Annotated in this window: 49 protein-coding genes and 4 tRNA genes (2 of these 53 running past the window's edge); 25 read left to right on the plus strand and 28 right to left on the minus strand. The window is 60.9% G+C overall.

Going from position 1 to position 57,671, the window contains the following annotated elements; genetic code table 11:
- The 6 genes from AB9N64_RS06575 to AB9N64_RS06600 all read right to left on the minus strand — a co-directional run.
- Positions 1-1,000: the 5' portion of a fimbria/pilus outer membrane usher protein gene (locus AB9N64_RS06575; protein ID WP_168224557.1), read on the minus strand. It extends 1,349 nt beyond the left edge of the window; 1,000 of the gene's 2,349 nt are visible here — the first part of the coding sequence; it begins with the start codon at positions 998-1,000; its stop codon lies off the left edge, out of view.
- 72 nt (positions 1,001-1,072) lie between these two features.
- Positions 1,073-1,861, minus strand: a complete 789-nt coding sequence (locus tag AB9N64_RS06580; RefSeq protein ID WP_014718967.1) for a molecular chaperone — start codon at positions 1,859-1,861, stop codon at positions 1,073-1,075.
- Between the two features lie 26 nt (positions 1,862-1,887).
- Entirely contained in the window at positions 1,888-2,376 is a 489-nt protein-coding gene (locus tag AB9N64_RS06585; RefSeq protein ID WP_014718968.1) for a spore coat U domain-containing protein, read from the minus strand.
- 2 nt (positions 2,377-2,378) lie between these two features.
- Positions 2,379-2,921: a spore coat protein U domain-containing protein gene (locus tag AB9N64_RS06590; protein ID WP_003192220.1), complete on the minus strand. Its 543-nt coding sequence runs from the start codon at positions 2,919-2,921 to the stop codon at positions 2,379-2,381.
- Between the two features lie 18 nt (positions 2,922-2,939).
- On the minus strand, positions 2,940-3,485 hold the full coding sequence (locus tag AB9N64_RS06595; protein WP_371360065.1) for a spore coat protein U domain-containing protein: 546 nt from the start codon (positions 3,483-3,485) through the stop codon (positions 2,940-2,942).
- The gene (locus tag AB9N64_RS06600; protein WP_198833309.1) at positions 3,479-3,970 is read right to left on the minus strand and encodes a spore coat U domain-containing protein; all 492 of its coding nucleotides are present in this window, start codon (positions 3,968-3,970) and stop codon (positions 3,479-3,481) included. The genes AB9N64_RS06595 and AB9N64_RS06600 overlap by 7 nt, the downstream gene beginning before the upstream one ends.
- 190 nt (positions 3,971-4,160) lie before the next feature.
- On the opposite strand from AB9N64_RS06600, the gene zapE reads away from it, so the two are divergent.
- Together zapE and AB9N64_RS06610 are read left to right on the plus strand one after the other, a co-directional pair.
- Positions 4,161-5,255, plus strand: coding sequence for a cell division protein ZapE (gene zapE, locus AB9N64_RS06605; protein ID WP_371360066.1), 1,095 nt, complete (start codon positions 4,161-4,163; stop codon positions 5,253-5,255).
- 37 nt (positions 5,256-5,292) lie between these two features.
- Positions 5,293-6,591, plus strand: coding sequence for a protein kinase (locus AB9N64_RS06610; RefSeq protein WP_371360067.1), 1,299 nt, complete (start codon positions 5,293-5,295; stop codon positions 6,589-6,591).
- A 122-nt stretch (positions 6,592-6,713) separates the two neighbouring features.
- Here AB9N64_RS06610 and AB9N64_RS06615 read toward each other — a convergent pair whose 3' ends face one another.
- Complete coding sequence (locus AB9N64_RS06615; protein WP_371360068.1) at positions 6,714-7,418, minus strand: YebC/PmpR family DNA-binding transcriptional regulator; 705 nt, start codon at positions 7,416-7,418, stop codon at positions 6,714-6,716.
- A gap of 109 nt (positions 7,419-7,527) precedes the next feature.
- Complete coding sequence (locus AB9N64_RS06620) at positions 7,528-8,853, minus strand: MFS transporter (protein WP_020302353.1); 1,326 nt, start codon at positions 8,851-8,853, stop codon at positions 7,528-7,530.
- 258 nt (positions 8,854-9,111) lie between these two features.
- Between AB9N64_RS06620 and AB9N64_RS06625 the strand changes: the two genes are divergently transcribed.
- The gene (locus AB9N64_RS06625) at positions 9,112-10,002 is read left to right on the plus strand and encodes a LysR substrate-binding domain-containing protein (RefSeq protein ID WP_014718974.1); all 891 of its coding nucleotides are present in this window, start codon (positions 9,112-9,114) and stop codon (positions 10,000-10,002) included.
- On the opposite strand, the gene AB9N64_RS06630 is transcribed toward AB9N64_RS06625, so the two are convergent.
- Positions 9,978-10,832, minus strand: a complete 855-nt coding sequence (locus AB9N64_RS06630; protein WP_014718975.1) for a LysR substrate-binding domain-containing protein — start codon at positions 10,830-10,832, stop codon at positions 9,978-9,980. The two genes, AB9N64_RS06625 and AB9N64_RS06630, sit on opposite strands and share 25 nt — an antisense overlap.
- A gap of 112 nt (positions 10,833-10,944) precedes the next feature.
- On the opposite strand from AB9N64_RS06630, the gene AB9N64_RS06635 reads away from it, so the two are divergent.
- The 3 genes from AB9N64_RS06635 (at position 10,945) to AB9N64_RS06645 (ending at position 13,579) form a co-directional block, all read left to right on the plus strand.
- Entirely contained in the window at positions 10,945-12,054 is a 1,110-nt protein-coding gene (locus tag AB9N64_RS06635) for a 2-aminoethylphosphonate--pyruvate transaminase (RefSeq protein WP_371360069.1), read from the plus strand.
- Between the two features lie 28 nt (positions 12,055-12,082).
- Positions 12,083-12,910 (plus strand): phosphonoacetaldehyde hydrolase, encoded by an 828-nt coding sequence (gene phnX / locus AB9N64_RS06640; RefSeq protein WP_371360070.1) that lies wholly within the window; start codon positions 12,083-12,085, stop codon positions 12,908-12,910.
- A gap of 114 nt (positions 12,911-13,024) precedes the next feature.
- Positions 13,025-13,579, plus strand: coding sequence for a cytochrome b (locus AB9N64_RS06645; protein ID WP_014718978.1), 555 nt, complete (start codon positions 13,025-13,027; stop codon positions 13,577-13,579).
- A 151-nt stretch (positions 13,580-13,730) separates the two neighbouring features.
- On the opposite strand, the gene AB9N64_RS06650 is transcribed toward AB9N64_RS06645, so the two are convergent.
- Both AB9N64_RS06650 and AB9N64_RS06655 read right to left on the minus strand, forming a co-directional pair.
- Positions 13,731-14,621 carry a 1-aminocyclopropane-1-carboxylate deaminase/D-cysteine desulfhydrase gene (locus AB9N64_RS06650; RefSeq protein ID WP_371360071.1) on the minus strand — a complete coding sequence of 297 codons (891 nt, stop codon included), beginning with the start codon at positions 14,619-14,621 and terminating at the stop codon, positions 13,731-13,733.
- Positions 14,622-14,678: 57 nt separating this feature from the next.
- Complete coding sequence (locus AB9N64_RS06655; RefSeq protein ID WP_019819476.1) at positions 14,679-16,718, minus strand: NADPH-dependent 2,4-dienoyl-CoA reductase; 2,040 nt, start codon at positions 16,716-16,718, stop codon at positions 14,679-14,681.
- Positions 16,719-16,929: 211 nt separating this feature from the next.
- On the opposite strand from AB9N64_RS06655, the gene AB9N64_RS06660 reads away from it, so the two are divergent.
- A complete protein-coding gene (locus tag AB9N64_RS06660) occupies positions 16,930-18,060 on the plus strand; it encodes a carbon-nitrogen hydrolase family protein (protein WP_019819478.1) in 1,131 nt (376 codons plus the stop codon).
- A gap of 4 nt (positions 18,061-18,064) precedes the next feature.
- The gene (locus AB9N64_RS06665) at positions 18,065-19,099 is read left to right on the plus strand and encodes an AraC family transcriptional regulator (RefSeq protein WP_019819480.1); all 1,035 of its coding nucleotides are present in this window, start codon (positions 18,065-18,067) and stop codon (positions 19,097-19,099) included.
- Positions 19,100-19,465: 366 nt separating this feature from the next.
- Here the strand turns inward: AB9N64_RS06665 and AB9N64_RS06670 are convergent, their stop codons facing one another.
- Positions 19,466-20,257, minus strand: a complete 792-nt coding sequence (locus tag AB9N64_RS06670; RefSeq protein WP_014718983.1) for a DUF2242 domain-containing protein — start codon at positions 20,255-20,257, stop codon at positions 19,466-19,468.
- Between the two features lie 88 nt (positions 20,258-20,345).
- On the minus strand, positions 20,346-21,245 hold the full coding sequence (locus AB9N64_RS06675) for a LysR family transcriptional regulator (RefSeq protein WP_014718984.1): 900 nt from the start codon (positions 21,243-21,245) through the stop codon (positions 20,346-20,348).
- Positions 21,246-21,361: 116 nt separating this feature from the next.
- Between AB9N64_RS06675 and AB9N64_RS06680 the strand changes: the two genes are divergently transcribed.
- Positions 21,362-22,543: an MFS transporter gene (locus AB9N64_RS06680; protein ID WP_371360072.1), complete on the plus strand. Its 1,182-nt coding sequence runs from the start codon at positions 21,362-21,364 to the stop codon at positions 22,541-22,543.
- 118 nt (positions 22,544-22,661) lie between these two features.
- A complete protein-coding gene (nhaA, locus tag AB9N64_RS06685) occupies positions 22,662-24,005 on the plus strand; it encodes a Na+/H+ antiporter NhaA (protein WP_133632875.1) in 1,344 nt (447 codons plus the stop codon).
- 81 nt (positions 24,006-24,086) lie between these two features.
- Here the strand turns inward: nhaA and AB9N64_RS06690 are convergent, their stop codons facing one another.
- The 10 genes from AB9N64_RS06690 to AB9N64_RS06735 all read right to left on the minus strand — a co-directional run bounded on the left by AB9N64_RS06690 (position 24,087) and on the right by AB9N64_RS06735 (position 33,511).
- Positions 24,087-25,961 (minus strand): SurA N-terminal domain-containing protein, encoded by a 1,875-nt coding sequence (locus AB9N64_RS06690; protein WP_371360073.1) that lies wholly within the window; start codon positions 25,959-25,961, stop codon positions 24,087-24,089.
- Positions 25,962-26,189: 228 nt separating this feature from the next.
- Entirely contained in the window at positions 26,190-26,462 is a 273-nt protein-coding gene (locus AB9N64_RS06695) for an HU family DNA-binding protein (protein WP_003174819.1), read from the minus strand.
- Between the two features lie 149 nt (positions 26,463-26,611).
- Positions 26,612-29,008 (minus strand): endopeptidase La, encoded by a 2,397-nt coding sequence (gene lon / locus AB9N64_RS06700; RefSeq protein WP_003192252.1) that lies wholly within the window; start codon positions 29,006-29,008, stop codon positions 26,612-26,614.
- A 187-nt stretch (positions 29,009-29,195) separates the two neighbouring features.
- Entirely contained in the window at positions 29,196-30,479 is a 1,284-nt protein-coding gene (clpX, locus tag AB9N64_RS06705; protein ID WP_003192254.1) for an ATP-dependent Clp protease ATP-binding subunit ClpX, read from the minus strand.
- Positions 30,480-30,591: 112 nt separating this feature from the next.
- Positions 30,592-31,227: an ATP-dependent Clp endopeptidase proteolytic subunit ClpP gene (gene clpP, locus AB9N64_RS06710; RefSeq protein WP_003192255.1), complete on the minus strand. Its 636-nt coding sequence runs from the start codon at positions 31,225-31,227 to the stop codon at positions 30,592-30,594.
- A gap of 91 nt (positions 31,228-31,318) precedes the next feature.
- On the minus strand, positions 31,319-32,629 hold the full coding sequence (gene tig, locus AB9N64_RS06715; protein WP_014718988.1) for a trigger factor: 1,311 nt from the start codon (positions 32,627-32,629) through the stop codon (positions 31,319-31,321).
- Positions 32,630-33,030: 401 nt separating this feature from the next.
- Positions 33,031-33,106 (minus strand) — tRNA-His (locus AB9N64_RS06720).
- Positions 33,107-33,183: 77 nt separating this feature from the next.
- Positions 33,184-33,268 (minus strand) — tRNA-Leu (locus AB9N64_RS06725).
- Between the two features lie 58 nt (positions 33,269-33,326).
- Positions 33,327-33,402 (minus strand) — tRNA-His (locus tag AB9N64_RS06730).
- Positions 33,403-33,434: 32 nt separating this feature from the next.
- Positions 33,435-33,511: transfer RNA gene (locus AB9N64_RS06735), tRNA-Arg, on the minus strand.
- A 275-nt stretch (positions 33,512-33,786) separates the two neighbouring features.
- Between AB9N64_RS06735 and folD the strand changes: the two genes are divergently transcribed.
- Both folD and pbpG read left to right on the plus strand, forming a co-directional pair.
- Positions 33,787-34,641 (plus strand): bifunctional methylenetetrahydrofolate dehydrogenase/methenyltetrahydrofolate cyclohydrolase FolD, encoded by an 855-nt coding sequence (folD, locus tag AB9N64_RS06740; RefSeq protein ID WP_014718989.1) that lies wholly within the window; start codon positions 33,787-33,789, stop codon positions 34,639-34,641.
- Between the two features lie 208 nt (positions 34,642-34,849).
- Positions 34,850-35,773, plus strand: coding sequence for a D-alanyl-D-alanine endopeptidase (gene pbpG, locus AB9N64_RS06745; RefSeq protein ID WP_014718990.1), 924 nt, complete (start codon positions 34,850-34,852; stop codon positions 35,771-35,773).
- 136 nt (positions 35,774-35,909) lie between these two features.
- On the opposite strand, the gene AB9N64_RS06750 is transcribed toward pbpG, so the two are convergent.
- The gene (locus AB9N64_RS06750; protein WP_032903451.1) at positions 35,910-36,572 is read right to left on the minus strand and encodes a cysteine peptidase family C39 domain-containing protein; all 663 of its coding nucleotides are present in this window, start codon (positions 36,570-36,572) and stop codon (positions 35,910-35,912) included.
- A 211-nt stretch (positions 36,573-36,783) separates the two neighbouring features.
- Between AB9N64_RS06750 and AB9N64_RS06755 the strand changes: the two genes are divergently transcribed.
- On the plus strand, positions 36,784-36,945 hold the full coding sequence (locus tag AB9N64_RS06755; protein WP_003192266.1) for a hypothetical protein: 162 nt from the start codon (positions 36,784-36,786) through the stop codon (positions 36,943-36,945).
- Here AB9N64_RS06755 and AB9N64_RS06760 read toward each other — a convergent pair.
- The gene (locus AB9N64_RS06760) at positions 36,942-37,352 is read right to left on the minus strand and encodes a hypothetical protein (protein WP_003192269.1); all 411 of its coding nucleotides are present in this window, start codon (positions 37,350-37,352) and stop codon (positions 36,942-36,944) included. The genes AB9N64_RS06755 and AB9N64_RS06760 overlap by 4 nt on opposite strands.
- A 206-nt stretch (positions 37,353-37,558) precedes the next feature.
- On the opposite strand from AB9N64_RS06760, the gene AB9N64_RS06765 reads away from it, so the two are divergent.
- The 3 genes from AB9N64_RS06765 to AB9N64_RS06775 are packed head-to-tail and all read left to right on the plus strand — an operon-like array spanning position 37,559 to position 43,338.
- Positions 37,559-40,780 carry an efflux RND transporter permease subunit gene (locus AB9N64_RS06765; protein WP_122365589.1) on the plus strand — a complete coding sequence of 1,074 codons (3,222 nt, stop codon included), beginning with the start codon at positions 37,559-37,561 and terminating at the stop codon, positions 40,778-40,780.
- Positions 40,770-41,939, plus strand: coding sequence for an efflux RND transporter periplasmic adaptor subunit (locus tag AB9N64_RS06770; RefSeq protein ID WP_014718993.1), 1,170 nt, complete (start codon positions 40,770-40,772; stop codon positions 41,937-41,939). Before AB9N64_RS06765 ends, AB9N64_RS06770 begins: the two co-directional genes overlap by 11 nt.
- Positions 41,923-43,338, plus strand: coding sequence for an efflux transporter outer membrane subunit (locus tag AB9N64_RS06775; RefSeq protein ID WP_014718994.1), 1,416 nt, complete (start codon positions 41,923-41,925; stop codon positions 43,336-43,338). The genes AB9N64_RS06770 and AB9N64_RS06775 overlap by 17 nt, the downstream gene beginning before the upstream one ends.
- Positions 43,339-43,450: 112 nt before the next feature.
- Here AB9N64_RS06775 and AB9N64_RS06780 read toward each other — a convergent pair whose 3' ends face one another.
- Entirely contained in the window at positions 43,451-44,734 is a 1,284-nt protein-coding gene (locus AB9N64_RS06780) for a Zn-dependent hydrolase (RefSeq protein WP_014718995.1), read from the minus strand.
- Positions 44,735-44,882: 148 nt separating this feature from the next.
- Positions 44,883-46,370 carry an NCS1 family nucleobase:cation symporter-1 gene (locus AB9N64_RS06785; RefSeq protein WP_014718996.1) on the minus strand — a complete coding sequence of 496 codons (1,488 nt, stop codon included), beginning with the start codon at positions 46,368-46,370 and terminating at the stop codon, positions 44,883-44,885.
- A 593-nt stretch (positions 46,371-46,963) separates the two neighbouring features.
- Here AB9N64_RS06785 and hydA point away from each other — a divergent pair.
- The 3 genes from hydA to preA all read left to right on the plus strand — a co-directional run bounded on the left by hydA (position 46,964) and on the right by preA (position 51,150).
- Entirely contained in the window at positions 46,964-48,403 is a 1,440-nt protein-coding gene (gene hydA, locus AB9N64_RS06790; protein ID WP_288856001.1) for a dihydropyrimidinase, read from the plus strand.
- A gap of 105 nt (positions 48,404-48,508) precedes the next feature.
- On the plus strand, positions 48,509-49,876 hold the full coding sequence (locus AB9N64_RS06795) for an NAD(P)-dependent oxidoreductase (protein ID WP_166405436.1): 1,368 nt from the start codon (positions 48,509-48,511) through the stop codon (positions 49,874-49,876).
- Positions 49,876-51,150: an NAD-dependent dihydropyrimidine dehydrogenase subunit PreA gene (preA, locus tag AB9N64_RS06800; protein WP_019818078.1), complete on the plus strand. Its 1,275-nt coding sequence runs from the start codon at positions 49,876-49,878 to the stop codon at positions 51,148-51,150. Before AB9N64_RS06795 ends, preA begins: the two co-directional genes overlap by 1 nt.
- A gap of 124 nt (positions 51,151-51,274) precedes the next feature.
- On the opposite strand, the gene AB9N64_RS06805 is transcribed toward preA, so the two are convergent.
- Positions 51,275-51,895, minus strand: coding sequence for a TetR/AcrR family transcriptional regulator (locus AB9N64_RS06805; protein WP_014719000.1), 621 nt, complete (start codon positions 51,893-51,895; stop codon positions 51,275-51,277).
- A gap of 116 nt (positions 51,896-52,011) precedes the next feature.
- Here AB9N64_RS06805 and copC point away from each other — a divergent pair, with 116 nt between their 5' ends.
- From copC to AB9N64_RS06835, 6 genes are all read left to right on the plus strand, one after another.
- Positions 52,012-52,377 carry a copper homeostasis periplasmic binding protein CopC gene (gene copC / locus AB9N64_RS06810; protein ID WP_060767045.1) on the plus strand — a complete coding sequence of 122 codons (366 nt, stop codon included), beginning with the start codon at positions 52,012-52,014 and terminating at the stop codon, positions 52,375-52,377.
- A 3-nt stretch (positions 52,378-52,380) separates the two neighbouring features.
- Positions 52,381-53,241, plus strand: a complete 861-nt coding sequence (gene copD, locus AB9N64_RS06815) for a copper homeostasis membrane protein CopD (RefSeq protein WP_060767044.1) — start codon at positions 52,381-52,383, stop codon at positions 53,239-53,241.
- 261 nt (positions 53,242-53,502) lie between these two features.
- Positions 53,503-54,765, plus strand: a complete 1,263-nt coding sequence (locus AB9N64_RS06820; RefSeq protein ID WP_014719003.1) for an OprD family porin — start codon at positions 53,503-53,505, stop codon at positions 54,763-54,765.
- A 230-nt stretch (positions 54,766-54,995) separates the two neighbouring features.
- Complete coding sequence (locus AB9N64_RS06825) at positions 54,996-55,814, plus strand: NAD-dependent epimerase/dehydratase family protein (protein WP_371360074.1); 819 nt, start codon at positions 54,996-54,998, stop codon at positions 55,812-55,814.
- 26 nt (positions 55,815-55,840) lie between these two features.
- Positions 55,841-56,716, plus strand: a complete 876-nt coding sequence (locus AB9N64_RS06830; RefSeq protein WP_020301680.1) for an SMP-30/gluconolactonase/LRE family protein — start codon at positions 55,841-55,843, stop codon at positions 56,714-56,716.
- 45 nt (positions 56,717-56,761) lie between these two features.
- Positions 56,762-57,671, plus strand: partial view of a TRAP transporter substrate-binding protein gene (locus tag AB9N64_RS06835; protein WP_003192291.1) — the 5' portion only. It continues 53 nt past the right edge of the window; only the first 910 of its 963 coding nucleotides appear in the window; its start codon is at positions 56,762-56,764; the stop codon falls past the right edge of the window.

The raw sequence follows: 57,671 nt of genomic DNA on the forward strand, positions 1-57,671 counted from the left end.
CGGCCAGCGAAAAATCCGTCAAGCCTTGTTGCAGCAAGGTGCTGGTGACGTAGAACGGCACCGTGGTCGACACTTGGCGTCCCAGGGCATCGGTGGTGACCACCACGGCCTCGCCGGCACCGTTGATAAACGGGATGTTGGTCAGGGTGTAGGGGCCGGGTTGCAACTGTGCGCTGTCGGATTTATAGCCGTTGATAAACAGATCCACCGACGACGGCACCGCCGCCTCACCGGCAAACTGCGGCAAGGGGTACGTGACCAGGTCGGGGCGCACGGCAAAGTCCCGCGACAGTTGCACCCCGCCCAGGCGCACCGAACTGCTCCAGGGCAGCGCGCCGCTGATCACGTCGCCAGCCTCGTAGGTCAGCAGGCGCTCATCGTCGGAGAAACGCCAGGTGGTGTCGTAACGTCGGTAACCATTGTTGAGGGTACCGCCGCTGACTCCGTCGGACAGGGTCTGGCGCAGTTGCCCGGTGTTGGACAAGGTGCCCCAGGTGTCGAACAGCCGCACTTCGTTCCACGCCGCGAGGTAACTGCCGCCGTCGTCGGTGTCATTGAAATACACGTCATAGTTGAGCAAGGCGCCGAAGCTGCTCATGGCCTGGGTACGCGGATAGGTATTGCGGTTGCCGATGAACTGTTCCTGCAGCCAGGAAGGCGGCACATCCAGCAGCAGGCGCTGGCCGTTGCTGTCGTAGTCGCTGTGCAGGCCCGGCACCTGGTCCAGGGCCACACTGCCGACGGGCTCACCGGGCAGTTTCATGCCCACGTCCTGCAACGCGCTGGCCGGCACAAACAGCTGGCCGGCGCGCTGCTCGACCGCGATAACGCGGCCGGTGTCCATCTGGTTGACCACCAGTTCCAGAAACAGCTGTGCATCGGCAACTGCCTCCATGCTGCCGGGCGGCGGCGGCAAGTCGCCCGCCATCGCTGCGCCCCACAGCCCGCTTGCCACTGCCACCGACGGCCATAAAACCCGAGCCCAACCACGACTCACCATGGCGTTGTGTCCTTCAATGGACATCTCCATCCTGTGAAAACCCGGGCGTGTGCCCGTTGCGCTACATAACGGTTAGCGCTTGGGCGCCAGGCTCTCCAGTTGCGGCGCGCCGTTGACCCTGACCTGCAACGGCTGGTCGGCCGATACGGCGTCCGGCACCGGCCAACGCATGCTCGCGCCCGGCAGCACATAGCCGAGCAAACCGTCCACCAACGGCCGGGTCTGCCCGCCCTGTTTGAATGACGCATCGGTAAGCCGCGCATGCACGGCGCCCTGGTTGCGCACCTCGATGTAGTTGCGCCCTGCCACGTTGACCTTTTGCCAGCTTAACTGCGGCTTGCCAGCGCCCTTGGGATCGCGCTGCCGGGTAGCGTCATCTTTGCTCCACAAGCCGGCGCCGTAGGCAAACAGCGGCACCGAATAACGCATCTGAAAGCGAATCGCCGCCGCCGTGTTCTTGCCCTCCGGCGGCGCCGGCACCTGCAACGCCGAGGGGATTTCATCAATGATGATGCGATAGGCCAACTCCTGCCCCGGCGGCACTTCCCGGGTGCGGGTCAGGCGCACCAGTTGCTTCTGGCCCGGCTCGATCTTGGCCACCGGCGGGCTGCCGATCACATCGCGCTGGTTCTGGTACTGCTCGTCAAAGCCATTCTGGCTCCAGGCAAACACGCGGATCTGCAGGTTGGCGGTCTCGGTGCCACGGTTCTCCAGCCACAGCGCGCTGGCCTGTTGGTCAGCCTCCAGCACCGGGTCGATGGGCCAGATCAGCACCGAACTGGCCGCCTGTACAAACCCTGCCGAGCACAACGCCCCCAAGGCGAAACCCGCGGTCCATAACCGTCGCAAAGCACAACCCATGACACCCCTCCTTAAAACCGTTAGCCCTACCACGTCAGCTGCACCTGCAGCGTGTCGCTGTACGTCCCCCCAGGCTGATTGCCCGGTAAAACCACCCGCCCGTAAATCGGCAGGCTGATGTTGCTCGCATCGCTGTAGGTCACGCTGACGCTCTGGTTGATCCCCAGGCTCTGGCTGAACGCCGCATCGCGAAACAATTGGTAAGCCACCCGCGCGCTGCCACTGTTGAGCTGCAAATTGCGCCCGGTGCTGCTGTACAGGCCGCCATCCACGCTCATGCTCAGGGCCACGCCCGGTGTGCATTGCAGGGTTACGCCGCCAGTGAGAGCCGCTGTGACCGTGCTGGTGGCCAGGGCCGAATAGCTGCCGTAGGCCAAGGTGCCGTAGTTGGCGCCGCCGCCCACGATCAGACAGCCCGGCGTGATGGTCGCACTCACCTGGAAGCTCTGGTTGACCACCGCCGACAGCGGCAACGGTATCGCCAGGCCGATGGCGAGCAACACCCTGGGCCACATCGTTAGAACGTCAGTTCCACGGCCACGGTGTCGGTGTAGGTGCCCGCCGGCAGTCCCGCCTTGCCCACCGCCCGGCCGTAAAGGTTGACGGTCTGCGCCACGCCGGTACTGGTGGCGAGGGTCACCACGCCGTCAATCGCCAACAGCGCTGAACGCCCGCTGTCAGTGTAGAAATCGTAGGGCACGAAGTTACCCACGCCATCGGCCAGCGCACGGGTGCCACCGGGGGAAGCACCGTCGTGGGCGCCGGCACGCACCTTGATCGTTGGCGCGGTGCCAGCCGAACACAGGATCGACAACGCCCCGCCGGTACCGGTGCCGCCGAGCAGCTGGGCGTCGGCATTGGTAAACAGGCTGTTGGTGGTGCCGAAGTTCAAGCTACCGAAATTCAACCCGGTGGCCGCCCCGGAGCCGTTGACTTGGCAACTGGCGATCAAGGTCAGGCTGGAACTGATCTGCCCGGTCACCGTGGTCGCCGCGTTCAGGCTGGACGCCAGCCCCAGGCCCAGGGCACAGAGGCCGATTCGCGATACAAGTACATGCATGATATCCATCCTCATGGTTTACCAATCCAGAGTCACCGTCAGGGTGTCTGTGTAGAGGCCGGCCGGTAGGGCCCTGGTATTCGCCACCACGGAACCGAATACCGGGATCGGTACCTGGGTGCCCTGGGTCACGACGAAATTGCGTTGCTGGCCGATCCTGTAGGCACTGCGCCCCTGGGGGTCAGCCGACAGTCGATAGGGAATGGTCTGGCGGCCATTGCTCAGGCGCCGCGTGGTCCCGTCGCCGTTAGCACCCCCGTCGATGGTCACCGTGAAACTGCTGACCACCGAAGGATTGCAGGACACCGACAGCGGCGCCTTGTCGCCATCGGAGATCGCCGCGCCCAAGGTCTCGTTCCACGTCGGCCCCTGGCTGCCAAAGTCCAACAGCGCGGTGCCGCCTTCGGGTGTGACCGGCGCGGTTTCCACGCCCTTGCTCACTTCGCAACTGGCGGTGATTACCAACCGCGCATGGACCTGGCCGTTGACCACCGCCGCCTGCGCGTCATCCGCCAGCAACAGCAGGCCACCCAGGACCGTCACGGCCAGGTAGCGGCTTACCATGTGACCGTGACCTTGAGCAGGTCGGAATAACGGCCGACGGCGGGGATGTCCTTGAGCGGTTCGATGCGCCCATACAGCGGCAGGTCGACAGAGCCGGTGTCCGGCACGCGGCCGCTGATCGGCACGTCCACCGGCAAGGGGATCAGCCGCGCGGCGTCGGCATAGATTCGATAGGGGATGGGCCGACTGGAGGGCGCCGGATTGGCGAGATAACGCACTTCGCCGACGCCGCCATGCAGGCCGCCGTCAACGCGCATTTGGTAAGGCGTGTCGGGGTTACATTCCAGGCGCGGCTGGCGCTGGCTGATCAGGGCCGCACTCAGGGGGCCGGCCGGGTCATCCAGACGCGGGCCGCTGCCGAAATCCAATACGCCAAGTTGCTCGATGCCCGCATTGCGGGTGGTGCCCACCAACTGGCAACCCCGCTGCACGTCGATGCGCACCTGCACCTGGAGTTGCGCAGCAAACACCGTGTTGCAGAGCATCGTGCCCATGACAGCCAATACCGACGGTCCCTTCACAGCCCCAATTCCTTATACAGGGGTGACAACTGTGTATGAGGTTAGCCAGTTAACGCGAAAGTGCCAGTTTGCAAGGCTTGGGGCCCTTCACTATTGGTCAAATGGCATCGGGCGTCCTACAGTGAGCGACCACCGTAATACAGAGTGTTTATTCTTGGCCGTGCTTGCCCTGCTCCAGCGCCTGCTGGGTAAAAAAACCGACGCCTCGGACGCCTCGCCTATCCCGGCGTATTTTCAAAAAAAGGCCGAACAACAGGGCTATACCCTCAGTGATGGGCAAATCCGGGCGATTACCGCCCTGAATCGCGAAGCTCAACACCTGCTCAACGGCCAGGCCACGCGCAGCCTGTACCTGCATGGCCCGGTGGGGCGTGGCAAAAGCTGGCTACTGGATGGATTTTTCCAGGCACTGCCCATCGCCGAGAAGCAACGTGTGCATTTCCACACTTTCTTCGCCCGGCTGCACCAAGGCATGTTCCTGCACCGCGGACATGATGATGCTCTGGGCGTCACGCTGGACGAGCTGCTGGCCGGCTGCCGAGTGCTGTGTTTCGACGAATTCCACGTGCACGACATCGGCGATGCGATGCTCATCAGCCGTTTATTCAAGGCCCTGTTCCAGCGCGGTGTGCTGGTGCTGGTGACCTCCAACTACCCACCCGAAGGCTTGCTGCCCAACCCGCTGTACCACGAGCGTTTCAAGCCGGTGATCGAGCTGATCGCCGCGCGCATGGAGGTGCTGGAAGTCAGTGCGCCTCAGGACTTTCGCAGCCTGGCCCAGGCCCACGCGCAACAGCGCTTCACGGGCGGCCAGTATGTCTGGCCAGGTACGGCAGGCCAGCGTGAAAACCTGGGCCTGCCTGCCACAGATTGCCCGGCGCAAACCCTGAAGGTCGGCACTCGGCAGTTAACGTGCCGAGGCCATCAGGCACGAACCATCGCGTTCACCTTCAATGACCTGTGCGAACAACTCACGGCGGTCATGGATTACCTGTTGTTGTGCCAGGACTTCGACCACTGGATCATCGACGGCCTGCCGCAGTTGGCCGAATGCCCCATCGCCGTGCAACAGCGCTTTATCAATCTGGTAGACGTGCTCTACGACCAGGACAAGCAACTGACGCTGATCGGCCATCAGCCCTTGGATAAATGCCTGGAAGGCCAAGCCATCGACCTCGCCCGCACCGCCAGTCGCCTGCGCCAATTGCAGACGCTGTGCCCGCAAACCGCGTCCGAGCCGCTATCATGAGCGCCTTTTACGCCCTCTTCCGAGCACCGCGCCCTGCATGAATACCCTCGCCCAACTCAAGGCTGGCCAATTGGCCGGCGCTACACGCCTGGACCTGGCCTGCGGGCTGACCGAGTTTCCCCGGGAAATCTTCGAACTGGCCGACTCGCTGGAAATCCTCAACCTCACCGGCAACGCCCTGAGCAGCCTGCCCGACGACCTGCACCGCCTGACGCACCTGCGTGTGCTGTTCTGTTCGGACAACGCCTTTACCGAACTGCCGCAATGCCTGGGCCAGTGCGCCAAGCTGAGCATGATCGGCTTCAAGGCCAACCAGATCAGCCAGGTAGCCGCCGCTGCCCTGCCGCCACAATTGCGCTGGCTAATCCTCACCGACAACTGCATCCGCCAATTGCCCGATGAACTGGGTCAGCGCCCGTTACTGCAAAAGTTGATGTTGGCCGGTAACCAGTTGACCGACCTGCCGCCAAGCCTGGCCCAGTGCCAAAACCTGGAGTTGATCCGTATCGCCTCCAACCGCCTCACCCAACTACCGCAGTGGCTGCTGACCCTGCCGAGCCTGACCTGGCTGGCCTACGCCGGCAACCCGGTGGAAATGGCCGTGCAGGTGAGCAGTGATGAGGCGACGCCGAACATCGCCTGGCAGGAACTGGACATGGGCGAAGTCCTTGGCGAAGGCGCTTCGGGGATTATTCGCAAGGCGCTGTGGAAACCCCGAGCGTTGCCGGTCGCGGTCAAGCTGTACAAAGGCACCATCACCAGCGACGGTTCACCGCTGCATGAAATGCAAGCCTGCATCGCTGCCGGCCTGCATCCCAGCCTGATCAAGGTTGAAGGACGCGTCGTCGGCCATCCCGATAACCAGGCCGCCCTGGTGATGGAGCTGATCGACCCCAGTTACCGCAACCTCGCAGCCCTGCCGAGCCTGGCGTCGTGCACGCGCGACATCTACGCCCCCGACACCCGTTTCAGCCTGGATGTGGCACTGCGCATGGCGCGGGGTATTGCTTCGGTGGCGGCGCACCTGCATCGGCACGGCATTACCCATGGTGACCTGTATGGCCACAATATCCTGTGGAATGCAGCGGGTGATTGCTTGCTGGGAGACTTTGGCGCGGCGTCCTTCCATGCCACGGCGGACACGTTGGAAACCCGTGCGCTGCAGCGTATTGAAGTGCGCGCGTTCGGAGTGTTGCTGGGGGAATTGTTGGAGCGGGTTGAGGCCAGTGACGAAGGCTTGCAGGCACTGCAACAACGCTGCTGCCAGCCGGATGTGCTGGCGCGGCCGAGCTTTGAAGAAATTGAGGTCTTGCTCGAATCTATGCAACACCACTAAACCAATGTGGGAGCGGGCTTGCTCGCGAATGCGGTGGAACAGCCAATACATCTGTTGACTGTCACACCGCATTCGCGAGCAAGCCCGCTCCCACAGGTTGACCGCGTGTACTCAGATAAACATCAGCCCGCCAGGCCGACAAACATATCCTGCACATCATCATGGTTGTCCAGGCCTTCCAGGAACGCCTCGACTTCTGCCATCTGCTCATCGGTCAAACCGCTGACCGGGTTCTTGGAGATATAACCCAGCTTGGCCGACAGCACGGTGAAGCCCTGCTCCGGCAAGGCCTTCTGCACAGCATCCAGGTCGGTGGTTTCGGTGATGAACAAGGTGGCGCCTTCTTCACCCTCTTCAAAGTCTTGGGCGCCCGCTTCGATAGCGGCCATTTCCGGATCAGCGTCCGGCGTGTCCGGCGATGCTTCGATCAGGCCCACATGGTTGAAATCCCAGACCACCGAACCGGAAGCGCCCAGTTGGCCTTTGCGGAAGGCCACGCGGATTTCCGCCACGGTGCGGTTGATGTTGTCGGTCACGCACTCGACGATCAAAGGCACCTGGTGCGGCGCGAAACCTTCGTAGGTCACGCGGTGGTATTGCACGGTCTCACCGAGCAGACCGGCGCCCTTTTTGATTGCGCGGTCCAGGGTTTCCTTGGGCATCGAGGCTTTTTTGGCCTGTTCCACCACCAGGCGCAGGTGCGCGTTGGTCGCGGTATCGGCGCCGTTGCGGGCGGCGATGGTGATTTCTTTCACCAGCTTGCCGAAAATCTTGCCCTTGGCATTGGCTGCCGCTTCTTTATGTTTGACTTTCCACTGTGCGCCCATGACTCACTCTCTTATTTCCATCGCGCCGAAACGTCTACTGGCCGGCGCTTTGGGGGCAGAGTTTATAGCGCGAGAACGCTTCGTTCCACCAAAAAACCGGCCAGGGTACTCAGGTGCGCAAGGGTTTGATCACCGCATTGCGGTCCGGCACAAAATCCCCCGCCTGGGCCAGTACGGCGGGCCTGGCATTCCAGTAGGGCATCAGCACCAACGAAGAAAACAGCGCCGCACCGGCAAACACGATAAATACCGTCACGGTATCGAAATAGCCTGGCAGCAAACCACCCAGAATCGCCCCCACCGAACCGCAGCCGTTCACAAAACCCGCGGCGGTAGCGCCGGCCTTGGCGGTGCCGAAGTCGATGGCCGCCGTGCTGCTGATCATTGAGTCGGGCCCATACAGCGTCAGCCCCATGACAAACAGCAACGTCATAACCAGCACCACACTGCCGGTGTGCAGCGCGCCCATGAAAAGCGCCAGGGCAACCGTCAGCGCCAACAGGCTCAGCACACAGGCGGGCATGCGCCGGGCGCCGAACAGTTTGTCGGAGGCCAGGCCGATCAACACTGGCCCCAGTAAACCAGCCAACTCAAACGCGGTGGGCACGATGGCGGCGCCGACCTTGCCCACCGACGGCATCTGCTCGTAGACGATCACTGGCCCCCACAACAGAATCGCGTAGCGCGCCGGCTTGAGCAGGAAGTACGCCAGCCCCAGGGTCAACACTGTGCGGTTACGCAGGATCGCGCGCAGGGGTTCGAGTACGCTGACGCGCTGCTGGGCGGCCAACTGCTCGGCGCTCAGCACCGGCTCAGGCTCGACTGCCGGCAAGCCCACATCCTGCGGGGTATTGCGCTGGAACATAAAGAACAGCACGGCCACCACCGCTACCACTGCGGCACTGGAAATAAACGCCGCATGCCAACTACCGATCAGCGTATAGGCCCACCAACCGGCAAACGGTGACGCGACCAATCCGCCGAACGCGTAACACGAACTCCATAACCCCAGCACCCGCCCACGCTGCTGGGCCGGGAAGAAACTGCCGAGGTTCTTGCACAGCCCCGACCAGCCAGTGGACTGGGCCAAGCCCTGTACCAACATGCAGGTAACAAAGATCGGCAAGGTGGCAAAGGTGCCCATCACCAGCGCTGCGCCTGCGGAAATCAGCAAGCCACCGAGCACCACCACCCGTGGTCCAAAGCGGTCGGCAAGCATGCCCCAAGTGAACTGGCCTACGGCATACGCGGCGAGGTAGAGGCCATCCAGGTTGGCCATCATCATTTTGTCGAGGGGGAAACTCGGGTCGTCGCCGATCCCCAGCTTCGCCACTGAAAACGCTTTGCGGGTGAAATAGAACGCGGCATACGCCAGCCAGGTGATGGCAAAAATCTGCACGCGCCAACGCTTGATGCTACCCATAGGGATATTCATGGTGGTTCTGACCTCAGGTGTGAGTGTGCCGGCAGAATCGAAAGAAAACGCCTGTTGTTTTTATGGTTGAGCACTGCAATGCCGGGCCTTGGAGAGCGCGGTATTGGTCAGATGGGTGCGGTGTGCCTGCCCCCATGGCAGCCGTGGTTGTAGGACTCAACCTACGGCGACTGAGGCGCATGAAAGCAATGGCTGACTCATAGGTAAAATCGATTTATCGTATTTCAAATATAAGCCCAGCTTGTAAGAGGACGCGCTATGTCGGTTTCCCATGCCCAGCTCAAAGCCTTCCATGCGGTGGCCATTCACGGCAGTTTTACCGGGGCGGCCGAACGCCTGTTCCTGACCCAGCCTGCGATTTCCGACCAGGTGCGCAAACTGGAAGAGCGCTTCGGCGTGTTGCTGTTCCACCGCAACAAGCGCTCGGTGCGCCTGACCGATCTGGGTGAGCGCCTGCTGGGCATCACCCAGCGCCTGTTTGTGATCGAAGCCGAAGCCGAAGAATTGCTGCAGGATTCGCGCGCCCTGCTCACCGGCACCCTTACCCTGGCGGTGGATGCACCCGTGCACGTACTGCCGCAGATTGCGCGCTTCTGCCAGCGCTACCCTGGGATCAGCGTGAAAATCGAAACCGGCAACACCGATGAGTCGCTGTCGCGCCTTTACAACTACCAGGCCGACCTGGCGCTGTTGGGGCGCGATGTCGATGATCCGCGCCTGTTGTCACTGCCGCTGCCCGACGATCAACTTCTGGCTTTTGTCGCACGTGACCATGCCTGGGCCGGGCGCGAATCGATTTGCCTGGCCGACCTCGATAACACTCCGCTGGTGCTGCGGGAAACCGGCTCAGTCACCCGTCAAACCCTGGAGCAGGAAATGCGCCAGGCCGGCCTGCGCATTCGCCCGGCCATCCAGGTGGAAGGCCGCGAAGCCGCCCGGGAAGCCGTGGTGGTGGGAATTGGCGTGGGCGTGGTGTCGGCGGCAGAGTTCGGCGCCGACGCGCGGGTATACGCCATGCCGATCCGCGATTGCACACAACGCATGAAAGAAACCCTGGTGTGCCTGAAAGAGCAGAGTTCACGCCGCGTGGTCGCGACCTTCCTGGAGATCGTGCGTGAGAGCCTTCACGCCAACTCGAAAAACGCCTGAATCAAGCGCAGCGAGCGGCGCCGCTCCATGCAGCCGAGCATGTGCCGGTTCAGCAGGCCATCGCCCAGAATCGGTACCGCCTGTACACGCGGGTCCGGGCTGACCTCCATCGACGACACCACGCCCACCCCTAACTCTGCCGCCACCGCTTCGGTCACAGCTTCACGACTGTCCAGTTCCAGCAGCACTTTGGGTTGCACATTCGCCGCAAGGCACGCGTCATCAAAGGTGCGCCGGGTGATAGAACTGGGCTCGCGCAGCACCATGATCACCTCATGCAGCTGCGCCAGTTCAATACCGCTGGCCTGCCTGGCCCATGGATGCGCAGCCGGCACCAAGGCGCAAATCCGTGACTCGTCCAGGGGTTGCAAGTGCAGGCCATTGCGCGGCTCCACCTCGGTGAGCACCGCCACATCGGCATGTTCGGACAGCAGCGCCGCCAGGGTTTCCTGAGCATTGCCCAAACGCAGGTTCACGGTAATGCCAGGGTAGCGCGCGCGCAGGCTGGCGATCATCGGCATGACCAAATGCGGGCCGTCCGCCGCCACTTCCAGGCGCCCGGTGAGCAACTGGCGGTTGGCCTCCAGCATGGTTTGCGCCTCGTCGACCAAACCGAAGATCGCCCGCGTGATGGCCGCCAGGCGTGCGCCCTCCTCGGTCAACTCCACCCGGCGGGCGGTGCGGCGCAACAGCGGGATCTGGTAGTGCTCCTCAAGCGCCTTGATATGCCCGGTCACTGCCGGCTGGCTGATAAACAGCCGAGCCGCCGCGCGGGTAAAACTGCCCTCACGGGCCACGGCATCGAATGCACGCAGTTGGAAAAGGTTCATCGTTATCGGCCTCACTGATAGCTCGCATAACAACAAACAATTTGATTGATGACAAGCCAAACTGCAATTTAGGCGCCGTAGCTTGAACCCCAACACCTTGCGAGGATTTGATATGCCCACTGCCGCGCCGATCCTGTTGACCCCCGGCCCCCTGACCACCTCGGCCCGCACCCGCCAGGCGATGATGGTGGATTGGGGGTCGTGGGACGACCGCTTCAACCAGCTCACAGCCAGTGTGTGCACGCAGCTGCTGGCGATCCTCAACGGTGCGGACAGCCACCACTGCGTGCCGCTGCAAGGCAGCGGCACCTTCGCCGTCGAAGCGGCGATCGGCACCTTGGTTCCCCGCAATGGCAAGGTGCTGGTGTTGATCAACGGCGCCTACGGCAAGCGCCTGGCGAAAATCTGCGAGGTGCTTGGCCGCGAATTCAGCACCTTTGAAACCGCCGAGGACGAGCCCACCACTGCCGCCGATGTGGATCGCCTGTTGAGCTCTGACAGCGCCATCACCCACGTTGCGCTGATCCATTGCGAAACCAGCACGGGCATTCTCAACCCGTTGCCGCAGATCGCCGAGGTGGTCAAACGCCACGGCAAGCGCCTGATCATCGACGCCATGAGTTCCTTCGGCGCGCTACCGATTAATGCCCGCGAAATCCCCTTCGACGCGCTGATTGCCGCCTCGGGCAAATGCCTGGAAGGCGTGCCGGGGATGGGCTTTGTCTTTGCCGAAAAAGCGGCGCTGGCTGCGGCCCAGGGCAACTGCCATTCCCTGGCGATGGACCTGTTCGACCAGCACACCTATATGGCCAAGACCGGACAATGGCGCTTCACCCCGCCGACCCACGTGGTTGCCGCCCTGCATGAGGCGCTGCTGCAATACGCAGAAGAAGGCGGCCTGCCCGCCCGCCATCAACGCTACGCGGACAACTGCCAGGCACTGCTGGATGGCATGGCTGCGCTGGGCCTGCGCAGCTTTCTGCCGGCGGCAATCCAGGCGCCGATCATCGTCACCTTCCACGCCCCAAAAGACCCGCGCTACCAGTTCAAGGACTTCTACGAACGGGTCAAGGCCAAGGGTTTCATCCTGTACCCCGGCAAATTGACCCAGGTGGAAACCTTTCGCGTGGGCTGCATCGGCCATGTCGACGCAGCCGGCATGCGCGCGGCGGTCGAGGCCATCGCCGAGGTGCTGCAAGAAATGGAAGTGTTGGATATTTGACTCCCCCCATTACCACAGGATCTGAACCATGAACTATCAAAACCCCAACACCCTCCAGGCCGTTATCCTCGACTGGGCCGGCACCGTGGTCGATTTCGGCTCCTTCGCCCCCACGCAGATTTTTGTCGAGGCCTTCGCCGAGTTCGACGTGCAGGTGTCTATCGAGGAAGCCCGTGGTCCGATGGGCATGGGCAAGTGGGACCATATCCGTACCCTCTGCGACCAGCCGCAGGTTGCCGAACGCTACCGCAAGGCGTTCGGCCGCACGCCGACCGACGACGATGTGACCGCCATTTACCAGCGCTTCATGCCGCTGCAGATCGAGAAGATCGCTGAACACTCGGCCCTGATCCCCGGCGCCCTCGACACCATTGCAGCGCTGCGGGCGCAAGGGATCAAGATCGGCTCCTGCTCCGGCTATCCCAAGCAAGTGATGGACAAGGTCGTGGCCCTGGCTGCCACCAACGGCTATGTCGCCGACCACGTCGTGGCTACCGACGAAGTCCCCAACGGTCGCCCTTGGCCGGCCCAGGCACTGGCCAACGTGATCGCCCTGGGCATTGATGATGTGGCCGCCTGCGTGAAGGTCGACGACACCGTGCCGGGCATTCTCGAAGGCCGACGTGCCGGCATGTGGACCGTGGCCCTGACCTGCTCGGGCAACGCGCTGGGCCTCACCTACGAGCAATTCCGCGCCCTGGACAGCGACACACTGGCCAGCGAGCGCCAGCGCATCGAGGCGATGTTCGAACCTTCACGTCCACACTACCTGATTGACACCATCACCGATCTGCCACGGGTCATCAGTGACATCAACCAGCGACTGGCCCGCGGGGAAATGCCGCAGGCCTACTGACCGAAGTCAAGACAAGGGCATTGGCAACAAGCGCAGCGCTCAAAACAGGCATACAGTTAATGCACTCCATCGCTAAAGAATGGAGGTATGCCCTGATGAGTGAGGAACACAGCGATGCCGTGGAAAAATTCCGATACGCGCTACAGCACTATGTCCATTGCGTTGCACTGGTTGATGGTGGTGCTGCTGGCGGTGGTCTACGCCTGCATTGAACTGCGCGGGCAATTCCCCAAAGGCAGCGGCGCACGCACGCTGATTGTGGAAATGCACTTTATGCTCGGCCTTACCGTGTTTGTGCTGGTATGGCTGCGCCTGTTCGCACGCAGCCTGGGGGTGGCGCCGAAGATCGTGCCGGCACCGCCGCAATGGCAGAATCTGCTGGCGAAGCTGATGCACTGGGCGCTGTATGCGTTGATGATCGGGTTGCCGATTGCCGGTTGGTTGATCGTCAGTGCCAAAGGGCATTCGGTGATGTTCTATGGAATGGAATTGCCGCCGCTGATCGCGGAAAACAAGGCGCTGGCCGAGGAGATTGAAGGCTGGCATGTGCTGTTCGCCCAGGTCGGCTATTGGTTGATCGGGCTGCATGCACTGGCGGGGATCTTTCATCATTATGTGGTGCGCGATAACACGGCGCTGCGCATGATGCCGGGTGGGAGGAGGCTTTAAGCCAACCCATTCATCGACTGAACTCAGGCCATCAGTTAAGCGCAACTCCCTTGTGGGAGCGGGCTTGCCCGCGAAGGCGGTGTGTCAGCCACAGTATCTCCTACTGCACTACCGCTTTCGCAGGCAAGCCCGCTCCCACAAGGGGTTTGCGTCAGTCGCTGAAGCCTCGGCGGCCTTGCAGGCCGCCGGTGTGGATGAAGATCAGGCGCGTGCCGGGGGCAAAGCGTCCGGCCTCGATCTGCTGTTTCAATGCCAGCAGCGCCTTGCCGGTGTAGACCGGTTCCAACGGTAGACCGCATGCTTGCTCGGTGCACTGGATGAAGTCCAGCAACAGCGGATCGACCTTGGCAAAGCCACCGCGACTGGCGTCCAGCAATGTATAGCCGTCCTGCACGATGGCACTCACGTTCTGCGCTACACCGTGATCATCCGGCACCGCCAGAGCACCATACACCCGATGCGCACCCGCCTCCGCCAGTGCCAGCCCCGCCACTGTCGTGCCGGTACCTGCCGCCAGCCACCAGGCGTCGTAATCGGTCCAACCGAGGCTGCCCAACTGCGCCCGCGCCTGCTCGACCAACACGCCACAGCCCTGCGCACCGGCCAGCCCACCGCCGCCTTCGGGTATCGGATGAAAACCAGGATACTGTTCGCGCCAAGGTAACCAGAAACCCGCTTCATGCCGCGCCCGATAACCGCCATAACCGAGCCAATGCAGTTGCATGCCGAAGGCTGTGAGGTCGAGAACCGTGGGGGTGTCTTGAGGATGGCCCCGCAGCAGGCCGACCGTGGAAAAACCAAAGCGCTTGCCCGCCGCCGCCAGTGCATGCAGATGGTTGGAGTAGGGACCGCCGAGACTCATCACTCCCGTGGCGCCTGTGTGTCGGGCCTGGGCCAAGTGCTCGGTGAGCTTGAACCACTTGTTGCCGCTGATCAGCGGATCGATACGGTCCAGGCGCAGCACGGCCAGCTCGACGCCGTTCAGCCAACCCAGTTGCAAAGGTTCAAGGGGCGCGTGGGGCAGCCAGTCGAAAGGACCCATGTGGGCGCATCTGCATGAAAAAAGGGGCGGTAGTCTAACACCGCCCCTATTGTCGCCTTACAACTCGGCCGCCAGGCGCGAGCCCTGGTTGATGGCGCGCTTGGCGTCCAGTTCGGCCGCCACATCGGCGCCGCCGATCAGGTGCACGTTCTGGTTGGCCGCGACCAGGCCGTCGTGCAATTCGCGCAGCGGGTCCTGGCCGGCGCAGATGACGATATTGTCCACCGCCAGGACTTGCGGCTCGCCCTCAGCGCCGATGCGGATATGCAAGCCTTCATCGTCGATCTTCAGGTACTCAACGCTGTTGAGCATCTGCACCTGCTTGTTCTTCAAGCCGGTGCGGTGGATCCAGCCCGTGGTCTTGCCCAGGCCGTCGCCCACCTTGGAAGCCTTGCGTTGCAGCAGGAACACTTCACGGGCCGGTGCATGGCGCTCGGGTTTGATCCCGGCCACGCCGCCACGGGCTTGCAGTTGGGTGTCGATGCCCCATTCTTTCCAGAACGCCTCGCGATCCAGGCTGGTGGAGACGCCTTGGTGCACGAGGAATTCAGACACGTCAAAACCGATGCCACCGGCGCCGATCACGGCCACGCGCTTGCCCACCGGCTTGCGCTCAAGGATCACGTCCAGGTAACTCAGGACCTTGGCGTTGTCGACACCGGGAATCGCCGGGGTACGCGGTGCGATGCCGGTGGCCAGGATCACCTCGTCATAACCACCCGCTACCAGTTGCGCAACGTCCACACGGGTGTTGAGGCACAGCTCGACGTGGGTGGTCTGCAATTTGCGTTTGAAATAACGCAGGGTCTCGAAGAACTCTTCCTTGCCCGGCACGCGCTTGGCGATATTGAACTGGCCGCCGATCTCGCTGGCCGAGTCGAACAAGGTCACTTGATGCCCGCGCTCGGCGGCCACGGTGGCAGCGGCCAGACCCGCGGGGCCTGCGCCGACGACCGCGACCTTTTTGATCTGCTTGACCGGCAGGTAATTGAGTTCGGTTTCGTAGCACGCCCGCGGGTTGACCAGGCAGGTGGTGAGCTTGCCGCCAAAGGTGTGGTCCAGGCAGGCCTGGTTGCAGCCGATGCAGGTATTGATCTCATCAGCGCGCCCGGCAGCGGCCTTGTTGACGAACTCGGGGTCGGCGAGAAACGGCCGCGCCATCGAGACCATATCGGCGTCGCCTTCGGCCAGGATCTGCTCAGCAATTTCCGGAGTGTTGATGCGGTTGGTGGTGATCAGCGGGATCTGTACCGAACCGCGCAATTTGGCCGTGACTTTACTGAACGCACCACGGGGTACCTTGGTGGCGATGGTCGGGATGCGGGCTTCGTGCCAGCCGATACCGGTGTTGATGAGCGTCGCGCCGGCCTGTTCGATGGCTTTGGCCAACTGCACGATTTCTTCCCAGACGCTGCCGCCTTCCACCAGGTCGAGCATCGACAGGCGGAAGATGATAATGAAGTTCGGGCCTACGGCTTCGCGTACCCGGCGCACGATTTCCACCGCCAGGCGCATGCGATTTTCAAAGCTGCCGCCCCAACGGTCGGTGCGATGGTTGGTGTGGGCGGCAAGGAACTGGTTAATGAAATAGCCTTCGGAACCCATGATTTCGACGCCGTCATACCCGGCGACCTGGGCCAGCAGCGAGCAGGTGACAAAATCCTGGATCTGCTTTTCGATGCCCTCTTCATCCAATTCCTTGGGCTTGAACGGGTTGATGGGCGCCTGGATAGCGCTCGGTGCCACCTGCTTGGGGCTGTAGGCGTAACGCCCGGCGTGGAGGATCTGCATGCAGATCTTGCCACCCGCGTCGTGCACGGCCTGGGTGACGATCTTGTGCTTGCGCGCCTCTTCTTCGGTGGTCAGCTTGGCTGCACCGGCGTACACGCCGCCCTCGTCATTGGGGCCGATACCGCCGGTGACCATCAGGCCCACGCCGCCACGGGCACGCTCGGCAAAGTAAGCGGCCATACGCTCGAAACCGCCGGGCTTTTCTTCCAGGCCAGTGTGCATCGAGCCCATCAGGGTACGGTTGCGCAAGGTGGTAAAACCCAGGTCCAACGGGGCCAGCAGGTGCGGGTAGGCAGCAGCGGTCATGGTACAGCTCCACAACGGATCATCACGGGACGTGGCGCGCTCGAACGGCGTGCCATCGGTTTATGTCCCACAGACTAAGAGGCGGTGGACCACGGCTCAATGACTGAAACTGACAAGTTATTGATCCAAATGCACAGCGCCCCTTGGCAAGCCACGCCATGGGCCCTACCCTAGTCGCGAACCCTGCACCTGGTCTGTTGTCTGTTGCCCCATGCGTAAACTTCTAGCGTTCACCGTCATCATGGCCCTGGTTGCCTCCCTCGCCGCGTACTTGGTCTGGACCCAGGAGCGCCCCGTGGCGCATTACCTGTCCGACCTGCGCATCACCCTCGCCGTCAACGAGGGCGAACCGGCCGACCGGGGCAACCTGCTGGGCATCCAGCCGGAACTGTTCCCTGCCGATTACCAAAGCCTGGAACGCCTGCACCTGAAGCTGTCGGCCTACCTGCAAAATGCCCGGGACCTTGGGCTGATCAATGCCAAGACCGTGGTGGTGCTGCCGGAACATATCGGCACCTGGCTGATGCTCGGCGCAGAGAAGAATGAGCTGTACCAGGCCGCTCACCTCAAGGACGCCATGAACTGGCTGTCGATCAGCAACCCGCTGCAATTTGCCAAAGCCTGGATCAGCGCCACCGGCGACAACCGCATGGACGATGCATACCTGCGCATGAAAGCCCCGGCCATGGCCCGCGACTATCAAGTGTTGTTTGGCGGCCTCGCCAAAGAATTTGGCGTGACCCTGGTGGCCGGCTCCATCGCCCTGCCCAACCCAAGCGTGATCCAGGGACAACTGGAGATCGGCCACGGCGCGCTGTACAACGTCAGCGTGGTGTTTGCCGCCGACGGCTTGCCGCTGGGCCAGCCGCAGCGCCAGCTTTACCCGATCTACGATGAGCGTGGCTTTATCGAGCCGGGCGATGAGCATGTCGTCAACGTTGTCGACACCCCCGCCGGGCGCCTGGGCATCCTGGTCGGCAGCGACAGCTGGTACCCGGACAACTACCGCAAGCTCAACGAGCAAGGCGCGCAATTGATCGCGGTACCCGCTTTTGTCACCGGCCGCGATACCTGGGAGCGTCCGTGGCGCGGTTTCAAGAGCGTATCTACGCCCTCAGAAGTGAGCCTCAAGCCCGAAGAAACCAGTGAGGGCGCGGCCTGGCGTCGTCTTACCCTGATCAGCCAGCCACCTGTCAGCGAAGCCACCGCGGGCATGAGCGTCTTTCTGCGCGGGCAATTCTGGGACCTGGGCAGCGCCGGCCAGAGTTTTCTCAGCCGCAATGGGCAAGTCTTCGCCGATGGCGACGCCCGTGGTGCGCGCTTGCTGAATATCTGGCTGTAGCGCCTTGAAGCCGGTGCGCCTGGGGGATCTGTCGGTGGGCTTCGTGCACACCCTGGCCGACGCCATCCACAGCCACGGCCTGGACCCACAGCCCCTGCTGCTGCAATACGGCCTTGATCCAGCTCGCCTGGCTGAGGCCGGCGCACGCTTGTCGATCCCGCGCTACATGCGCCTGGGCCACGCGGCCATCCAACTGACCGGCAACCCCGGCCTGGGCCTGCGTATGGGCCAGCTCAGCCGCTTGAGCCAGGCTGGTCTTGCCGGCGTCACTGCCGCCCAAGCGCCTACAGTGCGCGAAGCGGCGCGCACGCTCACACGCTTTGAAGCGCTGTACGGCTCCAACTATCGCGGGCAATCAAGCTTTCATGAAGACGCTGAAGGCGCGTGGCTGCGGTTTTATTCCATCAGCCCCTATAACGCCTACAACCGCTTTGTGGTGGATTCGATCATCGCCGGCTGGCTGCAGCAATTGTCTGGCCTGGCGCAACAGCCGGTGCAGGCCCAGCGGATTGAAATCGAATTCGACGCGCCGGACTACCACGACCACTACAGGGTGTTGGGAGAAGGCGTGGTCCACTTCGGCGCCGAGGTCAATCAACTGCGCCTCAGCCAACCCACCCTGGCGCTGCGCAACCCGCAGCATTGCCCAAGCACCTGGCACCTGTTGCTACAGCTGTGTGAAAGGGAATTAGAGCAATTGACCCGCACCCGCAGCCTGCGCGAGCGCATTACCCGTTTGCTCGGGCCGATGCTCAATGGCGGCCGGGAACCCGACCTGGAGGAAGTGGCGGCACGCTTGAAGCTGCCAACCTGGACATTGCGGCGCAAACTGGCCGAGGAAGGCACGCAGTTTCGCGCGATCCTCAATGACACCCGTCGCGACCTGGCCATGACCTACATTCGCGATACGGAACTGGCGTTCGGCGAGATCGCCTACTTGCTCGGTTTTGCTTCGGCCCAAGCCTTCCAAAGGGCCTTCAGACGCTGGAACAACCAGACCCCAGGGGAATTTCGCCGCAGTCAGCGGCATTCCGCCTGAAGTCAGCGTTACAGCTCGGTGGCATCGTCGACCGGATCCAGCGGGTCCAATTCGAATGCCTGGTACTCCAGCAGCTCTTCCTGGTAATCGTCCATGGTGGACTCCTTTTCGTGTTGAAAGCGTTTGCAGATTAATGACCTGCGAACCCAGCCTAAAGTGCCGTCATGACGAAAAAATGTCGACGTCGTGACATTCCTGCTCTTCAGGATTAAACGTAGCGGCGATCACTGGATTTAACTTAACCGCAACCTCGGTCAAAATGTGGGAGCGGGCTTGCTCGCGAAAGCGGTGTGTCATTCAACACACCTGGCGACTGTTACGCCGTATTCGCGAGCAAGCCCGCTCCAACAGTAGAAGAGCATTGCGTTATTGCGCAGGCATCGGAAGCGGTGGAATCGCTTCTGTCGGGGCCGGCAAGGCAGGATCAGTCGGCGCCGGCGCAACCGGAGCGGGCTCTGTCACCGGTGCAATCGGTGCAGCCTCAGGTGGCGGCGCAAGCGGCTCTGCAGCGGCAGGCGCTACAGGCACCTCCTTCGGCGCTTCGACCTTCTCGGGTGCCGGAGCGGCCTTGGGTTCAGGCACGCCCAGGTCAGCCTTGGGCTGCTCGGGTATATGCTCGGCCTGCTTTACTTCCTGCGGCAGGAACACGTCCACCAACGCAAAGTAACGCTCGTAGAACTTCGGTGCCGAGACGGTCTCGCTTGCCACCTTCACCATCGAGTCGTCGGTGGAGCCAATCGGCATCGACACCGAGCCCAGCACGCCCACACCGAGGCTCGCGGAGTTGTTGACCTTCTTCAGCGCATAGCGGTCCTGCAAGGCGTTGGCAAACATCGTCGAGTGATTGCTGCCCTTGCCATCAGCAGCGCACACCACATTGAAACTGATCTGCAGGTGGGTCTCGCCGGTCTGCTGGAAACTCTTGTTGCCGGCCACCAGTTTCGGATCGCTGCTGGTGATAATGTAGCCCTGGCTCAGCAGGGCACGGCGCGCAGCTTCACAGGCCGCCACATCGCTGACCGGGTAATCGCGGGAAAACGTACCGGAATCGTCGAAATTCTCATGTTCATAGATAGCGGTCTTGGGTGACGAGCAGCCCGCGGCGCCCGCCAGCACCAGCGCCAACCCGAGATTGCGCAAGTGAAATGATGTCGACATTGAAAATCCTGAAGAAAACGGTCCGGACGGTATTGTGCAACAGAACGCGACATTGAAGCGCGATTCCTGTCGGTAAAACATCTCAAGCTCAGACAGCGGCGTCAGTAGGAAAAAGCCCGGCGCACATATGATCGATAAAGGCCCGCAGCTTGGCCGAAGCATGGCGACTGGCCGGCCACAGCAACCAGAAACTGCCGCGATGTTCGAGGTGCTCATCCAGCACCCGTCGCAAACGCCCATGTTGTACGGCCTGGTTGACCATGTAGTCCGGCAGGCACGCAATGCCCAGTCCTTCTTGCACCACATGATTGAGGGACTCGATGGTGGTGCTGACCAGCGGTGCGCGCAGGTTCAGTTCCGCAGCCCCCGGGACAGGACGCAGTGGCCAGGGCTCCAGCTTGCCGGTGGCGCAGAATTTGTGCCGCAGGCAGGCGTGATGATTCAGGTCCTGTGGCCGATGGGGCGTACCATGCTGGTCGAAATAGCCGGGCGTACCGACGAGAACCAACTGGTAATGCCCTAGATGGCGCACCATCAAGCGCGAATCTTCTGGCTTGCCGGTGCGAATCACCGCGTCGAAGCCCTCCTCTATCACGTCCACCATGCGGTCGGAAAAATCCACATCCAACTCAATGTCCGGGTAGGCGCGCATAAAATCGCTGATCACCGGCATCAACAAGCCGCGCACTTGGGGCACACTGATCCGCAGCTTGCCGCGAGGGCTGGCAGTGACCTCAGTCAACTCCTGTTCGGCCGCCTCCAGTTCCGCCAGGATGCGCCGCGAACGCTCCAGGAACAGCGCGCCCTCGCTGGTCAGGGTGATACTGCGGGTGCTGCGATGAAACAACCTGACGCCCAGGCGCTCCTCCATCCGCGCAATGCTTTTACCCACCGCCGACGATGACACGCCCAGTACGCGGCCCGCAGCGGTAAAGCTGAGGGTTTGCGCGACCTGCACAAAAACCGAGAGGCTGCCCAGATTGTCCATGGTGATGCCTTTACCGATTGCGGACATCAACGTCCGATAAGTTCGGAACCTTAGCCTGTTTTTCCGCGCCTCGCAGCCCCCTACCCTGGCTCCTTGCCCTTTCAAGGAGAGCGCCCATGAACGACAGTCCCCTATTGGTCGATACAGCGCCCCACGCTGAACGCCTGCCCCTGGCCGGTCTGCTGGCGTTGGCCTGCGCCGGCTTTATCACCATCCTGACCGAGGCGATGCCCGCCGGCTTATTACCGCAAATCGGTGCTGGGCTTGGGGTCTCCCAGGCCCTGGTCGGGCAACTGGTGACCCTCTATGCGCTCGGCTCGTTGCTTGCTGCTATCCCCCTGACATTGCTGACCCGGGGTTGGCGCCGGCGGCCGCTACTGTTGATCGCCATCGGCGGTTTTGCATTGGTTAACAGCGTCACCGCGTTCTCCAGCCACTATGGCTTGACCTTGGCTGCACGATTTTTCGCCGGTGTGTTCGCTGGCTTGCTGTGGGCCTTGTTGGCGGGTTACGCCAGTCGTATGGTCGCACCTCATCTGCAGGGCCGGGCGATTGCCGTGGCCATGCTGGGTGCGCCGCTGGCCTTGTCCCTCGGCGTGCCCGCCGGCACCCTGCTGGGCACGCTTGTCGGATGGCGCGCCAGTTTTGCCATCATGACTGGCCTGACCCTGTTACTGCTGATTTGGGCGCGTTGGCAACTGCCGGATTTTGCCGGTGAACCGCCAAGCAAACGCCTCGGCTTACGTCAGGTACTGGCGTTGCCAGGCATCAGGCCGGTGCTCTGGGTGACCTTTACCTACGTGCTCGCGCATAACATTCTCTATACCTACATCGCCCCTTTGCTGGTGCCCGCCGGTATCGACCGCGAGATTGATCGCGTGCTGCTGGTGTTCGGCCTGATGGCCCTGCTGAGCATTTGGCTGGTAGGCATCTGGATTGACCGGCACCTGAGGCTGCTGACCCTCATCAGTTGCGCGATGTTCGCCGTTGCGGCCCTGCTGCTCGGACTATGGTTCAACTGCGTAGTCGCCATTTACGTCAGCGTGGCGTTGTGGGGGCTCGCCTTCGGTGGCCTCCCAGCGCTATTGCAAACCGCGCTGGCCAAGTCGGCTGGCAACTCGGCCGATGCCGCCCAATCGATGTTGGTTACGGTATGGAACCTGGGCATCGCCGGAGGTGGATTAGTGGGCGGGCTCTTGCTCGAACGTTGGGGCGTCGTGGCATTTCCATGGGCAGTTCTTGGATTGATCGTGTTGGCGCTGGGCGCAATCCGGGGTAAAGCGCTGCCCGCGCGATGACAAGTTTGTTTACAACTTATTCCTCACCTTCCTATCATCGCCCCTGGGTGCGTTGTTGCATAAAGCACGGCGCAGGTTAAAAGCCAAGCATTGGTCGGGCCGCCAATGGAGATTTGTCGTGCCTGATAAACACCCTGCCATCCCCCGGCCCCAGCGTTTGACTGAGGGCGCGCTGTCCGCCCTTGAGCGCTTTTCACACATCGAAGCCGTTAGCGGTATCGTGCTGCTGCTGGCCGCCATCGTCGCGCTGGTGTGGGCCAACAGCCCCGCCGCCGCGACCTACGAGCATTTCTGGAACACGCCCATCACCCTCGGGCTGGGCGATTACAGCGTGTCGCGCTCCCTGCATTTTCTGGTGAATGACGGGCTGATGACCATTTTCTTTCTGGTAGTCGGAGCCGAGATCCGCCAGGAAATCAAAGACGGCGCCCTCGCTAACCTGAAGCTGGCCACGCTGCCGTTGGGCGCGGCGTTGGGCGGTGTGCTGATGCCCGCCCTCATCTATACCCTGCTCAACCACGGCACCGCCGCCGCGAGTGGCTGGGCGGTCCCCACCGCGACCGACATCGCCTTTGCCGTGGGCGTGCTCGCGCTTCTGGGCAAATCGATTCCCAGTGGCGTGCGCATCCTGCTGCTGGCCTTGGCGATCATCGATGACATCGTGGCGATTCTGATCATCGCGATCTTTTTCACCGCCAGCCTCGACTACATGGGCTTGGTGATTGCTGTCGGCGGGCTGGCCCTGGTGTTGGTGTTCCAACGCATGGGCATCAGCAAGGCGGCGATCTACCTGCTGCCAGGCGCTATCGTGTGGTTTGGCCTGCTCAAGACCGGCGTGCACCCAACACTCGCCGGGGTGATCCTTGGCTTGATGACCCCCGTCAATTCCAAGCCCACCCGGGAACGCCCGCTGGAAACCATCGAACGCACCTTCAACGAGCTGATGGACCGGTTCTCGCAGCCAGCCGAAGGGGCCCAGCAAGTCGCCACGCCCCTCAAACAATTGCGCGAAGCTCAACGGGAAATACTGCCGCCAGTGCAGCGTGTTCAATCGGCGCTGCACCCCTGGGTCGCGTTCGGCGTAATGCCGCTGTTTGCATTGGCCAACGCCGGTGTGAGCCTGGACGGTTTCAATCTGGATGACCCGCTGGCCCATGGCGTATTTATGGGCGTCGTCTTCGCCCTGGTGCTCGGCAAGCCTCTGGGCGTGATGCTGGCGAGCCTGGCGCTGGTCAAGCTCAACATCTGCAAACTGCCTGACGGTGTGACCTGGACGGGCGTTGGCCTGGTAGGGCTGTTGGCGGGGATCGGTTTCACCATGTCGATCTTTATCTCGTCCCTGGCATTTTCCGACCCGGCCCTGCTGTCGGCTGCGAAGCTGAGCGTATTGGCGGCTTCAACCCTGGCGGCGGTGATCGGGTTGACGTGGGGCAAGCTCAAGTTTGCAGCCAAGAACGCCTAAAGCGCATTCAGCACTCACTTTATCAAGGGCAAAAAAAGACCCCGGCCTTTTCAGGTCGGGGTCTTTTTATTCAGGCCGGCATCAGTACTTCTTGATGTCTGCCTGGGTTTCCAGCTGCTTGCGGTAGGCCGCGAAGTCCTGCTGGCCAATACGGGAAGCGAGGAAGCGGCGGTATTGCGCCTTTTCTTCGTCCGTAGGGGCCGCCGCTTCGTTCACGCCGTTCAAGCGCACGATCATCAGGCTGCCATCGCGCAGGGTCACGGTGGTGAAGGTAGGCTTGTCCTTGGCCGCCGGCTTAGGCATGCGGAACAAGGCTTGCAGCACGGCCGGGTCGATAGACTCCTGACCACGGGTAGCCACCTCAATCACCTTCCAAGCCTGACCGTCAACCGGCTGGTCCAGCGCGGTCTTGCCATCACGCAGGCTGGCGATCAACTCGTCGGCACGGGCTTTGGCAGCAGCGCTTGCGCGCTCCTTGGTCATCTGGGTGCGAATGGCCGCCTCGACCTTCTCGAGCGGCAGTTGGGCCGGCTTGAGATGCTCCTTGGCACGCAGCACGATGATGGTTTCCGGGTCCAGTTCGATGGCGCTGCTGTTGGCACCTTCATCCAGCACTTCCGGGCTGAATGCGGCAGTGACCACGGCACGGTTGGCCGCTACACCTTCGCCACCTTCGCGGCCAAACGGCGCGGAGGTATGGACGGTCAGCTTCAGGTCAGACGCCGGCTGAGCCAGGTCAGAGGCTTCGAATGCCGCATCTTCCAATTGCTTGGTCGCTTCGACAAAACGCTGTTCAACCTGCTGTGCCTTGAGATCGCGGGTCAGCTTGTCTTTCAGGCTGGCGAACGATGGCACTTCAGGCGCTTCAACGCCCAGCAACTTGATCAGGTGCCAACCGAAGGTGGTGCGCACCGGCGCCGACACCTGGTCTTGCTTCAAGCCGTACAAGGCGGTTTCGAAGTCCGGGTCGTAAACACCAGGGCCAGCAAAACCGAGGTCGCCGCCATTGTTGGCCGAACCTGGATCCTGGGAGAACTCCTTGGCCAGAGCTTCGAACTTCTCACCCTTGGCCAGGCGCGCCTGGATGTCTTCGATCTTGGCCTTGGCTTGCGCCTCGGTGACCTTGTCGTTGACTTCAATCAGGATATGCGCGGCACGACGCTGTTCAGCGAGGTTGGCGGTTTCCTTCTCGTAGGCAGCCTGCAGCTCATCGTCCTTGACAGTCACCTGGTCGAAGAAGGAAGACCTCTTCAATTCCAGATAGTCGATGACCACTTGGTCCGGGGTCATGAACTCTTTGGCGTGCTGGTCGTAGTAGGCTTTGACCTCATCGTCGGTGAGTTTCACCGCCGCGGGATCAGCCTTGATGTTGACGGTGGCGAAATCGCGGGTCTGTTTTTCCAGACGGGCAAATGCCAGCACCTCGGCGTCGGTCACAAACCCGCTGCCGGCGATGCCTGCGCGAACCTGGCCGATCAGCATTTCCTGGGTCAGCATCTGACGGAATTGCATGCGGCTATAGCCCAGCTGACGGATCACCTGGTCAAAGCGTTCGGCGTTGAACTTGCCGTCCACCTGGAATTCCGGCGTCTGCAGGATCACCTGATCCAGCGCAGCTTCCGAGAAGCCGAACTTGGAATCGGCAGCGCCTTGCAGCAGCAGCTTGCGATCGATCAGGCCCTTGAGGGCAGCATCGCGCAGCAGTTTTTCGTCGAGCAGGGAAGCATCGAAATCCTTACCCAACTGTTGCATCAGCTGGCGCCGTTGCATATCGACAGCCTGGCTCAGCTCGGTCTGGGTGATTTGTTCACCGTTGACCTTGGCCACGTCCTGCTTGTTATTACCCGAAGCCTGGAAAATGGCTTCGATACCGGTGAACGCCATCAAAGCGACGATGATCCCGATAATGGTCTTGGCAATCCAGCCTTGTGAATTGTCCCTGATATTTTGCAGCATGCGTCCCCCAGAAACGGTTGAACTTCAAAAATTAGGCAACCGTGGAGCGTGGGTAGAGTCCGGATAGAAGAAAGGCGCATCCGAGGATGCGCCTTCTCGTAACTGGCGGAGCGGACGGGGGTTCGAATCTGCACCCCCGGCGTGGCGACCCGATACGTGGGTCAGCTACCGCTCCGCTGCCAGGCCAGACCTGCGTCCGACCCGGGTAAGCAAAGGCTTGAACGAAGCTTAGTTAACGGCTTCTTTCAGGGCTTTACCGGCTTTGAAACCTGGTTTCTTGGCAGCAGCGATTTGCAGTGCTTTGCCGGTCTGTGGGTTACGGCCAGTGCGAGCTGGGCGGTCAGTCACAGAGAAAGTACCGAAGCCTACCAGTACCACGGAGTCGCCGGCCTTCAGAGCGCCAGTGACGGATTCGATTACTGCGTCCAGCGCACGGCCAGCAGCAGCTTTCGGGATATCAGCGGATGCAGCGATAGCATCAATCAGTTCCGACTTGTTCACTCTAAGTCCCCTTATATATCTATTGAGTATGATTCTAAGTTTTTTGGTAAAAAGCAAAACCAGTGCTGAATGGCCTACAGACACTTAAGAGCCGCTTTATAACAAGGGCTCTAAAAAGCTGTCAAGGAAGCCCCCCAGGCTCCAACACATTAATGCGTGCTAATTCTTTCCTTGGAATCGGACTCGCGTTTTTCGTCCTTCGCGACGATCTCCGGGGCCACATCCGGCAAGGGCTCCGGCGCGTATTGCAGCGCAATTTGCAGGACCTCGTCAATCCATTTAACCGGTTTAATCTGAAGATCCTGCTTGATATTGTCAGGAATTTCCTTCAAGTCGCGAACATTCTCTTCAGGAATGATCACGGTCTTGATTCCACCTCGGTGCGCAGCGAGTAATTTCTCTTTCAGACCACCGATCGCCAATACCTGGCCACGCAGGGTAATTTCTCCGGTCATCGCGACATCGGCGCGCACAGGAATGCCGGTCAACGCTGATACCAGCGCCGTGCACATGCCTACGCCAGCGCTAGGGCCGTCTTTGGGGGTCGCCCCTTCCGGCATGTGGATATGGGTGTCGTGCTTCTCGTGGAAGTCCAGCGGGATGCCCAGGCTGCGGGCGCGGCTGCGTACCACGGTCTGCGCGGCCGTAATGGATTCGACCATCACATCACCCAGGGAGCCGGTCTTGATCAACTGGCCTTTGCCCGGAATCACCGCCGCTTCGATGGTGAGCAATTCGCCACCCACCTGGGTCCACGCCAAGCCAGTCACCTGGCCGACCTGATCCTGCTGCTCGGCCAGGCCGTAGCGGAATTTCTTCACGCCCAGGAAGTGTTCCAGGGAATCGGCGACCACCTTCACAGAGAAGCGTTTTTCCAACGCGTGCTCCTTCACCGCCTTGCGGCAGATCTTCGCGATCTGGCGCTCAAGGCCCCGTACACCGGCCTCGCGGGTGTAGTAGCGCACGATGTCACGGATCGCCTCGACCTCGAATTCGATCTCGCCCTTCTTCAGGCCGTTGGCCGAAATCTGCTTGGGCGCCAGGTACTTGACCGCGATGTTGATCTTCTCGTCTTCGGTGTAGCCCGGCAGACGAATCACCTCCATCCGATCCAGCAAGGCTGGCGGAATGTTCATGGAGTTGGAGGTGCACAAGAACATTACGTCAGACAAGTCGTAGTCGACTTCCAGGTAATGGTCGTTGAAATTATGGTTCTGCTCGGGATCAAGCACTTCGAGCAAGGCCGACGCCGGGTCGCCACGCATGTCGCTGCCCATTTTGTCGATTTCATCGAGCAGGAACAGCGGGTTGCGTACACCCACTTTTGTCATCTTTTGAATCAATCTTCCTGGCATCGAACCGATGTAGGTACGGCGATGACCACGGATCTCAGCTTCGTCACGCACGCCACCCAAGGCCATGCGCACGAACTTGCGGTTAGTCGCGCTGGCAATCGATTCCGCCAGGGAAGTTTTACCCACACCTGGAGGCCCGACCAGGCACAGCACCGGACCGCGGATTTTTTTCACACGTTTTTGCACGGCGAGGTACTCAAGGATGCGCTCCTTGACCTCTTCCAAACCGTAATGGTCAGCGTCGAGAATCTCTTCAGCACGGGCCAGGTCCAGGCGCACCTTGGTCTGGGCCTTCCACGGCACTTGCACCAACCAGTCGATATACGAGCGCACCACAGTGGCTTCGGCCGACATTGGCGACATCTGCTTGAGCTTGTTCAGCTCAGCGGTGGCCTTGGTCAGGGCGTCTTTGGGCAGGCCAGCGGCATCGATACGCTTTTTCAGCTCTTCGATTTCGTTGTGGCCTTCCTCGCCGTCGCCGAGCTCCTTCTGAATGGCCTTCATCTGCTCATTCAGGTAGTACTCGCGCTGGCTACGTTCCATCTGCTTCTTCACGCGGCCACGGATGCGCTTCTCAACCTGTAACAGGTCGATTTCGCCATCCAGCATCGCCAATACGTGTTCGACACGGGCCGACAGGTCGATGATTTCGAGGATGTCTTGCTTCTGCTCGATCTTCAGCGCCATGTGTGCAGCCATGGTGTCGACCAGGCGGCTCGGTTCATCAATGCTGTTGAGCGAAGACAGGACTTCAGCCGGGACTTTCTTGCCCAACTGCACATATTGCTCGAACTGCGACAGCAGGCTGCGCACGAACACCTCGGATTCACGCTCCGGGGCTTCGACTTCTTCGATCAGCGCCACTTCCGCGCGCAGGTGGCCGTCCACCTCCATAAAGCGCTCTACGGCACCGCGCTGCTCACCTTCGACCAACACCTTGACGGTGCCATCGGGCAGCTTGAGCAATTGCAGGACAGTGGCAATGGTGCCGACGCGATACAGGGCATCTTCACCCGGATCATCATCAGCAGGATTCTTCTGGGCCAACAGCAGGATTTGCTTGTCGCCCGTCATCGCGGCCTCGAGGGCTTCGATAGACTTCTCGCGCCCCACGAACAGCGGGATAACCATGTGCGGATAGACGACGACATCACGCAACGGCAGGAGAGGCAATTCGATGGTTGTCTTCATGATTTCGCCTCTATGACAGTTCAAAAATAAGCTTGAAACCAAGATGGGGGTTACATGCAAAAAAAACAAGCTCAATGCCAGTAGTTAAACGCATGAATACACGCGAATTTAACCACCGCCCTAAGAAACGCCCCAAAAGACAAGGGGCCCCTAGAGGCCCCTTGCTTGTACCGCAACTGCTGAACGCTTATGCGTCGGGTGCAGCCTTGGCAGCCGGCTCACTGTTTTCGTAGATATACAGTGGCTTGGACTTGCCTTCGATCACGCTTTCATCGATCACCACTTTACTCACCTCAGACTGCGAGGGGATTTCGTACATGGTGTCGAGCAACACGCCTTCGAGGATAGAACGCAGGCCACGTGCACCGGTCTTACGCTCCAGTGCTCGCTTGGCCACCGATTTCAGCGCGTCGGTCCGGAACTCGAGGTCTACACCTTCCATCTCGAACAATTTGCCGTATTGCTTGGTCAGGGCGTTTTTCGGCTCGGTGAGGATCTGGATCAAAGCCGCCTCATCCAACTCGTCCAACGTGGCCAGGACCGGCAGACGGCCAACGAATTCCGGGATCAGACCGAACTTGACCAGATCGTCAGGCTCGACTTCACGCAGGGACTCGCCCACCTTCTTGCCCTCTTCCTTGCTGCGCACTTCCGCACTGAAACCAATGCCGCCACGGGTGGAACGCTGCTGAATCACCTTCTCCAGACCGGAGAACGCACCGCCACAAATGAACAGGATGTTACGCGTATCAACCTGAAGGAATTCCTGCTGCGGATGCTTGCGACCACCTTGCGGCGGTACGGACGCAACCGTGCCTTCGATCAGTTTCAACAGGGCCTGCTGCACGCCTTCACCGGAAACGTCCCGGGTGATCGACGGGTTATCAGACTTGCGCGAGATCTTGTCGATCTCGTCGATGTAGACAATACCCATCTGGGCTTTCTCTACGTCGTAGTCGCACTTCTGCAGCAGTTTCTGAATGATGTTCTCGACATCTTCACCCACGTAGCCAGCCTCGGTGAGGGTGGTGGCGTCGGCGATGGTGAACGGAACGTTCAGCAGGCGAGCGAGGGTTTCTGCAAGCAGGGTTTTACCCGAGCCTGTAGGACCGATCAGCAAGATGTTGCTCTTGCCGAGTTCAACCTCATCACCTTTCTTGTCACGCTGGTTCAAGCGCTTGTAGTGGTTGTACACCGCTACGGCCAGAACCTTCTTTGCACGTTCTTGACCAATGACGTACTGGTCAAGGATGCCGCTGATTTCTTTAGGCGAAGGTAATTTATGCGCACTGCTCTCGGCCTGGGCTTCCTGCACCTCCTCACGGATGATGTCATTGCACAGGTCGACGCATTCGTCGCAGATAAACACCGAGGGGCCGGCAATCAATTTGCGTACTTCATGCTGGCTTTTGCCACAGAAGGAGCAATAGAGCAGCTTGCCGTTGTCCTCGCCGTTGCGGGTGTCAGTCATTCGTTCGATCCAAATCCGATAGGCTTGCAACACAAGATGAAGGCTTATGCGGGCTTTTTCAAGCCCGCCAGTGGTCAGACATGCCGACCAGCCCTATTTTGAGCGGCTTATATTAAGCGGGGCGCTTGTCGATCACTGCGTCGATCAACCCGTATTCCTTGGCGGCTTCAGCGCTCATGAAATTGTCACGGTTGGTATCGCGCTCGATTTCTTCCAGGGTGCGCCCGCTGTGCTTGGCCATCAGCGTGTTGAGACGCTCACGAATGAAGAGGATTTCCTTGGCGTGGATTTCGATGTCCGACGCCTGGCCCTGGAAACCGCCCAGCGGCTGGTGAATCATCACGCGCGAGTTCGGCAGGCAGAAACGCTTGCCTTCGGCACCCGCAGTCAGCAGGAAGGCGCCCATGCTGCACGCCTGGCCAATACAGGTGGTCGACACGTTTGGCTTGATGAACTGCATGGTGTCGTAGATCGACATGCCCGCAGTCACCGAACCGCCCGGTGAGTTGATGTAGAGATGGATGTCCTTGTCCGGGTTTTCCGCTTCAAGGAACAGCAATTGCGCACAGATCAGGTTGGCCATGTAGTCCTCTACCGGGCCAACCAGAAAGATCACTCGCTCCTTGAGCAGGCGCGAGTAGATGTCGTAGGCGCGTTCGCCACGAGCGGACTGCTCGACAACCATCGGGACCAAGCCGCCTGCGGCCTGGATATCAGAGTTCTGCTGAATATAGGAATTACGGAACATGCTCTGCAGTTACTCCCAAATAGTCATGTCTTGAAAACGCATAAGCCAGCGCGAGGCTGGCTTATGGTTGAATTTCCAACGAGTTGGACAATCAGTCGGCTTGTGCTGCTTCCGCCGGTTTGACTGCTTCTTCGTAAGAGACCGCTTTATCGGTCACCTTAGCCTTCTGCAGAACAGTATCCACAACTTGTTCTTCCAGCACAACCGAACGTACTTCGTTCATCTGCTGCTCATTCTTGTAGTACCAAGCCACGACCTGCTCAGGCTCCTGGTAGGCCGAAGCCATTTCCTGGATCATTTCACGAACGCGGTCTTCGTCTGGCTTGAGGTCGAACTGCTTGACCACTTCAGCCACGATCAGGCCCAGCACAACGCGGCGCTTGGCTTGCTCTTCGAACAGCTCGGCCGGCAGTTGGTCAGGCTTGATGTTGCCACCAAACTGCTGAACCGCTTGAACGCGCAGACGATCCACTTCGTTGGACAGCAGGGCCTTAGGCACTTCGATCGGGTTGGCGGCCAGCAGACCGTCCATGACCTGGTTCTTGACCTTGGACTTGATAGCCTGGCGCAGCTCACGCTCCATGTTCTTGCGAACTTCGGTGCGGAAGCCTTCGATGCCGGTTTCCTTGATGCCGAACTGGGCGAAGAACTCTTCGTTCAGCTCTGGCAGCTTAGGCTCGGAAACGCTGTTGACGGTAACGGTGAACTCGGCGGCTTTGCCAGCCAGGTCCAGGTTCTGGTAGTCAGCAGGGAAAGTCAGGTTCAGAACGCGCTCTTCGCCGGCTTTGGCGCCAACCAGGCCGTCCTCGAAACCAGGGATCATGCGGTTGGAACCCAGCACCAGCTGAGTGCCCTTTGCGGAGCCGCCAGCGAAGACTTCGCCGTCAACCTTGCCAACGAAATCGATGTTCAGTTGGTCTTCGTTCTGGGCGGCACGGTCGGCCACTTCAAAACGAGTGTTCTGCTTGCGCAGGATTTCCAGCATGTTGTCCAGGTCCGAATCGGCCACTTCGGCGCTCAGACGCTCGATTTCGATACCGTCGAAACCGGCCACTTCAAATTCCGGGAACACTTCGAATACGGCAACGTATTCCAGGTCCTTGCCCGCTTCCAGGGACTTGGGCTCGATCGAAGGCGAGCCTGCCGGGTTCAGCTTTTGCTCGACAACGGCTTCGTAGAAAGAAGCCTGGATCACGTCACCTACAGCTTCCTGGCGCGCATCGGCACCAAAACGACGCTTGATTTCGCTCATCGGCACTTTGCCTGGACGGAAACCAGCGATCTTGGCCTTTTGGGCAGTCTGCTGCAGACGCTTGTTGACCGCAGTCTCGATACGCTCTGCCGGCACGGTGATGCTCAGGCGGCGCTCGAGAGCAGTAGTATTTTCAACAGAAACTTGCATGGATATTCCTCGTTGCACAGACATTAGCCGGCCATTTCCGACCCCAATCAAGGGCATGCATTCTAGTGGGTCAAACTCAAGAAGTCACCCTACTGAAAACACAGCGGAAAACAGCCGGCAATTTATCGGTACGAAAGCACTGAAGTACCTCGCCCCGGTGACAAATACAGCCAAATTGCGCCAGGGCTCTGCGCCGCCCCTCTCTATATATAGAAGGAACACGCATCCATCTCCCTGACGGCCCGCCCTGCGAACAGAGCGAGCAAGCAACGCGGCATCATCGAGATACACAAATACGACGACACGCCCTGCCGGGGCAGCCCAGCACCTGCGACCACCCAATCTCAAACCGCCAAAACCAAAAAAGGCGCCAGACTGTTAAATCTGGCGCCTTTCGAATATGGGGTGGACGAAGGGGATCGAACCCTCGACAACGGGAGTCACAATCCCGTGCTCTACCAACTGAGCTACGCCCACCATATTGCGTTAACAAAGAAACCAAACCACTTCTTTGTTGAGCCCTGCCCCGCCTGACGACCGGGAAAAGCTTTAATTGGTGCGGATGAAGAGACTCGAACTCTTACGCCTCGCGGCGCTGGAACCTAAATCCAGTGTGTCTACCAATTCCACCACATCCGCGCTTGAAGCTCTTAAAGCAAAGGCGCCAGACTGTTAAATCTGGCGCCTTTTCAGAATATGGGGTGGACGAAGGGGATCGAACCCTCGACAACGGGAGTCACAATCCCGTGCTCTACCAACTGAGCTACGCCCACCATATAGCGCTACTTGTGCCAAAGCTGCCTAATGGCGCACCCGGCAGGACTCGAACCTGCGACCATCCGCTTAGAAGGCGGATGCTCTATCCAGCTGAGCTACGGGCGCCTTATTAATCTGTACTCTTGGAGGATTACAAACTAAGTGCTTCCAGCCTTGCAGTACAACTATTCTGCTCGACCTTCTTAACCAGTGCTAGGCTGTGCCCGACAAGTGCGACGAATAGTATAGATGCCCCGGAAACCCGTCAAATCTTTTTTGAAAAAAACTGATTTTATTTAAGGGGTTAGGGCAATTTGCAGACCAAGCGCCTTTGCCCTCGCGCCTTGGCATGCGAGAATGCGCGCACTTTTCTTCCCCCTCTCGATGGTTAATCACGCGTAATGACTGCACAACTTATCGACGGCAAATCAATCGCCGCCAGCCTGCGCCAGCAGATCGCCAAACGAGTCACCGAGCGCAGCCAGCAAGGCCTGCGCACGCCTGGCCTCGCGGTGATCCTGGTCGGCAGCGATCCTGCCTCTCAGGTTTATGTCTCGCACAAGCGTAAAGACTGTGAAGAGGTCGGCTTTATTTCCAAGGCCTATGACTTGCCTTCGGACACCACTCAACAGGCCCTGACCGACCTGATTGACAGCCTCAACGATGACCCGAACATGGACGGCATCCTGCTGCAACTTCCACTGCCCGAGCACCTGGACGCCTCCAAGCTGCTGGAGCGCATCCGCCCGGACAAAGACGTCGACGGTTTCCACCCTTATAACGTCGGCCGCCTGGCCCAACGCATTCCCCTGCTGCGCCCATGCACCCCCAAAGGCATCATGACGCTGCTGGAAAGCACCGGTGTCGACCTGTATGGCCTTGACGCTGTGGTCGTGGGCGCATCGAACATCGTCGGTCGCCCGATGGCCATGGAGCTGCTGCTGGCCGGCTGCACCGTGACCGTCACCCACCGCTTCACCAAGGACCTGGCCGGCCACGTCGGCCGCGCTGACCTGGTGGTAGTCGCCGCCGGCAAGCCGGGCCTGGTCAAGGGTGAGTGGATCAAGGAAGGCGCCATCGTCATCGACGTGGGCATCAACCGCCAGGAAGACGGCAAGTTGGTGGGCGACGTGGTGTATGAAACCGCCCTGCCCCGCGCTGGCTGGATCACACCAGTGCCAGGCGGCGTCGGGCCCATGACCCGGGCCTGCCTGCTGGAAAACACCTTGTACGCAGCAGAAACCCTGCATGGTTAATAACCAGGCGTAATGAAAAAGCCCTGCCTTAGCGCAGGGCTTTTTATTGCACGTAAAAAAACCGTTTTTTCTTAGTTTTTAAGCACTTTCGTCTGGTTCTAGAAGAACATTCGACAGTTCTTGATCCATACTCCTAAAATGTAACGTCATTTGTCACAAGATCCGTTCTACAACGGCATTTCCATACTTTTTTAGCGAGTTCATCCGCGTGAAAATTCGTCTTTCTATTGTCAGCCTGTTTTTTGCTTTGGCAGGTACCTTCGCCCACGCCGCCGAAACCACCCTGGCCCCGCGTGACGCCTCCAAGCTGCAGATCGCCTCCGGCAGCGCCATGCTGGTCGATTTGCAGACCAATAAAGTCATATATTCCAGCAACCCCGACGTGGTGGTACCCATCGCCTCGGTGAGCAAGCTGATGACCGGCCTGATCGTCCTCGAAGCCAAGCAGAATATGGACGAGTACATCGACATCAACATCACCGACACGCCCGAGATGAAAGGCGTGTTCTCCCGGGTGAAGATCGGTAGCCAGATGCCGCGCAAGGAAATGCTGCTGATCGCGCTGATGTCTTCGGAAAACCGCGCCGCCGCCAGCCTGGCCCACCACTATCCAGGCGGTTATTCGGCCTTCATCGCCGCGATGAACGCCAAGGCCAAGTCCCTGGGCATGACCAGCACCCACTACGTGGAGCCCACTGGCCTGTCGATTCATAACGTCTCGACCGCCCGCGACCTGAGCAAGCTGCTGGCCTATGCGCGCAAGTTTCCGATGCTCAGCCAGTTGAGCACCACCAAGGAAAAGACTGTGTCGTTCCGCAAGCCCAACTACACCTTGGGCTTCTCCAACACCGACCACCTGATCAACCGCGCCAATTGGGATATCAAGCTGACCAAGACCGGCTTCACCAACCAGGCCGGCCATTGCCTGGTGCTGGTGACGAGCATGGGCAATCGCCCGGTGTCGCTGGTAATCCTGGATGCCTTTGGCAAGTTCACCCACTTTGCCGATGCCAGCCGTATTCGTAGCTGGGTCGAGACCGGCAAAGGCGGCGCCGTGCCGGATGTGGCGCTGCGTTACAAGGCCGATAAGAACCTCAAGAATCGAGCGACTGCTACGGAAGTACGTCGATAAACAGCGATTTTAGTGTGGGAGCGGGCTTGCTCGCGAATGCGGTGGGTCAGCCTAAGCATTCAGCAACTGACACTGCGCCTTCGCGAGCAAGCCCGCTCCCACATTTGAGTTTCACTTCTTCTCCCACATTTGAGTTTCACTTCTTCTCTGCCAACACCTTGAGCGCTTGGGCCGCCGCTTGCTCCTGCCCCGCCTGCGCCGTGGCGTTGGCCGCATCGCGCCAGCGCTGCGCATCCACGTTGGCCGGCAACTGGCTCGGGCGCTGGGTGAGGATGGCCCAATGGCCCGCGCCCTTCCACGCCGAATCGAAGTCGCTGAAGCTCATGCTCAATCGACGCTCCTTGCCTGAGCGCAACAGCACGGTACTTTTCTGCTGGTTGAACCCCACCACCACGACATAACGCTCCCCGGACCAATAGCTGGCGTTGATCCGCGCCATCACCGGGTAACCCGCCGCTACCTGGGCAAACACGGCGGTCAGCTTGGCGTCCAATGGGTACACCATCAGCCCATACTCACGCGCCAGCACCTGCATGTTGCGTTCAAGGTCCGCCTCGGCGCCGGGCAGGCGCAGTGGTTTATCAAGCAAACCCGGTGTCATGACAATGCCTTGTTGCGACAGCATGCTGGCAAGTGCCGCAGGACCACTCTGATAAGCCTCGCTGCGAAAGGTTGGCACGCCATTGAGTTCAACGCGCTCCGGCAAGCCTGGCAGTTTCGACGGGGTACTGGAACAGGCCGCCAGCCCAAGGGCAACGGCCAGCAGCAAGGAAGTTTTAAGGTTCGACCGTAAGCGCAATTTTTTCACTCTCTTGATCAACTGCCGGTAAAGGCCCCGATCATAGGGCGCCCCGCCCCGCCGGTATAGCCCACTGGCCCGGTAAAGCGGCGCTGATAGAGCAAACAAGTTGGACAGACTCGACCATTGGTCAATAGCAGGCAACCGCCGGCTGGCTAGACTGTCCATTGAGAAGACTGTGTGTGCCCCAAGTGGGCGAAAGGAGGCCCGAATGAGCCTTGCGACAACGATTTTCCTGTTGATCTGTGGTTGGCTGGCCGTCGCCGCCGCCATGCTGTGGGGGGTCATGCGCGTGACGCGCCGGCATCATCATCCCCATGTCAAACCTGCTGAACCCGCCGAGCCACGCAAGACGACGGCGCATCACGCCTAGCCAGGCATGCAATTGAAGTCCTGGGTCGCGGCAATTTCCTTGCCGTGGCCGTCCTCAAGGGACGCACGCACCGTGGTGCCCAGGCTCGATTCCACCAGGGTGTAGTGCTCACCTGCCTTGAAATGCTTGTACTCAATGCGGCCCTGGCAGTCCTGCTGGTTGTCATCACCCGGCTCGTCTTCAAATAAAGTCACGTCCAGGCGATGGTCCCCCGGGGTCACTTCAAAATAGCGCCCATCGTCCACACGCTTGCCATCGACACGCTCGGCCATCAGGTCATTCGGCGCTTCTTCCTGCAAGCCGATCCAGGCTTGGCTGGGGTCCGCCTTGGGGATCGGGCCGGCGCACGCCGACAACAAACAGACAAAGCCAAGGACGGGAACTAACAACAGCGGTTTGAGTGACATGACAGCGCTCCAAAGGGCAGATGTAAAAAGGGCGTATCCGATGGCTGACAAGCTTGATGAGCCGCCCTTCCTGGAACAAATGAATCCCTATGAAAGTATCTTCAGCCCTTGACTAAAACTTCCTTCACCTGGCTGAAAGGTGCGTGTTAGGTGGGTCGGTCAAGACTGCCAGGGTTTGCAATCCTGCTCTTCTCGGAGACTCACGCATGCTCGGGCTGGTAAAGACCGCACTGCACAAGCCGTACACCTTCATCGTGCTGGCTATATTCATCTGCATCATCGGGCCGATGGCGGCCTTGCGCACGCCCACGGATGTTTTTCCCGATATCGGCATTCCCGTTGTCGCCGTGGTCTGGCAGTACAACGGCCTGTCCCCGGACGCCATGGCCGGCCGGGTGATCTACACCTACGAACGCTCACTGAGCACCACCGTCAACGACATCGAACATATCGAGTCGCAATCGCTGCCCGGCATGGGCATCGTCAAGATCTTCTTCCAGCCTGGCGTCGATATCCGTACCGCCAACGCCCAGGTCACGGCGGTGTCACAGACTGTGCTCAAGCAAATGCCACCGGGCATCACCCCGCCGCTGATCCTCAACTACAGCGCCTCCACGGTGCCGATCCTGCAAATGGCGTTTTCCAGCCCCAGCCTGTCGGAAGCCAAAATTCGCGACCTGGTGCAGAACAATATCCGCCTGCCCTTGAGCGCCCTGCCCGGCCTGGCCATGCCTACACCGATGGGCGGCAAGCAACGGCAAATCACCCTCGACCTCGACCCTCAGGCGCTGGCCGCCAAAGGCTTGTCGGCCCAGGATGTGGGCAATGCCCTGGCGCTGCAGAACCAGATCATCCCGGTGGGCACCGCCAAGCTGGGCCTCAACGAATACACGATCCTGCTCAATAACAGCCCCAAGGCCATCGATGAACTCAACGACCTGCCGATCAAGACGGTTGACGGGGCGCTGATCACCATCGGCCAAGTGGCCCACGTGCGCGACGGTTCACCGCCGCAAACCAATATCGTGCGGGTCGACGGCCATCGCGCCGTGCTGATGCCGGCGCTGAAAAACGGCAGCATCTCCACCCTGTCGATCATCGACGGTATCCGGCAGATGCTGCCGCGCATCAACGAAACCCTGCCGCCGTCGCTGAAAACCTCGCTGCTGGGCGATGCCTCGGCGTTCGTCAAGCAGTCGGTGGGCAGCGTGGCCCAGGAAGGCATCATTGCTGCACTGCTCACCAGTGCGATGATCCTGCTGTTTCTCGGCAGTTGGCGCTCGACCTTGATCATCGCCGCGTCGATTCCCCTGGCGGTGCTCTCGGCCATCGCGCTATTGGCTGTCAGTGGGCAAACCCTCAACGTCATGACGTTGGGCGGGCTGGCGTTGGCGGTGGGCATCCTGGTGGACGACGCCACGGTGACCATCGAAAACATCAACTGGCACCTGGAGCAAGGCAAGGCGGTGAAGGCCGCGATTCTCGACGGCGCCGCGCAAATCGTCGGCCCGGCGTTCGTCTCGCTGTTGTGCATCTGCATCGTGTTCGTGCCGATGTTTTTGCTGCAAGGCATCGCCGGTTACCTGTTCCGGCCAATGGCGCTGGCGGTGATCTTTGCCATGGCCAGTTCGTTCATTCTCTCGCGCACCCTGGTGCCGACACTGGCGATGTTTTTGCTCAAACCGCATAGGCCGGAGCCAGGCGCGGGGCATCATCCGGAAGATGCATTCATCAATCACCACGAGGGTGAACAACACCCGAAACCACGCAATGCGTTGCTGCAATCGGTGCTGAATTTTCAACAGGGATTCGAGCGGCACTTTTCCAATGTCCGCGACACCTACCATGGCCTGCTGACGCTGGCACTGGGCGCACGCAAGCGCTTCATTGTCGGGTTCCTGGCCTGCGTACTCGCGTCGTTCCTGTTGTTGCCGAGCCTGGGCCAGGACTTTTTCCCGGCCACCGATGCGGGTGCCTTGGCCCTGCATGTGCGCTTGCCACTGGGCACGCGCATCGAGGAAAGCGCCGCGGCGTTCGACCGCATCGAAGCGCGGATCCGCGAGGTCATCCCCGCCGAAGAGCTGGACACCATCGTCGATAATATTGGCATTCCGCTCAGCGGCATCGACATGGCCTACAGCAGCAGCGGCACCATCGGCCCGCAGGATGGCGATATTCAAGTCAGCTTGAAAACGCACCACGCGCCCACCGCCGACTATGTGAAAAAACTGCGCGAAGCCCTGCCGCAAAGTTTCCCCGGCAGCCACTTTGCGTTCCTGCCCGCCGACATCAGCAGCCAGATCCTCAACTTCGGCGCCCCCGCCCCGCTGGACGTCAAAATCTCCGGGCGCAATGACGCAGAAAACCGCGCTTATGCCGTCGAGCTTGAACGGCGCTTGCAGCATGTACCGGGGATTGCCGACCTGCGCATCCAGCAGTCCACCGGCTACCCCTCGCTGCAAGTAAACGTGGACCGCATGCGCGCTAACGGCCTGGGCATTACCGAGCGTGATGTTACCAACAGCATGGTCGCCTCCCTCGCCGGCAGCTCGCAAACCGCGCCGACCTTCTGGCTCAACCCGGCCAATGGCGTGTCTTACTCCATCGTCGCCGCTACCCCGCAATACCGTCTCGACAGCCTGCCGTCCCTGGAAGCGCTGCCGGTGACCGGTGCCGATGGGCAGGCGCAAATTCTCGGCGGCGTGGCGACTATTTCCCGGGTACAAAGCCCGGCCGTGGTGACCCACTACAACATCGAACCGACCCTGGACCTGTACGCCAACGTGCAAGGTCGCGACCTCGGCGGTGTGGCCCGCGATGTGCAAAAGGTGCTGGATGACACGGCGTCCATGCGCCCCAAAGGCGCGACCATCAGCCTGCACGGGCAGATCGATGCGCTGCATGAGGCGTTCAGTGGTTTGAGCTTCGGACTGCTCGGCGCGGTGGTGCTGATCTACTTGCTGATCGTGGTCAACTTCCAGTCGTGGGCCGACCCCTTTGTGATCATCACGGCGTTGCCGGCAGCATTGGCGGGCATCGTGTGGATGCTGTTCCTCAGTGGCACCTCGTTGTCGGTGCCAGCACTCACCGGTGCCATCTTGTGCATGGGCGTGGCCACCGCCAACTCGATCCTGGTGGTGAGCTTCTGCCGTGAGCGCCTGGCCGAACACGGCGATGCGTTGAAAGCCGCGCTGGAAGCCGGCTACACACGCTTTCGCCCGGTGTGCATGACCGCCCTGGCAATGATCATTGGCATGTTGCCCCTGGCGATTTCCGAGGAGCAGAACGCCCCGCTCGGCCGGGCGGTCATCGGTGGCCTGGTCTTCGCCACCATCGCCACTTTGTTGTTTGTTCCCGTGGTCTTCAGCCTGGTCCACGGTCGTCATCCTACTCGCGCAACTGCTGGAGAAACGCCCCATGTCGCCTGATCAAAAACCCTCGCGCAAGCGCCTGATGCTCCTGGGTGTCGGTGGCCTGACGTTGGCTGCCTTGCTGGTCGCCAGCGGCCTGCACGCGCGTACGCTGCACGAGCAATCGGTCACTGCCTGGACCGAAGCCGCCGCCGTCCCCCAGGTGATGGTGTTCCAACCCAAGCCAAACGCCGGCGGTGACACCCTGCGCCTGCCCGCCCACCTGGAGGCGTGGAGCAAGGCGGCTATCCATGCGCGGGTGAGCGGCTACTTGAAGGACTGGAAAGTCGACATCGGGACCCAGGTCAAGACCGGGCAAATCCTCGCCGAAATCGACAGCCCCGACCTTGACCAACAACTGGCCCAGGCCCATGCGCGCCTGATCCAGCAACAAGCCAATGCACGCCTGGCAGCCACCACGGCGACCCGCTGGCAAAACCTGCTGGCCAGCCATTCGGTATCGCGCCAGGACGCCGATGAGAAAACCTCCAACGCCGCAGCCGCCAAGGCCAACACCGAAGCCGCTGCAGCAGACTATGCGCGACTGTGCGCCCTGGAAAGCTACAAGACCCTGCGCGCGCCGTTCGCCGGCACCATCACCGCCCGCAACACGGACATCGGCCAGTTGATCAAAGCCGATAACGCCAGCGATCCAGAACTGTTCAACATTGCCGACACCCACCAATTGCGCTTGTACGTGCCGGTGCCGCAGAACTATGCAGCGGTCATTCATGCGGGCCTTGAGGTCGAACTGACCGTCCCCGAGCACCCCAGCGAGCATTTCAAGGCACGCCTGATCGGTGACTCCACCGCCATCGACCGCCGCTCCGGCACCCTGCTGGCCCAGTTCGTCGCCGACAACCCCAACGGCGAACTGCTGCCGGGCGACTACGCCGAAGTCACCCTACCGATTCCGGCTGACACCCATGGCGTAAGCATCCCGGCCAGCGCCTTGATCTTCCGCGCCCAGGGCACCCAAGTTGCGGTGCTGGACGGGCGCAATCATGTGCACCTGCAAAACATTCATATTGGCCTGGACCTCGGCGAGCGCCTGGTGATCGACCAAGGCCTGAAGCCTGCTGACCGCATCATCGACAACCCGCCCGACGCCCTGCGCGAAGGCGACCCAGTGCAACTGGCCGCCGCCTCGGGAGGTGCGCATGCGCCCAAGGCTTAAGTCGCTGGCGGCACTGATGGTGCTGGCGTTGCAGGGTTGCTCGATGGCGCCCACCTATACGGTGCCGTCGATTGACCTGCCCGCCCACTACCGCGAACAAACCAGCGATGGCCCCTGGCACAGCGCGCAACCGTCAGACCAACTGGCGCCCCAGTGGTGGCAGCTCTACAACGATTCGCGCCTGAACGCGCTGCAGCAGCAACTGCTCAAGGCCAACCCGGACCTGGCCGCGGCGCTGGCGCACTTCGATGCGTCCCAGGCCTATGCCAGTCAACTGCACGCGGGCCTTTTCCCGCAAATCACCGCCAGCGTGCAACCGCTGCGCCAGCGTCAATCGGATTCACGACCGTTACGCGGTACTACACAGCCGTCGGTGTACAACAGCAATACCGCTGGGTTCTCCCTGGGATACGACCTCGACCTGTGGGGCAGAATCCGCAACCAGGTCGCCGCGGGCGATGCCCAGGCACAAGCGTCCTTTGATGATTTGGCGGTGGTGCGCTTGAGCCTCCAACAGCAGTTGGCGAGCCTGTATGTGCAGCTCAATGGGCTGGATGCGCAGCGCCGAATCCTGAGCACTTCGTTGCAAGACTTCAGCCAGGCGCTGCAACTGACCCGCAGCCGTTATGAAGGCCAGATTGCCTCGGAATTGGACCTGACCCGCGCGCAGAACCAACTGGCCGAAGCCAAGGCGCAGCTGGACGAAGTGCGTGGCCAGCGCAACCTCGCCGAACATGCCATCGGCGAATTGGTGGGCGTGACGGCCAGTGAGTTTTCACTGCCGCCCAGCTCGCAGTTAATGGCGTTGCCAGGCATTCCGGCGCAGTTGCCCAGCCACCTGCTGCAGCGTCGTCCGGACATTGCCGCAGCTGAACGTCGCGTGTTTGCGGCCAACGCAACGATCGGCGTGGCCAAGGCAGCGTGGTTTCCGGATTTCAGTTTGACCGGTGTGCTGGGCGGGCAGACCCAAGGTGTTGGCAACCTGCTGTCCGCCGGCAACCGGTATTGGGCACTGGGGCCGCTGATGAACCTGCCGATCTTCGACGGCGGGCGCTTGAGCGCCAACGAGCGCCAGGCCAAGGCCGAGTTCGAGGAGGCCGCAGCACAGTACCGTAGCCACGTATTGAAAGCCGTGCGCGAGGTGGAAGATAACCTCGCGCAACTGCGGGATCTGCAGCAGCAAGCCGAGGACGAGCAAGCGGCGGCAGAGGCGGCGCAACATACCCAGGCCTTGGCGATGAACAGCTATCAGGCCGGGGCAGTGAGCTATCTGGATGTGGTCACCGCCCAAACCGCCGCGTTGCAGGCACAGAGAACGTTGCAGGCGGTGCAGACCCGGCAGTTGCAGGCGAGCGTAGGGTTGTTGACCGCACTGGGCGGCGGCTGGCAGCCGGGTTAATGATCGTTCCCACGCTCTGCGTGGGAACGCCGCTCAGGACGCTCTGCGTCTGCCTCTAAAATCGTGACGCGGAGCGTCACAGGGTGCATTCCCACGCGGAGCGTGGGAACGATCAGGCCGCGAGCTGGCCGCTGGCGATGGCCGCTGAAGCGGCCACCATCGCCCGCAACAACACCGCACACCCCGCCGCCAGATCATCCGGCGCGGCATTTTCGATTTCGTTATGGCTGATGCCGCCTTCACACGGCACAAAGATCATCCCCGCCGGGCCAAGCTCAGCGACGAAGATCGCGTCGTGCCCTGCCCCGCTGACGATGTCCAGGTTCGACAAGCCCAAGCCATTGGCGGCATTGCGCACCGCCTCCACGCAGCTTTTGTCGAAGTACAGCGGCGGGAAGTCCGCCGTAGGCTGCATGTCGAAACTCAAGCCATGTTTGGCGCAGGTGTCTTCGATCACCTGACGCACCTGGGCAATCATCGAATCCAGCCGCGCCGGTTCAAGATGACGAAAATCCAGAGTCATGCGCACTTCACCGGGAATCACGTTGCGCGATCCCGGATACGCTTGCAGGCACCCCACCGTGCCGCATGCATGGGGCTGATGCGCCAACGCCGCCGCGTTCACGGCGGCCACCACCGCTGCCGCGCCGACCAGGGCGTCCTTGCGCAAGTGCATGGGTGTAGGGCCGGCATGGGCCTCAACACCGCGCAGCTTCAGGTCGAACCACTTTTGCCCGAGGGCGCCGAGCACCACGCCGATGGTTTTGTGTTCATCCTCCAGAATCGGCCCTTGTTCGATATGGGCTTCGAAATACGCGCCGACCTTATGCCCGCTGACCGGCCGCGTTCCCGCATAGCCAATCGCGTTCAACGCCTCCTCCACGCTGACGCCGTCCGCATCGACCTTGGCCAGGGTATCGGCCAGGCTGAACTTCTCGGCAAACACCCCTGAGCCCATCATGCACGGCGGGAAGCGCGAGCCTTCTTCGTTGGTCCACACCACCACTTCCAGCGGTGCCTCGGTTTCCACCTGGAGGTCGTTGAGGGTGCGCAGCACTTCCACACCGGCCAGCACGCCGAAGCAACCGTCGAACTTGCCGCCGGTGGGCTGGGTGTCGATATGGCTGCCGGTCATCACCGGTGGCAGGTCGGGATTGCGACCGGGGCGGCGCGCAAAGATATTGCCGATGCCGTCGATGGTCACGGTGCAACCCGCCGCTTCACACCACTGCACGAAGAGGTCGCGAGCCTTGCGGTCGAGGTCGGTGAGGGCCAGGCGACACACACCGCCCTTGGGCGTGGCGCCGAGTTTGGCCAGGTCCATCAGCGACTGCCACAGACGGTCGCGATTGATGTGCTGATGGGGCGATTGCAGAACGTCGAGGGCAGCGTTCATGGGGGGGTCTCCTCAGGCTACAGGTTCTTATGAATTGACGCGGTGAACTGTGGGAGCTGGCTTGCCTGCGATGGCGGTGTGTCAGGCGACACGGCTTTAACTGATAGTCCGCTATCGCAGGCAAGCCAGCTCCCACCTCGACCGTGGTTTACAACGGCGCCTTGGCGGTGATCGGGCTCGCCCCGCGCTTGGCGTTCAAGCCGTAATACAACACCCCGCCCAACGCCGAGCCGGTGAACCAGCCGTAGCTGTAGAACCAGCTGAACGCATCGCTGCCCAGCGACAGCAGCGTCAGCACCACCGGTACGCCAAAGGCGATAAAGCCGCTCCAGTTCCAGGCCGGGTACACGTCGTCGCGGTACAGGCCGGCCAGGTCCAACTGTTGTCTGCGGCTGATGAAATAGTCCACCACCATGATCCCGGCAATCGGCCCCAGCAGGCTCGAATAACCCAGCAGCCAATTGGAATACACGGTTTCAAGACTCACGTCCGAGACGATCAGCCCGAGTTTTTTCAGCAATTCATGGGCCATCAGCGCCAGCCCTACCAGGCCGGTGAGGATCACCGCCGTGGTGCGGTTGATCAGCTTGGGCGCAATGTTCTGGAAGTCGTTGGTGGGCGAGACGATGTTCGCCGCGGTGTTGGTGGACAAGGTTGCGACGATGATCAGCGCCATGGCGATGGCCACCCACACCGGGCTCTGGATATGCCCGATCAGACTTACCGGGTCGGAGACGCTCACCCCCACCAGTTTCACCGAGGCGGCGGTCATCACCACGCCGAGGGCAGCGAACAGGAACATGGTCAGCGGCAAGCCGAAAATCTGCCCCAGAATCTGGTCTTTCTGGCTCTTGGCGTAGCGGCTGAAATCCGGAATGTTCAATGACAATGTGGCCCAGAAACCCACCATCGCCGTGAGCCCCGCCATGAAGTAACCGGTGAGGCTGGCGCCTTCGGGGCGCTTGGGTGGGATCGCCATCAACTCGCTGAGGGACACGTTGGGCATCGCCCATACCAGCAGCCCAACCCCCACCGCCACCAACAACGGCGCCGACAAGGTTTCCAGGCGCTTGATCGACTCGGCGCCACGCAGCACCACCCACAGATTCAAGCACCAGAACAGCATGAAACCGATCACCTCTCCGGTACCGCCGAGGGCTTTCCAGCCGTCGAAAATCGAGCCCAGGAACAGGTGGATCGCCAGCCCGCCGAACATCGTCTGGATACCAAACCAGCCGCAGGCCACCAGCGCGCGGATCAGGCACGGTACGTTGGAGCCGAGGATGCCAAAGGACGAACGCAACAGCACCGGAAACGGAATGCCGTACTTGGTGCCGGGAAACGCGTTGAGGGTCAGCGGGATCAACACCACGATATTGGCCAGCAGGATCGCTACCAGCGCCTCCCCCACCGACAGCCCGAAATACGCCGTGAGCACCCCGCCCAGGGTGTAGGTGGGCACGCAGATCGACATGCCGACCCATAGCGCCGTGATGTGCCATTTGTTCCAGGTGCGCTCGTGCACTTTGGTGGGTGCCATGTCGTGGTTGTAGCGAGGGCTGTCGAGGACGTCGGGGCCGGCGTCGAGTTCGTACAGGCCGTTGCGCTCGATGACTTGCGATCTGTTCTGTTGCATGGCCGCTCCACGGTTTTTTTTAAATTATTGTTGCTCACCTGCACGCCAGGTTCAGGTGGCCGGAGTACCGCATCGACAACATGACATCCAGGGTTCCGGCCAACTGCCCGTGCACTCAATAACCGTGCCGACAACCGCCTCTGAACCCGCACCGCTTATATAACGTGCTGATGTTTATCAGCTTTCCAATTGAACCTGCGGTACTTGCCGCATGCGTCAGGCTAAACAATACGCAAGTTGCCAGAACCTTCAGGTCTCAATCTGGTGCATCACAATTATTTTTATTTCTCGACGGCGTCAAGCGGCATATCTCAAGCGCCTGATTTGCAATAAGAAATATTGATCAGATCAAGAACCTGTCAAGTGCGTCAAAACAGGGTGGGCATGCTTCATTTTGGTGAAAATATGATTTTTCTTATAAATATCAACAAGATGAAACACACAAAAGTTTGCGAAAAATCTGCTTGCTCATTCGAAAAACTCGGGCTAGTTTCTATTCCTGTCACCGATGACAGGAATTAACCGACCCTCGGTGCGCAGTATTACAACACTTAGAACTGGCACAAGCCGGTCAAGCCTGTGAGGAACTCGACATGTCGCTGTTGATCCGTGGCGCTACCGTTATTACCCATGATGAAAGTTACCGCGCCGATGTGTTATGTGCGGAGGGTCTAATTCGCGCCATTGGCACGAATCTGGATATTCCCGCAGGCACTGAAATACTCGATGGCAGCGGCCAATACTTGATGCCGGGCGGCATCGACCCCCATACCCATATGCAACTGCCCTTCATGGGCACGGTGGCCAGTGAAGACTTTTTCAGTGGTACGGCGGCAGGCTTGGCCGGTGGTACCACGTCGATCATCGACTTCGTGATTCCCAACCCGCAGCAATCGCTGATGGAAGCTTTCCACCAGTGGCGCGGCTGGGCCGAAAAGTCCGCCGCCGACTACGGGTTTCACGTAGCGATCACCTGGTGGAGTGAGCAGGTACGTGAGGAAATGGCCGAGTTGGTCAGCCATCACGGCATCAACAGCTTCAAGCATTTCATGGCCTACAAGAACGCGATCATGGCGGCCGATGACACCTTGGTCGCCAGTTTCGAACGCTGCCTGGAACTCGGCGCCGTGCCCACCGTGCATGCCGAAAATGGCGAGCTGGTGTATCACCTGCAACGCAAACTGATGGCCCAGGGCATCACCGGGCCGGAAGCCCATCCGCTGTCGCGCCCGTCCCAGGTGGAAGGCGAAGCGGCCAGCCGTGCCATCCGGATTGCCGAGACCATCGGCACGCCGCTGTACCTGGTGCATGTGTCGACGAAAGAAGCCCTGGATGAAATCACCTATGCCCGAGGCAAAGGCCAGGCGGTGTACGGTGAAGTGCTCGCCGGCCACCTGTTGCTCGATGACAGTGTGTACCAGCACCCCGACTGGCAGACCGCCGCCGGCTATGTAATGAGCCCACCATTCCGCCCACGCGGGCATCAAGACGCGCTGTGGCACGGCCTGCAAGCGGGCAACCTGCACACCACCGCCACCGACCACTGCTGTTTCTGCGCCGAGCAAAAAGCCGCCGGGCGTGACGACTTCAGCAAGATCCCCAACGGCACCGCCGGCATTGAAGACCGCATGGCGCTGCTGTGGCACGAAGGGGTCAATACCGGGCGTTTATCGATGCAAGAATTTGTCGCGCTGACCTCCACCAACACCGCGAAGATTTTCAACCTCTACCCCCGTAAAGGCGCGATACGCGTGGGCGCCGATGCCGACCTGGTGCTATGGGACCCCGAGGGCACGCGGACCATTTCCGCCAAGACCCACCATCAGCAGGTGGACTTCAACATCTTCGAAGGCAAGACCGTGCGCGGCGTGCCCAGCCACACCATCAGCCAGGGCAAGCTGGTGTGGGCCGATGGTGACCTGCGCGCCGAGCGAGGGGCCGGACGGTATGTGGAGCGGCCGGCGTATCCGTCGGTGTTCGAGCAGTTGAGCAAGCGGGCAGCGCTTTGCAAGCCAGTGGCCGTGAACCGCTGAGTCCAAAAAAAGCGGACGCGGAGCGTCCAGTGAGGCATTCCCACGCAGAGCGTGGGAACGATCGCCCATCAGAGGCAGCACCTCAATAACCGTGAGGCCAACACCGTGATCCAGACCCTGACCCACCTCCCCCACCCCCGCGAAGACGGGGCCACCCTCGCCAGCCAGTTCACCGACCTGGCACCGCCCCTCAACGCACGCCAGGCCCAACTGGAAGCCTCGCGCTGCCTGTACTGCTACGACGCGCCTTGTGTGAATGCGTGCCCCAGCGAGATCGATATCCCCTCGTTCATCCGCAATATCCACACCGAAAACGTGCAGGGGGCCGCGCAAAAAATCCTCTCGGCCAACATCCTCGGTGGCAGTTGCGCACGGGTGTGCCCGACGGAAATCCTTTGCCAGCAAGCGTGCGTACGCAATAACGCCGAAGAATGCGCCCCCGTGCTGATCGGCCTGCTGCAACGCTACGCCATCGACAACGCGCACTTCAGCGAACACCCGTTCCAACGCGCCGCGTCCACCGGCAAGCGTATCGCCGTGGTCGGCGCCGGGCCTGCCGGTTTGGCCTGCGCTCACCGCGCCGCCTTGCACGGTCATGACGTGGTGATATTCGAGGCGCGGGAAAAAGCCGGCGGCCTGAATGAATACGGAATCGCCAAATACAAACTGGTGGACGACTTCGCCCAGAAGGAACTGGATTTCCTCCTGCAGATTGGCGGCATCGAGGTTCGCCACGGCCAGCGCCTGGGTGATAACCTGACCTTGAGCGAACTGCACCAGCAGTTCGATTCGGTGTTCCTCGGCCTGGGGCTCGCTGCCAGCAAACAGCTGGGCCTGCCCTTTGAGGACGCCCCCGGCCTGCTCGCCGCCACCGACTATATCCGCGAACTGCGCCAGGCCGACGACCTCACCCAACTGCCCCTGGCCGACCGCTGCATCGTGCTCGGCGCCGGCAACACCGCCATCGACATGGCCGTGCAGATGGCCCGCCTCGGTGCCCGCGATGTCAACCTGGTATACCGCCGTGGCCTGGCCGACATGGGCGCAACCCACCACGAACAGGACATCGCCAAGGCCAATCAAGTCCGGCTGTTGACCTGGGCCCAACCCGACGAGGTGTTACTCGACGACCAAGGCCGCGTACGCGGCATGCGCTTTGCCCGCACCCGCCTGGAGAACGGTCGCCTGCTGCCTACCGGGGAAACCTTCGAACTGGCCGCCGATGCGATCTTCAAGGCGATCGGGCAAGGCTTCGACAACGACGCCCTGCACGATCCGCTGGCCCAGCAACTGCATCGCGTCGGCGAGCGCATCTTCGTCGATGAGCAACTGCGCACCAGCATCCCAGGGGTGTATGCCGGCGGCGACTGCGTCAGCCTCGGCCAGGACCTAACCGTTCAGGCGGTACAACATGGCAAGCGGGCCGCCGAAGCCATGCATGCCCAACTCATGCTGACTGTGGAGGCTGCGTAATGGCCGATCTCTCGATTGTATTCGCCGGTATCAAAGCGCCCAATCCGTTCTGGCTGGCCTCCGCGCCGCCCACCGACAAAGCCTACAACGTAGTGCGCGCCTTCGAGGCCGGCTGGGGTGGCGTCGTGTGGAAAACCCTGGGGGAAGATCCGGCGGCGGTGAACGTGTCGTCGCGTTACTCCGCGCACTATGGCGCCAACCGCGAAGTGCTGGGCATCAACAATATCGAACTGATCACCGACCGCTCCCTGGAGATCAACTTGCGGGAAATCACCCAGGTGAAAAAGGACTGGCCGGACCGCGCGCTGATCGTCTCGCTGATGGTGCCTTGTGTCGAAGCGTCCTGGAAAAACATCCTGCCCTTGGTGGAGGCGACCGGCTGCGACGGCATCGAGCTGAACTTCGGCTGCCCTCACGGCATGCCCGAACGGGGCATGGGCGCCGCCGTCGGCCAGGTGCCGGAGTACGTGGAGCAAGTGACGCGCTGGTGCAAGACCTATTGCTCGCTGCCGGTGATCGTCAAACTCACGCCGAACATCACCGACATCCGCGTGGCGGCGCGAGCGGCCTATCGCGGTGGCGCCGATGCGGTGTCGCTGATCAACACCATCAACTCCATCACCAGCGTGGACCTGGAACGCATGGTCGCGCTGCCGGTGGTCGGCACCCAGAGTACCCATGGCGGTTACTGCGGCTCGGCGGTCAAGCCGATTGCGTTGAACATGGTCGCCGAAATCGCCCGTGACCCACAGACCAACGGCCTGCCGATCTGCGGCATCGGCGGCATCGGTACCTGGCGCGACGCCGCGGAATTCGTCGCCCTGGGCTGCGGCGCGGTGCAGGTGTGCACGGCGGCGATGCTGCATGGGTTTCGCATCGTTGAAGAGATGAAGGACGGCTTGTCGCGCTGGATGGACAGCCAGGGCCATGCCAACCTGCAGGCGTTTTCCGGGCGGGCGGTGGGCAATACCACAGACTGGAAGTACCTGGACATCAACTACCAGGTCATCGCCAAGATTGATCAAGCGGAGTGCATTGGCTGTGGGCGTTGCCATATTGCCTGCGAGGACACCTCGCACCAGGCCATTGCCAGCTTGAAGCAGGCTGATGGCACGCATCTGTATGAGGTGATCGACGATGAGTGCGTCGGCTGCAACCTGTGCCAGATCACCTGCCCGGTGGCCGGCTGCATCGAGATGGTGCCGATCGATAACGGCAAGCCGTTTTTGAACTGGACGCAGGACCCGCGCAATCCTTACCGCGAAGCGGTGTAACCCTTGCCCCTCGTTCCCACGCTCCACGTGGGAACGCATCCTGTGACGCTCCGCGTCACCCTGGCAAGAGCGGACGCAGAGCGTCCAGGGCGGCATTCCCACGCGGAGCGTGGGAACGATCAGCTCAGGGTTCCAAGCCAATCCCGCGCAAAATCACACCGGTCACCGTCTGTATCGCCTTCTCGAACTGCCTGTCCGACAACGGCTGGTGATCATTCAAAATCTTCACTTGGTGGTCGAAGTCGGCATAGTGCTGGGTCGAGGCCCAGATCATGTACAGCAGGCTCGAGGGCTCCACCGGCAGGATGCGTTTGTCTTGCACCCATTGGCGAATCTTCGCTTCCTTCATCTTGGCCCAGTCGTACAGGCTTTCATCCAGGGCCTCGCCGAGTGTGGGCGCGCCGTGGATGATTTCATTGGCCCAGACCTTGGAACCATACGGACGCGTGCGCGAGCGCTGCATCTTGGCGCGGATGTAGCTGCTGAGCACCACACGGGGGTCGTCAAAGGTTTCAAAGCTCAGGGCGTCCTGCTTCCACAATTCCAGCAGGTCGAACAGCACCGCGCTGTACAGCTCGCTCTTGGTGGTGAAGTAGTAATGCAGGTTGGAGCGCGGCAGTTGCGCTTCTTCGGCGATGTCGGCCATGGCGGTGCTGCCATAGCCTTTGTTGGCGAAGACCTTCTCCGCCGCCAGCAGGATTTTCTCGACGTTGACCCGACGAATTCCGATCTTGTGATTGCCCATAAGGGCTCCCTGACAACAACACGGCCTAAAGACTACCACCGGCTCTAGATCGGGGCGACAGGCCAAGCCGAAACTTCGTACACTGCCGGCTCCTATCCTCTGATCGGTGTTGAACAATGTTGCTCAAGAAGTCCCTGACCGCTGCTGTCCTGTTCACTGCCCTGCTGGGCGCTTGTGCCGCGTTTGCCCACGCCCACCTCAAGAGCGCGCAGCCTGCGGCTGACAGCCGCGTCGCCGCCCCCACAGACCTGCGCCTGACCTTCAGCGAAGGCGTCGAAGCCACCTTTACCAAGGTCTCCCTGAGCAAGGACGGCACCGAAATTGCCATCAAGGGCCTGGAAACCCCGGACGCCGACAAGAAAACCCTGGTGGTCACGCCTGCCGCTCCGCTGGCAAGTGGCACGTATAAGGTCGAATGGCATGCGGTGTCCGTCGACACTCACAAAAGCGAAGGCACTTACAGCTTCAAGGTCGGCCAATAACCCATGGCAACCCTGCTGGTGCTGTGCCGCTTCCTGCACTTTTGCGTCGTGTTGCTGATGTTCGGGGCCTGGGTGTTCAGGCCCTGGCTGCTCGGCGCTCACGTCGTGCAGCCGACACTGGACCGGCAATTGCTGCGCATCACCCGTGGCCTGGCCGGCTTGGGGCTGTTCACCGGGGTTGTGTGGTTGCTGTTGATCACCGCCAGCATGGCCGGCAGCTGGGACTCGGCGCTGCAACCGGCCACGGTGCAGTTGGTGCTGGGCAAAACCTTTTTTGGCCAGGTATGGACCTGGCATCTGCTGTTTAACCTGCTGCTGGTGATCGTGCTGATCAAGCCCTGGCCGGCCTTGCGCTTGCCGCTGCTCGCCCTGCTGCTGGCGACCCTGGCCCCCGTAGGCCACGGCGCCATGCTCGACGGGCTGAGTGGGCGGTTGCTGATCCTTAACCAGGTGGTGCACCTGCTGTGCGTGGGGGCCTGGCTCGGGGGGTTGCTGGTGTTAGTGCTGATCCTCAGGCATGCGCAAGACCATCGCCTAAAGCCGATTTTGCGCCGCTTCAGTGGTGTGGGATATGGCCTGGTCGCCGGCCTGTTGGTGACTGGCTTGATCAATGTGCGGGTGCTCACTGGGCAACTGTGGCCCACGCCGCTGTTCCAAGGGTTTGCCTTGATTTTGCTGATCAAGGTGGGGCTGGTGCTGGGCATGCTCGGGTTGGCGCTGTTGAACCGGTTGCGTATCAAGCGCTGCGAACAGCGCCTGGGCAGTTTGAGAGCCAGTGTGATGATGGAGTGGCTGCTGGGCCTTGCAGCCGTGGCGGCAGTTTCCCTGCTTGGCACCCTGCCGCCGATGGTCATGGCTGGCTGAAAAGTCTTGTGCAATGCAATCAATGTGGGAGCTGGCTTGCCTGCGATGGCGGTGGATCAGTGACTGCATACTGTCTGATTCGCCGCCATCGCAGGCAAGCCAGCTCCCACACTGACCGTGCCCCATCAGTTGAATCGTTTCACCCAAGTCATCGTATAACTTCTGCTTGACACGCCCTCAAAACCCCGCAAATATCGCGCTCAATGTTGTACGACAACGTATAACAAATAATAAAAACAACAAAACAAAGGGAGCCTCACTGTGAGTCAATCCGCCCGTCATTCTTGCACGCGCCTGGGCCTTCTCGGTCTCGGCAGCCTGGCCGTCACCCTGCCGCTGGGCGTCAACGCCGAAGGTTTTATCGACGACGCCAAGGCCACGCTCAACCTGCGTAATGCCTACTTCAATCGCAACTTCACCAACCCGACCAACCCCCAGGGCAAGGCCGAAGAGTGGACGCAGAATTTTATCCTTGATGCAAAGTCCGGCTTTACCCAGGGCACGGTCGGTTTCGGGATTGACGTGCTGGGCCTGTATTCGCAAAAGCTTGATGGCGGCAAAGGCACCGCCGGCACCCAACTGTTGCCGGTGCATGACGATGGCCGCCCCGCCGACAATTTCGGGCGTCTGGGTGTCGCGCTGAAAACCAGGCTGTCGAAGACCGAGTTGAAGGTTGGCGAATGGATGCCGGTGCTGCCGATCCTGCGTTCCGATGATGGCCGCTCCCTGCCCCAGACCTTTCGTGGCGGCCAGGTCACCTCCAATGAAATCGCCGGCCTGACGCTCTACGGTGGCCAGTTTCGCGGCAACAGCCCACGCAACGACGCGAGCATGGAAGACATGTTCATGAACGGCAAAGCCGCGTTCACTTCGGACCGTTTCAACTTCGGCGGCGGCGAATACACCTTCAACGACAAACGTACCCAGGTCGGCCTGTGGTACGCCGAACTGACTGATATCTACCAACAGCAGTACCTCAACCTCACCCACAGCCAGCCGCTGGGCGACTGGACTCTGGGCGCCAACCTCGGGTTCTTCAACGGCAAGGAAGACGGCAGCGCCCTGGCCGGCGACCTCGATAACAAGACCCTGTTCGCTCTGCTCTCGGCCAAATACAACGGCCACACCTTCTACGTTGGCCTGCAAAAACTCAGCGGCGACAGCGCCTGGATGCGCATCAACGGCACCAGTGGCGGCACCCTGGCCAACGACAGCTACAACGCCAGCTACGACAACGCCAAGGAAAAGTCCTGGCAGGTGCGCCACGACTTCAACTTTGTGGTGCTCGGCGTTCCAGGGCTCACCCTGATGAACCGCTATATCAGCGGCAGCAATGTACACACCGGAGCGATCACCGACGGCAAGGAGTGGGGACGTGAGTCGGAGTTGGCCTACACGGTGCAGAGCGGTGCGCTGAAGAACCTCAATGTGAAGTGGCGCAACTCGACCATGCGCCGGGATTTCAGCAATAACGAGTTCGACGAGAACCGGATTTTTATCAGCTATCCGATTTCGTTGTTGTAGCTCCAAAGGCAAATCCGATCTCTAAGGTGCGACATATCCATGTGGGAGCTGGCTTGCCTGCGATAGCGGTGGGTCAGTTACCACATCCTTTTCAGACTCACCGCTATCGCAGGCAAGCCAGCTCCCACCTTTGATCTCATGTGCCTGGAAGGACGTTGACAACACCAGGAATCCCTAACACTATTTCCCCATAGTCATACGACAACCTACAACAAAAATCTGGAAGGCCCATGACCACCACCACCCCCGCTCCCTTCAATCGTCTGTTGCTCACTGGTGCCGCCGGCGGCCTGGGCAAAGTCCTGCGTGAACGCATGCGTCCTTATGCCCAGGTGCTGCGCCTTTCGGATATCGCTGAAATGGCCCCCGCCACCGATGCTCGCGAAGAGGTACACATCTGCGACCTGGCCGACAAACACGCCGTGCATCAGTTGGTAGAGGGCGTCGACGCCATCCTGCACTTTGGCGGCGTTTCGGTGGAGCGCTCGTTCGAAGAAGTACTGGGCGCGAATATCAGTGGCGTGTTCCATATCTACGAAGCCGCCCGCCGCCACGGGGTCAAGCGGGTGATCTTCGCCAGTTCCAATCACGTGATCGGTTTCTACAAACAGGGCGAGCAACTTGACGCCCATTCCCCGCGCCGCCCGGACAGTTACTACGGCCTGTCCAAGTCCTACGGCGAAGACATGGCCAGTTTCTACTTCGACCGTTATGGCATCGAGACCGTGAGCATCCGTATCGGCTCCTCGTTCCCGCAACCGCAGAACCGAAGGATGATGCACACCTGGCTCAGCTTCGACGACCTGACCCAACTGCTCGAACGCGCGCTGTACACGCCCAACGTCGGCCATACCGTGGTGTACGGCATGTCGGCCAACCTCGATACCTGGTGGGACAACCGCTACGCCGCGCATCTGGGCTTTGCCCCCAAGGACAGCTCCGAGGTGTTCCGCGCCCAGGTCGAAGCCCAGCCGCCCGTGGCCGCCGATGACCCGGCCAAGGTCTACCAGGGCGGTGCGTTCTGCGCGGCGGGGCCGTTCAGTGACTGAGTGCCCAGCAACCCAAGGGAATGACTATGCCTGCTGAATTGATTGTCGATGCCCGCAATGCCGTGGGCGAATGCCCGGTGTGGGTGCCTGAAGAAAACGCGCTGTATTGGGTGGATATCCCCAACGGTGGCTTGCAACGCTGGAACGCCGCCACCGGCCATCTGGCAGCGTGGAAAGCCCCAGAGATGCTCGCCTGTATTGCGCGCACCCAGGCAGGCAATTGGGTCGCTGGCATGCAAACCGGCTTCTTCCAACTCACACCCCACAACGACGGCAGCCTCGACACCGTGCCGCTGGCCAGCCTCGAGCATTCGCGCAAGGACATGCGTTTGAACGATGGCCGCTGCGATCGCCAGGGCCGTTTCTGGGCCGGCAGCATGGTGCTGGACATGGGCTTGAACGCCGCCGAAGGCGTCCTTTATCGCTATGGGTCCGGGGCTGCGCCCCACGCGCAACTGGACGGGTTCATCACCCTCAACGGCCTGGCCTTCAGCCCCGATGGCCGCACGATGTACGCTTCCGATTCGCACCCGAAGGTGCAAAAGGTCTGGGCGTTCGACTACGACATCGAGACCGGCACACCGTCCAATCGCCGCCTGTTCGTTGATATGAACGACTTCCCCGGGCGGCCCGACGGTGCAGCCGTGGACGCCGAGGGCGGCTACTGGATCTGCGCCAACGACGCCGGACTGATTCACCGTTTCAGCCCCGACGGCCGCCTGGACCGCTCCCTGAGCGTGCCCGTGAAAAAACCCACCATGTGCGCCTTCGGTGGCAGCCGCCTGGACACCTTGTACGTCACTTCCATCCGTGACGACCCGAGTGAGCAGTCGCTGTCTGGTGGCGTGTTCGCCCTCAACCCCGGCGTCCAAGGGCTGCCCGAACCCCGCTTCATCGTTTAATCGCTGTGCCTTGAATACAACAATAACAAGACAGGAGTGACTTCCATGGACTTCAAACGCACCTTGCTCGCCGCTGCAATCTTCACCCTCAGCAGCGCCGCCCACGCGCTGGAAATCAAGTTCGCCGACATCCACCCCGCTGGCTACCCCACCGTGGTCGCCGAAGAAAACATGGGCAAGGCCCTGACCAAGGCGAGCAACGGCGAGCTGACCTTCAAGTACTTCCCCGGCGGTGTGCTGGGCTCCGAGAAGGAAGTGGTCGAACAGGCCCAGGTCGGCGCCGTGCAAATGACCCGCGTCAGCCTCGGCATCGTCGGCCCGGTGGTGCCGGACGTGAACGTGTTCAACCTGCCGTTCGTGTTCCGCGACCAGGCGCATATGCGCAAGGTCATCGATGGCGAGATTGGCGACGAGATCCTCGCCAAGATCACCAACTCCGAGTTCGGCCTGGTGGCCCTGGCCTGGATGGATGGCGGCACGCGCAACCTCTATACCAAGAAACCGGTGCGCAAGATCGAAGACCTCAAGGGCATGAAGATCCGCGTGCAAGGCAACCCGATTTTCATCGAAGCCTTCAACGCCATGGGCGCCAACGGCATTGCCATGGACACCGGCGAGATCTTCAGCGCCCTGCAGACCGGGGTCATCGACGGCGCGGAAAACAATCCGCCGACCTTGCTGGAACACAACCACTTTCAGAACGCCAAGTACTACACCCTCACCGAACACCTGATCCTGCCTGAACCCATCGTGATGTCGAAAATCACCTGGAACAAGCTCGACCCCGCCCAGCAGGACATGGTCAAGGCCGCCGCCAAGGCCGCCCAGGCTGATGAGCGCGTGCTCTGGGACGCCAAGTCCGCCAGCAGTGAAGAGAAACTCAAGAAGGCCGGCGTGGAGTTCATCACTGTCGACAAAAAGCCCTTCTATGAGGCCACTGCGGCGGTGCGTGCCA

Source organism: Pseudomonas sp. KT_2_4 (genome assembly GCF_041410225.1).
Lineage (GTDB): Bacteria > Pseudomonadota > Gammaproteobacteria > Pseudomonadales > Pseudomonadaceae > Aquipseudomonas > Aquipseudomonas paracarnis.

Bases quoted from the DNA above. Each gene is read 5' to 3' on its own strand.
- AB9N64_RS06580 (WP_014718967.1), bottom strand. From the start codon at position 1,861: ATGGGTTGTGCTTTGCGACGGTTATGGACCGCGGGTTTCGCCTTGGGG.
- AB9N64_RS06585 (WP_014718968.1), bottom strand. From the start codon at position 2,376: ATGTGGCCCAGGGTGTTGCTCGCCATCGGCCTGGCGATACCGTTGCCG.
- AB9N64_RS06590 (WP_003192220.1), bottom strand. From the start codon at position 2,921: ATGCATGTACTTGTATCGCGAATCGGCCTCTGTGCCCTGGGCCTGGGG.
- AB9N64_RS06595 (WP_371360065.1), bottom strand. From the start codon at position 3,485: ATGGTAAGCCGCTACCTGGCCGTGACGGTCCTGGGTGGCCTGCTGTTG.
- AB9N64_RS06600 (WP_198833309.1), bottom strand. From the start codon at position 3,970: ATGCTCTGCAACACGGTGTTTGCTGCGCAACTCCAGGTGCAGGTGCGC.
- AB9N64_RS06610 (WP_371360067.1), top strand. From the start codon at position 5,293: ATGAATACCCTCGCCCAACTCAAGGCTGGCCAATTGGCCGGCGCTACA.
- AB9N64_RS06615 (WP_371360068.1), bottom strand. From the start codon at position 7,418: ATGGGCGCACAGTGGAAAGTCAAACATAAAGAAGCGGCAGCCAATGCC.
- AB9N64_RS06620 (WP_020302353.1), bottom strand. From the start codon at position 8,853: ATGAATATCCCTATGGGTAGCATCAAGCGTTGGCGCGTGCAGATTTTT.
- AB9N64_RS06625 (WP_014718974.1), top strand. From the start codon at position 9,112: ATGTCGGTTTCCCATGCCCAGCTCAAAGCCTTCCATGCGGTGGCCATT.
- AB9N64_RS06630 (WP_014718975.1), bottom strand. From the start codon at position 10,832: ATGAACCTTTTCCAACTGCGTGCATTCGATGCCGTGGCCCGTGAGGGC.
- AB9N64_RS06635 (WP_371360069.1), top strand. From the start codon at position 10,945: ATGCCCACTGCCGCGCCGATCCTGTTGACCCCCGGCCCCCTGACCACC.
- phnX (WP_371360070.1), top strand. From the start codon at position 12,083: ATGAACTATCAAAACCCCAACACCCTCCAGGCCGTTATCCTCGACTGG.
- AB9N64_RS06645 (WP_014718978.1), top strand. From the start codon at position 13,025: ATGCCGTGGAAAAATTCCGATACGCGCTACAGCACTATGTCCATTGCG.
- AB9N64_RS06650 (WP_371360071.1), bottom strand. From the start codon at position 14,621: ATGGGTCCTTTCGACTGGCTGCCCCACGCGCCCCTTGAACCTTTGCAA.
- AB9N64_RS06655 (WP_019819476.1), bottom strand. From the start codon at position 16,718: ATGACCGCTGCTGCCTACCCGCACCTGCTGGCCCCGTTGGACCTGGGT.
- AB9N64_RS06660 (WP_019819478.1), top strand. From the start codon at position 16,930: ATGCGTAAACTTCTAGCGTTCACCGTCATCATGGCCCTGGTTGCCTCC.
- AB9N64_RS06670 (WP_014718983.1), bottom strand. From the start codon at position 20,257: ATGTCGACATCATTTCACTTGCGCAATCTCGGGTTGGCGCTGGTGCTG.
- AB9N64_RS06675 (WP_014718984.1), bottom strand. From the start codon at position 21,245: ATGGACAATCTGGGCAGCCTCTCGGTTTTTGTGCAGGTCGCGCAAACC.
- AB9N64_RS06680 (WP_371360072.1), top strand. From the start codon at position 21,362: ATGAACGACAGTCCCCTATTGGTCGATACAGCGCCCCACGCTGAACGC.
- AB9N64_RS06690 (WP_371360073.1), bottom strand. From the start codon at position 25,961: ATGCTGCAAAATATCAGGGACAATTCACAAGGCTGGATTGCCAAGACC.
- lon (WP_003192252.1), bottom strand. From the start codon at position 29,008: ATGAAGACAACCATCGAATTGCCTCTCCTGCCGTTGCGTGATGTCGTC.
- clpX (WP_003192254.1), bottom strand. From the start codon at position 30,479: ATGACTGACACCCGCAACGGCGAGGACAACGGCAAGCTGCTCTATTGC.
- clpP (WP_003192255.1), bottom strand. From the start codon at position 31,227: ATGTTCCGTAATTCCTATATTCAGCAGAACTCTGATATCCAGGCCGCA.
- tig (WP_014718988.1), bottom strand. From the start codon at position 32,629: ATGCAAGTTTCTGTTGAAAATACTACTGCTCTCGAGCGCCGCCTGAGC.
- folD (WP_014718989.1), top strand. From the start codon at position 33,787: ATGACTGCACAACTTATCGACGGCAAATCAATCGCCGCCAGCCTGCGC.
- AB9N64_RS06755 (WP_003192266.1), top strand. From the start codon at position 36,784: ATGAGCCTTGCGACAACGATTTTCCTGTTGATCTGTGGTTGGCTGGCC.
- AB9N64_RS06760 (WP_003192269.1), bottom strand. From the start codon at position 37,352: ATGTCACTCAAACCGCTGTTGTTAGTTCCCGTCCTTGGCTTTGTCTGT.
- AB9N64_RS06765 (WP_122365589.1), top strand. From the start codon at position 37,559: ATGCTCGGGCTGGTAAAGACCGCACTGCACAAGCCGTACACCTTCATC.
- AB9N64_RS06770 (WP_014718993.1), top strand. From the start codon at position 40,770: ATGTCGCCTGATCAAAAACCCTCGCGCAAGCGCCTGATGCTCCTGGGT.
- AB9N64_RS06775 (WP_014718994.1), top strand. From the start codon at position 41,923: ATGCGCCCAAGGCTTAAGTCGCTGGCGGCACTGATGGTGCTGGCGTTG.
- AB9N64_RS06780 (WP_014718995.1), bottom strand. From the start codon at position 44,734: ATGAACGCTGCCCTCGACGTTCTGCAATCGCCCCATCAGCACATCAAT.
- AB9N64_RS06785 (WP_014718996.1), bottom strand. From the start codon at position 46,370: ATGCAACAGAACAGATCGCAAGTCATCGAGCGCAACGGCCTGTACGAA.
- hydA (WP_288856001.1), top strand. From the start codon at position 46,964: ATGTCGCTGTTGATCCGTGGCGCTACCGTTATTACCCATGATGAAAGT.
- preA (WP_019818078.1), top strand. From the start codon at position 49,876: ATGGCCGATCTCTCGATTGTATTCGCCGGTATCAAAGCGCCCAATCCG.
- AB9N64_RS06805 (WP_014719000.1), bottom strand. From the start codon at position 51,895: ATGGGCAATCACAAGATCGGAATTCGTCGGGTCAACGTCGAGAAAATC.
- copC (WP_060767045.1), top strand. From the start codon at position 52,012: ATGTTGCTCAAGAAGTCCCTGACCGCTGCTGTCCTGTTCACTGCCCTG.
- copD (WP_060767044.1), top strand. From the start codon at position 52,381: ATGGCAACCCTGCTGGTGCTGTGCCGCTTCCTGCACTTTTGCGTCGTG.
- AB9N64_RS06825 (WP_371360074.1), top strand. From the start codon at position 54,996: ATGACCACCACCACCCCCGCTCCCTTCAATCGTCTGTTGCTCACTGGT.
- AB9N64_RS06830 (WP_020301680.1), top strand. From the start codon at position 55,841: ATGCCTGCTGAATTGATTGTCGATGCCCGCAATGCCGTGGGCGAATGC.